The 57,271-nt window shown below is 70.1% G+C and carries 53 protein-coding genes (2 of these 53 only partly in view); 17 read left to right on the top strand and 36 right to left on the bottom strand.

Annotation, left to right across the window (positions count from 1 at the left end; genetic code table 11):
* A protein-coding gene (locus F4558_RS01035) for a M20 family metallopeptidase (protein ID WP_167942927.1) crosses the window boundary here: on the bottom strand, window positions 1-169 show its 5' end (the start). The gene continues 1,076 nt to the left of window position 1, outside the view; only the first 169 of its 1,245 coding nucleotides appear in the window; it begins with the start codon at window positions 167-169; the stop codon falls past the left edge of the window.
* A gap of 11 nt (window positions 170-180) precedes the next feature.
* Window positions 181-1,707 carry a MocR-like pyridoxine biosynthesis transcription factor PdxR gene (pdxR, locus tag F4558_RS01030; protein ID WP_053653111.1) on the bottom strand — a complete coding sequence of 509 codons (1,527 nt, stop codon included), beginning with the start codon at window positions 1,705-1,707 and terminating at the stop codon, window positions 181-183.
* A 179-nt stretch (window positions 1,708-1,886) separates the two neighbouring features.
* Between pdxR and F4558_RS01025 the strand changes: the two genes are divergently transcribed.
* The 3 genes from F4558_RS01025 (at window position 1,887) to F4558_RS01015 (ending at window position 5,694) form a co-directional block, all read left to right on the top strand.
* Window positions 1,887-2,993 (top strand): 3-isopropylmalate dehydrogenase, encoded by a 1,107-nt coding sequence (locus F4558_RS01025; RefSeq protein WP_053653112.1) that lies wholly within the window; start codon window positions 1,887-1,889, stop codon window positions 2,991-2,993.
* Between the two features lie 10 nt (window positions 2,994-3,003).
* Entirely contained in the window at window positions 3,004-3,978 is a 975-nt protein-coding gene (locus tag F4558_RS01020) for a formylglycine-generating enzyme family protein (protein ID WP_376767480.1), read from the top strand.
* A gap of 228 nt (window positions 3,979-4,206) precedes the next feature.
* Entirely contained in the window at window positions 4,207-5,694 is a 1,488-nt protein-coding gene (locus F4558_RS01015; RefSeq protein WP_231639946.1) for an ABC transporter substrate-binding protein, read from the top strand.
* A gap of 580 nt (window positions 5,695-6,274) precedes the next feature.
* On the opposite strand, the gene F4558_RS01010 is transcribed toward F4558_RS01015, so the two are convergent.
* The 5 genes from F4558_RS01010 to F4558_RS00990 all read right to left on the bottom strand — a co-directional run bounded on the left by F4558_RS01010 (window position 6,275) and on the right by F4558_RS00990 (window position 11,838).
* Window positions 6,275-7,732, bottom strand: a complete 1,458-nt coding sequence (locus tag F4558_RS01010; RefSeq protein WP_167942925.1) for a P1 family peptidase — start codon at window positions 7,730-7,732, stop codon at window positions 6,275-6,277.
* A 195-nt stretch (window positions 7,733-7,927) separates the two neighbouring features.
* Window positions 7,928-8,725, bottom strand: coding sequence for a FadR/GntR family transcriptional regulator (locus tag F4558_RS01005; RefSeq protein WP_231639947.1), 798 nt, complete (start codon window positions 8,723-8,725; stop codon window positions 7,928-7,930).
* Window positions 8,726-8,933: 208 nt separating this feature from the next.
* Window positions 8,934-9,353 carry an Asp23/Gls24 family envelope stress response protein gene (locus F4558_RS01000; RefSeq protein ID WP_053653116.1) on the bottom strand — a complete coding sequence of 140 codons (420 nt, stop codon included), beginning with the start codon at window positions 9,351-9,353 and terminating at the stop codon, window positions 8,934-8,936.
* Between the two features lie 225 nt (window positions 9,354-9,578).
* Entirely contained in the window at window positions 9,579-10,583 is a 1,005-nt protein-coding gene (gene meaB / locus F4558_RS00995) for a methylmalonyl Co-A mutase-associated GTPase MeaB (RefSeq protein ID WP_053653117.1), read from the bottom strand.
* 55 nt (window positions 10,584-10,638) lie between these two features.
* Entirely contained in the window at window positions 10,639-11,838 is a 1,200-nt protein-coding gene (locus F4558_RS00990; RefSeq protein WP_167942924.1) for an acetyl-CoA C-acetyltransferase, read from the bottom strand.
* A gap of 63 nt (window positions 11,839-11,901) precedes the next feature.
* Here F4558_RS00990 and mce point away from each other — a divergent pair, with 63 nt between their 5' ends.
* From mce to F4558_RS00965, 5 genes are all read left to right on the top strand, one after another.
* Window positions 11,902-12,378, top strand: coding sequence for a methylmalonyl-CoA epimerase (mce, locus tag F4558_RS00985; protein ID WP_053653119.1), 477 nt, complete (start codon window positions 11,902-11,904; stop codon window positions 12,376-12,378).
* A 387-nt stretch (window positions 12,379-12,765) separates the two neighbouring features.
* Complete coding sequence (ccrA, locus tag F4558_RS00980) at window positions 12,766-14,121, top strand: crotonyl-CoA carboxylase/reductase (RefSeq protein WP_053653120.1); 1,356 nt, start codon at window positions 12,766-12,768, stop codon at window positions 14,119-14,121.
* Between the two features lie 324 nt (window positions 14,122-14,445).
* Window positions 14,446-15,708, top strand: coding sequence for a cell division protein DivIVA (locus F4558_RS00975; protein ID WP_053653121.1), 1,263 nt, complete (start codon window positions 14,446-14,448; stop codon window positions 15,706-15,708).
* Between the two features lie 177 nt (window positions 15,709-15,885).
* On the top strand, window positions 15,886-18,060 hold the full coding sequence (locus F4558_RS00970) for a coiled-coil domain-containing protein (protein ID WP_167942923.1): 2,175 nt from the start codon (window positions 15,886-15,888) through the stop codon (window positions 18,058-18,060).
* 725 nt (window positions 18,061-18,785) lie between these two features.
* On the top strand, window positions 18,786-19,874 hold the full coding sequence (locus F4558_RS00965) for an AI-2E family transporter (RefSeq protein ID WP_167947154.1): 1,089 nt from the start codon (window positions 18,786-18,788) through the stop codon (window positions 19,872-19,874).
* 10 nt (window positions 19,875-19,884) lie between these two features.
* Here F4558_RS00965 and F4558_RS00960 read toward each other — a convergent pair whose 3' ends face one another.
* The 7 genes from F4558_RS00960 to F4558_RS00930 all read right to left on the bottom strand — a co-directional run bounded on the left by F4558_RS00960 (window position 19,885) and on the right by F4558_RS00930 (window position 26,343).
* On the bottom strand, window positions 19,885-20,694 hold the full coding sequence (locus F4558_RS00960) for an alpha/beta hydrolase (RefSeq protein ID WP_053658706.1): 810 nt from the start codon (window positions 20,692-20,694) through the stop codon (window positions 19,885-19,887).
* Between the two features lie 127 nt (window positions 20,695-20,821).
* A complete protein-coding gene (locus tag F4558_RS00955) occupies window positions 20,822-21,145 on the bottom strand; it encodes an Rv1322 family protein (RefSeq protein WP_231640156.1) in 324 nt (107 codons plus the stop codon).
* Window positions 21,146-21,205: 60 nt separating this feature from the next.
* Window positions 21,206-22,270 (bottom strand): hypothetical protein, encoded by a 1,065-nt coding sequence (locus F4558_RS00950; protein ID WP_167942922.1) that lies wholly within the window; start codon window positions 22,268-22,270, stop codon window positions 21,206-21,208.
* Entirely contained in the window at window positions 22,267-22,761 is a 495-nt protein-coding gene (locus F4558_RS00945; protein ID WP_167942921.1) for a SigE family RNA polymerase sigma factor, read from the bottom strand. The genes F4558_RS00950 and F4558_RS00945 overlap by 4 nt, the downstream gene beginning before the upstream one ends.
* Window positions 22,762-22,801: 40 nt before the next feature.
* Window positions 22,802-24,592, bottom strand: coding sequence for a 3-hydroxyacyl-CoA dehydrogenase family protein (locus tag F4558_RS00940; RefSeq protein ID WP_053658700.1), 1,791 nt, complete (start codon window positions 24,590-24,592; stop codon window positions 22,802-22,804).
* Between the two features lie 167 nt (window positions 24,593-24,759).
* Window positions 24,760-25,824 carry an alpha/beta hydrolase gene (locus tag F4558_RS00935; RefSeq protein WP_167942920.1) on the bottom strand — a complete coding sequence of 355 codons (1,065 nt, stop codon included), beginning with the start codon at window positions 25,822-25,824 and terminating at the stop codon, window positions 24,760-24,762.
* 102 nt (window positions 25,825-25,926) lie between these two features.
* Complete coding sequence (locus F4558_RS00930) at window positions 25,927-26,343, bottom strand: FHA domain-containing protein (RefSeq protein WP_053658695.1); 417 nt, start codon at window positions 26,341-26,343, stop codon at window positions 25,927-25,929.
* 251 nt (window positions 26,344-26,594) lie between these two features.
* Between F4558_RS00930 and F4558_RS00925 the strand changes: the two genes are divergently transcribed.
* Window positions 26,595-28,091 carry an aldehyde dehydrogenase family protein gene (locus F4558_RS00925; RefSeq protein WP_053658694.1) on the top strand — a complete coding sequence of 499 codons (1,497 nt, stop codon included), beginning with the start codon at window positions 26,595-26,597 and terminating at the stop codon, window positions 28,089-28,091.
* 79 nt (window positions 28,092-28,170) lie between these two features.
* On the top strand, window positions 28,171-28,824 hold the full coding sequence (locus tag F4558_RS00920; protein WP_053658691.1) for a class I SAM-dependent methyltransferase: 654 nt from the start codon (window positions 28,171-28,173) through the stop codon (window positions 28,822-28,824).
* Window positions 28,825-28,827: 3 nt separating this feature from the next.
* On the opposite strand, the gene nucS is transcribed toward F4558_RS00920, so the two are convergent.
* Complete coding sequence (nucS, locus tag F4558_RS00915; protein ID WP_053658708.1) at window positions 28,828-29,487, bottom strand: endonuclease NucS; 660 nt, start codon at window positions 29,485-29,487, stop codon at window positions 28,828-28,830.
* 71 nt (window positions 29,488-29,558) lie between these two features.
* Between nucS and F4558_RS00910 the strand changes: the two genes are divergently transcribed.
* Window positions 29,559-30,176, top strand: a complete 618-nt coding sequence (locus tag F4558_RS00910; protein ID WP_053658689.1) for a DUF4126 domain-containing protein — start codon at window positions 29,559-29,561, stop codon at window positions 30,174-30,176.
* A gap of 160 nt (window positions 30,177-30,336) precedes the next feature.
* On the opposite strand, the gene F4558_RS00905 is transcribed toward F4558_RS00910, so the two are convergent.
* On the bottom strand, window positions 30,337-30,930 hold the full coding sequence (locus F4558_RS00905; protein ID WP_167942919.1) for a hypothetical protein: 594 nt from the start codon (window positions 30,928-30,930) through the stop codon (window positions 30,337-30,339).
* An 878-nt stretch (window positions 30,931-31,808) separates the two neighbouring features.
* On the opposite strand from F4558_RS00905, the gene F4558_RS00900 reads away from it, so the two are divergent.
* The gene (locus F4558_RS00900; protein WP_053655666.1) at window positions 31,809-32,105 is read left to right on the top strand and encodes a DUF1540 domain-containing protein; all 297 of its coding nucleotides are present in this window, start codon (window positions 31,809-31,811) and stop codon (window positions 32,103-32,105) included.
* 200 nt (window positions 32,106-32,305) lie between these two features.
* On the opposite strand, the gene F4558_RS00895 is transcribed toward F4558_RS00900, so the two are convergent.
* Window positions 32,306-34,312 (bottom strand): ethylmalonyl-CoA mutase, encoded by a 2,007-nt coding sequence (locus F4558_RS00895; RefSeq protein ID WP_167942918.1) that lies wholly within the window; start codon window positions 34,310-34,312, stop codon window positions 32,306-32,308.
* 151 nt (window positions 34,313-34,463) lie between these two features.
* Here F4558_RS00895 and F4558_RS00890 point away from each other — a divergent pair, with 151 nt between their 5' ends.
* Both F4558_RS00890 and F4558_RS00885 read left to right on the top strand, forming a co-directional pair.
* Complete coding sequence (locus F4558_RS00890; RefSeq protein ID WP_167942917.1) at window positions 34,464-35,315, top strand: ABC transporter ATP-binding protein; 852 nt, start codon at window positions 34,464-34,466, stop codon at window positions 35,313-35,315.
* Window positions 35,312-36,157 (top strand): ABC transporter permease, encoded by an 846-nt coding sequence (locus tag F4558_RS00885; RefSeq protein WP_053655661.1) that lies wholly within the window; start codon window positions 35,312-35,314, stop codon window positions 36,155-36,157. Before F4558_RS00890 ends, F4558_RS00885 begins: the two co-directional genes overlap by 4 nt.
* A gap of 95 nt (window positions 36,158-36,252) precedes the next feature.
* Here the strand turns inward: F4558_RS00885 and F4558_RS00880 are convergent, their stop codons facing one another.
* Window positions 36,253-37,101: a 3-hydroxyacyl-CoA dehydrogenase family protein gene (locus F4558_RS00880; protein WP_053655660.1), complete on the bottom strand. Its 849-nt coding sequence runs from the start codon at window positions 37,099-37,101 to the stop codon at window positions 36,253-36,255.
* 96 nt (window positions 37,102-37,197) lie between these two features.
* The gene (murA, locus tag F4558_RS00875; RefSeq protein WP_167942916.1) at window positions 37,198-38,640 is read right to left on the bottom strand and encodes a UDP-N-acetylglucosamine 1-carboxyvinyltransferase; all 1,443 of its coding nucleotides are present in this window, start codon (window positions 38,638-38,640) and stop codon (window positions 37,198-37,200) included.
* Between murA and F4558_RS00870 the strand changes: the two genes are divergently transcribed.
* Window positions 38,639-39,211 (top strand): cob(I)yrinic acid a,c-diamide adenosyltransferase, encoded by a 573-nt coding sequence (locus F4558_RS00870; RefSeq protein WP_167942915.1) that lies wholly within the window; start codon window positions 38,639-38,641, stop codon window positions 39,209-39,211. The genes murA and F4558_RS00870 overlap by 2 nt on opposite strands.
* A 220-nt stretch (window positions 39,212-39,431) precedes the next feature.
* Here F4558_RS00870 and F4558_RS00865 read toward each other — a convergent pair whose 3' ends face one another.
* The 13 genes from F4558_RS00865 to glyA form a co-directional block, all read right to left on the bottom strand.
* A complete protein-coding gene (locus F4558_RS00865; RefSeq protein ID WP_053655657.1) occupies window positions 39,432-39,887 on the bottom strand; it encodes a DUF2550 domain-containing protein in 456 nt (151 codons plus the stop codon).
* 12 nt (window positions 39,888-39,899) lie between these two features.
* The gene (locus F4558_RS00860) at window positions 39,900-40,181 is read right to left on the bottom strand and encodes a F0F1 ATP synthase subunit epsilon (RefSeq protein ID WP_053655656.1); all 282 of its coding nucleotides are present in this window, start codon (window positions 40,179-40,181) and stop codon (window positions 39,900-39,902) included.
* 90 nt (window positions 40,182-40,271) lie between these two features.
* Window positions 40,272-41,411: an LCP family protein gene (locus F4558_RS00855; protein WP_167942914.1), complete on the bottom strand. Its 1,140-nt coding sequence runs from the start codon at window positions 41,409-41,411 to the stop codon at window positions 40,272-40,274.
* A gap of 222 nt (window positions 41,412-41,633) precedes the next feature.
* Window positions 41,634-43,070, bottom strand: coding sequence for a F0F1 ATP synthase subunit beta (gene atpD, locus F4558_RS00850; protein WP_053655654.1), 1,437 nt, complete (start codon window positions 43,068-43,070; stop codon window positions 41,634-41,636).
* The gene (locus F4558_RS00845) at window positions 43,070-43,999 is read right to left on the bottom strand and encodes a F0F1 ATP synthase subunit gamma (RefSeq protein WP_053655653.1); all 930 of its coding nucleotides are present in this window, start codon (window positions 43,997-43,999) and stop codon (window positions 43,070-43,072) included. The genes atpD and F4558_RS00845 overlap by 1 nt, the downstream gene beginning before the upstream one ends.
* A 4-nt stretch (window positions 44,000-44,003) precedes the next feature.
* Window positions 44,004-45,656 (bottom strand): F0F1 ATP synthase subunit alpha, encoded by a 1,653-nt coding sequence (atpA, locus tag F4558_RS00840; RefSeq protein ID WP_053655652.1) that lies wholly within the window; start codon window positions 45,654-45,656, stop codon window positions 44,004-44,006.
* A gap of 90 nt (window positions 45,657-45,746) precedes the next feature.
* Window positions 45,747-46,568, bottom strand: coding sequence for a F0F1 ATP synthase subunit delta (locus F4558_RS00835; RefSeq protein WP_053655651.1), 822 nt, complete (start codon window positions 46,566-46,568; stop codon window positions 45,747-45,749).
* Window positions 46,568-47,098, bottom strand: coding sequence for a F0F1 ATP synthase subunit B (locus tag F4558_RS00830; RefSeq protein ID WP_053655650.1), 531 nt, complete (start codon window positions 47,096-47,098; stop codon window positions 46,568-46,570). Before F4558_RS00830 ends, F4558_RS00835 begins: the two co-directional genes overlap by 1 nt.
* A gap of 31 nt (window positions 47,099-47,129) precedes the next feature.
* Window positions 47,130-47,351: an ATP synthase F0 subunit C gene (gene atpE / locus F4558_RS00825; protein ID WP_053655649.1), complete on the bottom strand. Its 222-nt coding sequence runs from the start codon at window positions 47,349-47,351 to the stop codon at window positions 47,130-47,132.
* A 91-nt stretch (window positions 47,352-47,442) separates the two neighbouring features.
* Window positions 47,443-48,222 (bottom strand): F0F1 ATP synthase subunit A, encoded by a 780-nt coding sequence (gene atpB, locus F4558_RS00820; protein ID WP_053655648.1) that lies wholly within the window; start codon window positions 48,220-48,222, stop codon window positions 47,443-47,445.
* A 42-nt stretch (window positions 48,223-48,264) separates the two neighbouring features.
* Window positions 48,265-48,486: a hypothetical protein gene (locus F4558_RS00815; RefSeq protein WP_053655647.1), complete on the bottom strand. Its 222-nt coding sequence runs from the start codon at window positions 48,484-48,486 to the stop codon at window positions 48,265-48,267.
* A 191-nt stretch (window positions 48,487-48,677) separates the two neighbouring features.
* Window positions 48,678-49,139 carry a hypothetical protein gene (locus tag F4558_RS00810; RefSeq protein ID WP_053655646.1) on the bottom strand — a complete coding sequence of 154 codons (462 nt, stop codon included), beginning with the start codon at window positions 49,137-49,139 and terminating at the stop codon, window positions 48,678-48,680.
* Window positions 49,136-50,422 carry a serine hydroxymethyltransferase gene (gene glyA, locus F4558_RS00805; RefSeq protein ID WP_197281525.1) on the bottom strand — a complete coding sequence of 429 codons (1,287 nt, stop codon included), beginning with the start codon at window positions 50,420-50,422 and terminating at the stop codon, window positions 49,136-49,138. The genes F4558_RS00810 and glyA overlap by 4 nt, the downstream gene beginning before the upstream one ends.
* 35 nt (window positions 50,423-50,457) lie before the next feature.
* On the opposite strand from glyA, the gene F4558_RS00800 reads away from it, so the two are divergent.
* Entirely contained in the window at window positions 50,458-51,921 is a 1,464-nt protein-coding gene (locus F4558_RS00800) for an SDR family oxidoreductase (protein WP_053655644.1), read from the top strand.
* 12 nt (window positions 51,922-51,933) lie between these two features.
* On the opposite strand, the gene F4558_RS00795 is transcribed toward F4558_RS00800, so the two are convergent.
* The 4 genes from F4558_RS00795 to prmC form a co-directional block, all read right to left on the bottom strand.
* Window positions 51,934-54,048 (bottom strand): transglycosylase domain-containing protein, encoded by a 2,115-nt coding sequence (locus F4558_RS00795; RefSeq protein ID WP_167942913.1) that lies wholly within the window; start codon window positions 54,046-54,048, stop codon window positions 51,934-51,936.
* 106 nt (window positions 54,049-54,154) lie between these two features.
* Entirely contained in the window at window positions 54,155-54,766 is a 612-nt protein-coding gene (locus F4558_RS00790) for an arsenate reductase/protein-tyrosine-phosphatase family protein (protein ID WP_167942912.1), read from the bottom strand.
* The gene (locus F4558_RS00785; RefSeq protein ID WP_053655680.1) at window positions 54,767-55,414 is read right to left on the bottom strand and encodes an L-threonylcarbamoyladenylate synthase; all 648 of its coding nucleotides are present in this window, start codon (window positions 55,412-55,414) and stop codon (window positions 54,767-54,769) included. It abuts the gene before it with no gap.
* Entirely contained in the window at window positions 55,414-56,361 is a 948-nt protein-coding gene (gene prmC, locus F4558_RS00780) for a peptide chain release factor N(5)-glutamine methyltransferase (RefSeq protein ID WP_312877259.1), read from the bottom strand. The genes F4558_RS00785 and prmC overlap by 1 nt, the downstream gene beginning before the upstream one ends.
* 72 nt (window positions 56,362-56,433) lie before the next feature.
* Between prmC and F4558_RS00775 the strand changes: the two genes are divergently transcribed.
* Window positions 56,434-57,271, top strand: the 5' portion of a protein-coding gene (locus F4558_RS00775) for a GGDEF domain-containing protein (protein ID WP_167942910.1). Its footprint extends 713 nt past the window's final position; the window shows 838 of its 1,551 coding nt (coding positions 1-838); it begins with the start codon at window positions 56,434-56,436; its stop codon lies off the right edge, out of view.

Here is a 57,271-nt window from a genome sequence, read left to right as displayed (position 1 = left end):
CGAAACCCCGCATGACCTCGGCGACACGCTCCGCTGCCGGCTGCTCGCTACGCTCGCGGGCTGGGTCCCACGTCGAGGGAATGCGGACGAGCTCCTGGGTCAGCGCCACGACGGCTTGCTCGTCGACGAGGTGGCCGGCCCGGAGGGCGGCGTGGGTGTCCGACGTCATGGCGACGGACACTACGAACTAGGGCTGGGAAGCGGAACATCCAGTTTCCGAGGCGGCGGGGGTACCAGTCGGGGCTGCACCAGCGCTTCCACGGCTGCGGCGACCCGTCGCACGCCCTCGTCGATGCGGTCCAGCGGCATCACCTGGTACCCCAGCCGGAAGTGGTGCCGTGGGGCAGGCCGGGCGATCCAGTACGGCGCACCGGGGTCGAGCAGGACGCCCTGCCGGCGCAGCCCGCGGGCGAGTTCCTCGGCGTCCAGGCCCGCGGGGCCGGTGATCCATCGGGCCAGCCCACCACGCGGCACCGGTTGCGGCCCCCAGTGCACGTGACGCTCCACCGCCCGCACCATCTCCTCGTAAAGCCCCTGGTAGTGGGCGCGGATGCGGCGGACGTGACGGGCGAGGTCGCGGCTGGCGATCAACCGCGCGAGGGCGCATTGCATAGGGCCGGGCGGATGGCGTAACACATAGCGGGAACGTGCCCGCATCGCGTCCACAAGCGCCGGGGACGCCACCACGTAACCGAGCCGCAAGCCGGGCGCCAGCAGCTTGCTGAAGCTGCCGAGGTAGACGACGCGGTCCTCGTCGTCGAGGGCGCGCACCGCCACCGCGGGGATGCCGCGGAACGTCATCTCCGGGTCGTAGTCGTCCTCGATCACCACCGCGTCCGCCGCACTTGCCCGTCGCAGCAGCTCCTCTCGCCGGGATGCCGACATCGTCGCTCCGGTCGGGTACTGATGACTCGGCGTGACGTACACCAGACCCGCGCCGTGCAGATCCGCCGGCAGGTCCTCCACGACGAGACCGTCCTCATCGACCCTGCCCGGCACCACCTCGGCCCCGGCCATCTGCATGATGGTCCGCGCGTCCGGGTAGCCGGGATCCTCGGCCAGTACGACGCTGCCCGGCCGGACGAGCACGCCCGCGAGCAGGTGCAGCGCATGCGTCGAACCCAGCGTGATCATCACCTGGTCCGGGCTGGCGGAGATGCCGCGCGACGGCAGCACGTGCTCACACAGCTGACGCACCAGCTCCGGGTCGTCGGCCTGCCCGGAGTCCCCGATGACATGCGACAGCCCGTCCTGACGCAGCGCCTCACGCTGCGCCCTCTCCCACGCACCAATGGGGAACATGGCGGGGTCCGGCTGGCCGACGACGAAGGGGAACGGCGCCCGCACCCACGCCGGGTCCCGGTACACCGGAGCGGGCGGCGGGTCCGGAAGCCGCGCCTGCCAGTCGATCGGCTGCGTCGGCGTGCGGGAGGTACGCCGCGCGGCCCGCATCCGCACCACGGCCTCTGAGGAGACGTAGAGGCCGCGCCGGGGCACGGTCACGATGAGGCCCTGTTCCATGAGGCGGTCGTAGGCCGTCAGCACCGTGTTGCGCGAGACGCCCAGCGCCTCGGCCAGCCGGCGGGTACTCGGAAGCGGGCCGTCGTCGTAATGCCCGGCGAGGATCGCGTCCTCGATGCCCGTGATGATCTGCTCGTACAGGGGAACTGCGCTCTGCGGGTTGACCGGCAACAGGAAGTCCGTCATACCGACCCCCTCTCGCGGGGGGCGTCGTCCCGTCGTCCCTTGTCACGCGGGCGCACCGTCCCGGCCCTGCTGGTACTAGCATAACCGGCAACCTGGACCTGTTGCGGACGGCCCAATCCCGCCACGCTGGCCGGGCGACGGCAGGTGACGGTCTCCTGCCCGCGGACAGGGGTGGGCTAATGAGCGCCCAGCGAATCGCGCTGGTGCCAGGGGACGGCATCGGACCGGAGGTCACCGCCCAGGCGGTCAAGGCGTGCGACGCCGCGGCGAGACGGTTCGGGCTCGACCTGGTGTGGGAGGACTACGAACTCGGTGCGGACTACTGGCGCATCACCGGCCAGGTCGTGCCGCCCGATGTGGAGCAGGAGCTGGCAAAGGCGGACGCCATTCTCTTCGGCGCTGTCGGAGACCCGTCGGTGCCACCCGGCGTACTCGAACGCGGCCTGGTGATCCACCTACGGACGGCCTTCGACCAGTACGTCAACCTGCGGCCCGTCAAGCTGCTGCCCGGCGTCCCCACGCCCATCAAGGGACTCCGTCCCGAGCAGTGTGACCTCGTGATCCTTCGGGAGAACACCGAGGGCGCCTACGTCGGTGCGGGCGGCTTCATCCACCGTGGGGGGCCGGACGAGATCGCGACCCAGGAGTCGGTCAACACCCGCAAGGGTGTCGAACGCCTGATCCGGCACGGCTTCCGGCTGGCTATGGGTCGGCCGCGCAAGCACGTCACACTTGTGCACAAGGCGAACATCCTCACGTACGCCGGCGACCTGTGGCAGCGGACCTTCGATGAGGTGTCGGCGGAGCACCCCGACATCGAGGTGGACTACGTGCACGTCGACGCGATGTGCCTCTACCTGGTCACGCAGCCGGAGCGGTTCGACGTTGTCGTCACCGACAACCTGTTCGGCGACATCATCACCGACCTCGGCGCAGCCGTGCAGGGTGGTCTCGGCCTGGCCGCCAGCGGCAATCTCAACCCGACGGGCTCGGCGCCGAGCATGTTCGAGCCGGTCCACGGCTCCGCACCTGACATCGCCGGCCGGGGCTGGGCCAATCCCGCAGGCTCGATCCTCAGCGCCGCTCTCATGCTGGAGCACCTGGGCCACCCGGAGGCGGCGCGCAGCCTCGAGGCCGGGGTGAAGGCGGTGCTGCCGAGGCTGGGCGCGATGCGCGGCCCGGAGATGGGGATGTCGACGGAGGACTTCGGGGATGCCGTTGCCGCAGCCATCAGTGAGGGCGTCGAAAGCGGGTCCGACCCTCTGCCAGCGCAGTACGGCCGGTGAGAGAGCGCAGGTGAACGACGCACCCGCCGGCCCGATCGACGATGGGGGCAGGGCTGTGGCGTCGCCGTGCTGCGCGTTGAAACGCACGCCCGCCGCTGCGTCGGCGGCCGCCGACGCAGCGGCGGATGCGGCCGCCCGCACGGGCTCGCCGCGCTCTGCCCACACGGTGGGCCTGCTCGCGCTGTCCGGGGGCACGTTCCTCATGGGCGCCGACGACCCTGACGGTGTTCCAGAGGACATGGAGGGTCCGGCCCGCCCGGTGCGGGTGGACTCGTTCGAGATCGCTGCGACACCTGTGACGAACCGGGAGTTCGCCCGCTTCGTCGAGTCGACCGGGTACCGCACGGACGCGGAGCGGTTCGGCTGGTCCTTCGTCTTCCACCTGCTGCTGGCGCCGTCCGCACGCCAGCACGTCCTGGACGCCGCCGTGCCGCAGGCGGCATGGTGGCTGGCGGTTCAGGGAGCCGATTGGGCGGCCCCGGACGGACCCGGGTCGACAGTCCAGGGACGTGAGCAGCACCCGGTCGTGCACGTCTCCTATCGGGACGCGCAGGCGTACTGCGAGTGGTCCGGGACACGGCTGGCGACCGAGGCCGAGTGGGAGTACGCGGCGCGCGGCGGGCTGCCGCAGGCCCGCTTCGCCTGGGGCGACGAGCTGACACCGGACGGGCAGCACCGCTGCAACATCTGGCAGGGCACCTTCCCGACCGTAAACAGCGCGGACGACGGTTTCGTGGGGACGTCGCCGGTGACAGCCTTCCCACCCAACGGCTTCGGGCTGTACGACGTCGCCGGCAACGTATGGGAGATCACCGCGGAGCCGTGGCGGGACCCGTGGGGCCGTACGCTGCCCGGCGAGCGTGTCATTCGCGGTGGCTCCTACCTGTGCCACGACTCGTACTGCAACCGCTACCGTGTGGCGGCCCGGAGCCGCACGACCGAGGATTCCTCAAGCGGCAACACCGGCTTCAGGGTGGCGCGGTAGCCCCGACGGCAGCCCGAGCAGCACGGACGCCGGAAGCCCTGCCGCTTGAGATGTCCCAGGTCCCGCATGGTGGGCGCAGGCCGATTGGTACCTGCCGACCCTGCTGATCTGGCCCTTTCGCATCATGTACCACCCTCCTAGTGTCCCGGCTCACAGGACATGAGCGCCCTTGGCGTTCTTCGCGATGGGACGACACGAATGAATCGGCTGACGATAAAGTGGCCCGCCGTGCTGCTCGCCACTGCACTGGCTCTTACGGCCTGCAGTGGCGGTGGCGACGCAAAGAGCACCGAGGGCGGTTCCGGCGGCGGAACGCTCACCCTGGGTGCCTACCTGGAGCCTGTGAGCCTCGACCTGACGGCCGAGGCCGGCGCGGCGATCCCGCAGGTTCTCCTCTACAACGTGTACGAGGGCCTGGTGCGCCAGGACCCGGCCAGCGGCGAGGTGAAACCGCTGCTGGCGAGCGAGTGGTCGATGTCCGACGACGGCACCAAGTACACGTTCAAGCTCCGCAGCGGCGTGACCTTCCACGACGGACAGAAGCTCACGGCACAGGACGTCGTGTGGAGCTTCAAGCGGGTGATCGCGGAGGGCTCGACGAACCCGTTCAAGTCGCAGATGCAGGTCGTCTCGGCCGTCGACGCACCGGACGAGTCCACAGTGGTAGTGACCCTCTCGCGGGCCAGCCAGAGCTGGCTGTTCGACATCGCGGGTCGAGTCGGCGTTGTGCTCAAGGAGGGCGCCGACAAGCTGGACACCGCACCGAACGGCACCGGCCCGTTCAAGTTCGAGAAGTGGAACCGGGGCGACAGCATCACCCTGGCCCGCAGCGACAACTACTGGGGTGAGGCTGCCAAGGTCGGCACTGCCGTCTTCAGGTACATCACCGACCCGAACGCGCTGAACAACGCCATGCTGTCCGGTCAGCTGGACATCGTGGCGAACATCCAGGCGCCACAGCTCCTTGAGGTGTTCAAGGGCAACAACCAGTTCCAGGTGGTCGAGGGCGTGACGACAGGTGAGGTCGTCATGGCGATGAACAACACCAAGGGGCCGCTGGCCGATGTCCGGGTGCGTCAGGCGATCCGCCACGCGATCGACCACCAGGCGCTCGTCAAGACCGTCTGGTCCGGGTACGGGACGCTGATCGGCAGCATGGTGCCGCCGAGTGACCCCTGGTACGAGGACCGCACCGGCGACTTCCCGCACGACCCCGCCAAGGCGAAGGAGCTGCTGGCCGCGGCCGGTCACGCCAACGGGCTGACCCTGACGATGGACGTGCCGCCGCCGGGGTACGCCCGCTCGTCGGCGCAGTTCGTGGCCTCGCAGCTGGCCGAGGTCGGCATCACAGTGACCCAGAACAACGTCGAGATGCCGCAGTGGCTCGACAAGGTGCTCGGCAAGGCCAACTACGACCTGTCGATCATCGCGCACGTCGAGCCGCGTGACCTCATCCGCTACAGCCAGCCGGACTACTACTACCGGTACAACAACCCGGCCGTCGCGCAGCTCATGAAGGAGGCCGACACGGCCCTGGACGCGACGGTCCGGGACAAGAAGTTCGCCGAGGCCGCTGCCGTCATCTCCAAGGAGGCCGCCAGCGACTGGCTCTTCCTGCTGCCGAACCTGGCAGTGATCCGCCAGGGTGTCGAGGGCTACCCGAAGGACGCGGTGACCCAGTCGTTCGACGTCACGAAGGTGTCGAAGAGCAGCTGACCAACTCCTCCGACCCAAAGAAGGACCTGGGAGGGCTCCGGCCCGCCAGGTCCTTCTTGGTGTTCGGCCCCCGCTCGGTCTTGGTGTTCGGCCCTCGCTCGGTCTTGGTGTTCGGCCCTCGCTCGGTGCGCCCTTCGAGGCAGACCGCACCGCTGCCGGTCAGTCGCAGCGCCCGGTCGGTGTCCGCGCCCCGCCGCCTCCGCGCCCCCGCCGCCTCCGGGCGACGACACCCCCGGGTCCCGCCACCTCCGGGCGACGGCGCCAGCCCTCACCGCTGAGGGCTGCGTTGCCGAGTACGCCCACGGGCGTTCTCGGCGGTCCGGCCTGACGGACGAGGACGAGTCTCACGCCAGCGCACTCACCTGCGACGGGCGGTACCACGCGGCCGGCCTCGGCAGCGCACTTGCCGGGCCCCTGACCATCGAGATCGCGGGCCGCATCATCGGTAGGACCCCAGTGACCCGACGCAGAAAGCGAGGCGGGCTCCGTCCGGTGGACGGAACCCGCCTCGATCGTCGTGCGCACCTAGAGGCGCGACGTGGTGAAGCTCAGTGGACAGTGCGTGGTCAGCGGAGCCGGCTCAGGGCAGCAGCCGCCGGCGTCCCAGCACATGCCTCCCCATCAGGCCGAGGCCGAGGACGACCGCGGCCAACAGCGCCACTGTCGCACCAGTCGGGGCACCGGGGCCGCCGTCGCTGCTGCCGGCGGTGAGGACCATGCCCTCCCGCGACGACTCACGGGAGTTGTCGGACGCCGGAGCGGCGCCGTTGCTGGCCGCAGCGCCCTTGCCCTTGTCCTTCTCCTTGGCAACCGGCGCGGGGACCGGCGTCTGCGCCAGCGCCTGGGACGCCTGGGCGAAGGTCTCCGGCGTCACGGTCGGCGCCTCGCCCTGGGTACGCCACTGCTTGAGCTGCTTCATGCCCTTGCACGCCGAGGGGTAGCGGTCGCAGTAGCTGGTGGTGTTGCCGATGCTCTCGGACGAGAGAACCGCCTTGGCGATGGCGCGGGCCAGCGTGTTGGCACCGGCGTTGAAGATGGCGTTGAGCTGGCGGCTGTCGGCCGGGTCGTTGATCTGCAGCGCCTCACCCTTGCCGGTGGACACCGCGAAGACGGTGTCGCCGTCGCCGAGCGTGTGGATCGGGCTGATGGCGCGGGCCATGCCGTCGTGCGAGTTGCCGGACATGCGCTGGGCAGCGGCCTTCTCCAGCGGAGCGTTGGTGGCCACCACGGCGATCGTGGTGTTCGCCGGCTGCTCGGCGGCAGCCGAGGCGCCGCTCGGGTTGCACTCCTTCTTCTTGGGGGCCTTGTAGCCGGCGAACTCGTTGCCGATGCCGTACTTGACGCCGTACAGGGTGCAGTCGGCCGGGTCGACAGGGGAACCGGCCGGGTTGACGATCACCATCGCGCCGACGTAGATGCCGTCACCGAGGTGGACACTGGCGGTGCCGACGCCTCCACGCATACCGCCGCCGCGGGCACCGGTGCCACCGCCGACGCCACCCTGCCGGACCGGGCCGGCCGACGTGGCCTGCGCGGCGAGGTAGCCCCACTCGGCGGACGTACGCGCCTTGGCGTCACCGCCGCGACCGAGGTCGAAGATGTCCGCGGCTGGCACGATCGGGGCCACGCCTCCGGCGCCGACGCGAACGCCCTCGCCCCGGTCCTCCAGCCAGCGGATGATCCCGTTGGTGGCGGACAGCCCGTACATGCTGCTGCCGCCGAGCTGGATCGCGTTGACGCCGGGGTTGGAGTTGAGCGGGCTGAGCAGGTCGGTTTCCTTCGTGGCGGGGGCACCGCCGCGCTGGTCCACGCTCGCCACGGACATCGTCGGCATGTACACGACCGAGGTGCCGGTCAGGTACGGGGCCGTGTCGGACTGGACCTGCCCGACATGGATGCCGGGGACGTCGGTGATGGCGTTGTGAGCGCCAGGCGCGCCGGCGGCGGGATTGGCGGATGCGGGCGCTGCGCCGACGAGCACAAGTCCCTGGCATGCCAGGGCTGCCGCGGCGAGTACCGCGATTCTGGACGATTTCATGGAGCTTCTCCCATGCGAAACAGTGCGAACGTCCACTGAGGTGGGCGAACGATGCCTTGGTCAACAGCGGTGTCACTCGCGTGGCCACGAGGAGCGATGCTGGGGAGGCTACTGGTCAGACCAGTTGAGCGGAAGAGCTCGACTCATTTCAAGGTCAAGCCCAAATCAGTAAAAGTTGGTGCGCAGCCCCGGCTTTCAGAGCAATACGTCCACCATCGACCGTCGATGCTCTTGCACATATTCCGCGTAGTAATGGTGCAATTCCTGGCGGGTCAGCCGGGCGACCTCTTCGGCCTCCCCCGCTCGCATGGCATCGAGGACCCGACGGTGGTGAGCCAGAGTGCGCTCCATGAGGGCCTCGCGGTCCGGGGCCTCCGCGAGCTTGGTGGAGATCAGATCCAACACCATGCTCCGGACAGCGTCGAGGCAGAGCACAAGCAGTTCGTTCCCCGACAAGCTGGCGACGTGCTCGTGGAAGCGGACGTCGGCCGCGCTGAAGGCTTCGTACCCGTGGGCCACGGCATCCCGCATCTCCACGAGCGCCTGCTCAAGCTCGTCCAACTCGGACGGCGACGCAAGCCGGGCCGCCACGGAACCGGCAGCCGACTCGATGAGCATCCGGAACTGCAGCAGCTCCGCCACGCCCAGCCGGCGGCTGGCCACGACGCGGGCGAAGGACTTGCGCATCGCCGAGGCGGTCGAGGCGATGACCTGAGGCCCGAGGGGGTCACCGGGACGCGAACGAATCAGACCGCTGCTCTCCAGGACACGGAGGGCCTCACGCACCGTGGACCTGCTGACATCGAACTGAGTCGTCAGCTCGCGCTCGCTCGGCAACCGGTCGCCCGGCCGCAGGTCGCCAGCGGCGATCCGGTCCTCGACCTGCCGGACGATCCCCTCGTACGCCTTCACGGTGCGCACGGGGGCGAACGGGGCACCCTTGGGCATGGTGAACCTCCCGACGCGCGGCGGCCGGGCGCCGCCGAGCACCACGGTACGGGTCATTCCCCCGCCGGGAAGGCAGGCCCCGCTCCGCTGTCGCAAGCCCGCAGGCCATGCTCGCCGAGGCGTGCAACCGCTTCGTTCGGACCGGGACGTGACGCACGGAAACCAGAGCGTGAGCAACCAGTCTAGGGTCCCGCCCGTTCACGCGGGGGGCAGAAACGTCGCCGCCTCCGGTTCGCCGACGGGTACCGACACCTCAGGCTCCGGCTGCCGCTCCCGGCTTGTCCATCTCGATGTCGTCCACAGTGACGTTGACCTCGGTGACTGTCAGGCCGTACTTCTCCACTGCCTCGATCACTGCGGCCCGTACCGCCTCGGTCACGTCGGTCACGACGTGACCGGAGTCGATCACCAGGACCACGTTGATGACCGCCGAGCTGCCCTTCACGTCGGCCGAGACGCCACGGCGAGCGTCGCCCACCTCGTCCAGGCCGACCTTGTCCAGGATGGTGTTGAAGAACCGGGCCACGTCACCACCGAGGTCGGCGACACCGGGCACGGAACGGGCCGCGGCTCCGGCGATCTTCTCCACGACCTCGTCGGAAACCGACGTGACGCCCCGGGCCGCGCCCGTTGCGGCCTGCACTCCACCGGCGTTCTCCACCGCGTCCGTCATGATCGATTCTCCCCTGGTCCGACGCACTGTGGACCGACCGTCTCGTCAGCCCGCTGCGTGACAGCCGCACTTCCGGCCGCGCGCCGCGAGCCTACTAAAGCCGCAGCGATGGTCGTCTGTGGGCGCGGGTGCCACTGCCGTACGAGCGACGGAGGCCGGCGCATCGGGCGCTGCCGATCCGATACGTCCCGGTTGACGTGGACCGTCGCCGGCGTACCGACCGGGTCAGCGAGCGAGTTGAGCGAGCAGCTCGTCCGCAGCCGCGTACGGATCGAGGCTGCCCTCGGCCACCTGGGCGGCGAGCGTCGGCAGCTCCGTACCGTCACGCAGGGAACCGATCCGCGCGCGGAGGGTGCCGAGCGCGATGGCCTCGATCTCGGCGGCGGCCCGCGCCTCCTGCCGGCGGCGCAGCTCGCCGTGCTCGACAAGCCAGCCGCGGTGCTTGTCGATGGCGGCGGCGATGTCGTCGATGCCCTCGGCCCGGGCGGCGATCGCGCGGACGACCTGCGGCCGCCACTGCCCCGGCCCGCGTTCACCGAGGGCGATCATGCCCTGGATGTCGCGGACGGTGGCGTCGACGCCGTCCCGGTCGGCCTTGTTGACAACGAAGACGTCGGCGATCTCCAGGATGCCGGCCTTGACCGCCTGGATGGCGTCACCCATGCCCGGCGCCAGCAGCACGAGCGTGGTGTCGGCGAGCGAGGCGACCTCCACCTCGGCCTGCCCGACGCCGACGGTCTCCACGAGCACCACGTCGCAGCCGGCACCCTCAAGCACCCGGACCGCCTGGGGCGTCGCCGCCGACAGCCCGCCGAGGTGCCCACGGCTGGACATCGACCGGATGTAGACGCCCGGGTCGGTGGCGTGGTCCTGCATGCGTACGCGGTCGCCGAGGATCGCCCCGCCGGTGAACGGGCTGGACGGGTCGACCGCCAACACGCCGACCCGATGGCCGCGCGCCCGCAGCGCGCGGACCAGCTCGTTGGTGGTGGTCGACTTGCCCACCCCGGGCGAACCTGTCAGACCGACAACCTGGGCCTGCCCGGCGTACGGCGTCAGGGCGGCGGCGATCTCCGGCAGCAGCGCGTCGCCGTTCTCCACCAGGGTGATCAGCCGGGCCACCGCGCGGGGGTCACCCGTGCGGGCCCGCTCGACAAGCTGCGGTACGTCCCGGCTGCGGCGCACCGATGTGGTGGCCGCCGCCGGTACGTTGTCGACCGATTCGCTCACTGTGCCATCTTCGTCGACTGCCGCGGGACCCGCGAAGCCGGCTTCCTCGTCGCGCTCACTTGTCGGCCGCTGCGTTTCCCGGCACGTGGATGATCAGCGCGTCGCCCTGGCCACCGCCACCGCAGAGCGCTGCCGCGCCCGTGCCGCCGCCGCGCCGCTTCAACTCCAGCGCGAGGGTGAGGACGAGCCGCGCGCCGGACATGCCGATCGGGTGGCCCAGCGCGATCGCGCCGCCGTTGACGTTGACCTTGTCCGCGCTGATGCCGAGGTCACGGATGGACTGGATGCCGACCTGCGCGAACGCCTCGTTGATCTCGATGAGGTCCAGGTCCTCCACGCTCAGCCCGCCCTTCTTCAGGGCGTGGTTGATCGCGTTGGACGGCTGGGAGTGCAGGGAGTTGTCCGGACCGGCCACGTTGCCGTGCGCGCCGATCTCGGCCAGCCAGGTCAGCCCCAGCTCGTTGGCCTTTGCCTTGCTCATGACGACCACTGCCGCCGCGCCGTCGGAGATCGGCGAGGAACTGCCGGCGGTGATGGTGCCGTCCTTGGTGAACGCGGGACGCAGCTTGGCCAGCGACTCGGCGGTGGTGTCCGGGCGGATGCCCTCGTCGTCGCTGATCACCACCGGGTCGCCCTTACGCTGCGGGATCAGCACCGGGGTGATCTCCTCGGCGAAGTGGCCGTTCTTCTGCGCGGCGGCAGCCCGCTGGTGGCTGGCGGCGGCGAAGGTGTCCTGCTCCTCGCGGGAGATGCCGTGCTTCGTGCCGAGCCGCTCAGTCGACTCACCCATGGAGCAGCAGTCCCAGGCGTCGCTGAGCCCGTCGTGGGCCATGTGGTCCTTGATCACCACGTCGCCGTACTTGTAGCCGGAGCGCTGGCCCATCAGCAGGTGCGGGGCGTTCGTCATCGACTCCATGCCGCCAGCCACCACGATGTCGAACTCGCCGGCCCGGATGAGCTGGTCGGCGAGAGCGATCGCGTCCAGGCCGGAGAGGCACACCTTGTTGATCGTCAGCGCCGGCACCGACATCGGTACGTCGGCCTCGACCGCCGCCTGCCGCGCCGGGATCTGACCGGCGCCGGCCTGGAGCACCTGCCCCATGATCACGTACTGGACCTGGTCCGGGCTGACACCGGCCCGCTCCAGGGCCGCCTTGATCGCGATCCCGCCGAGCTTCGTGGCCGGAAGGTCCTTGAGGTTGCCCAGCAGCCGCCCCATGGGGGTGCGCGCGCCGCTGACGATCACCGAAGCCATGCCTGCCTCCGAGGGGGGTGCCCGAGCTGTACGCCTGAACGATGGTTCGGTCAGACTAACGCCATGGCAGAGAACTCCCCCGTCGAGCCCGGTGCGGACTACGTCACAGACATCGGGCTTCGCAAGATCGACCACGTCGGCATCGCCGTGCACGACCTCGACGCCGCGATCGACTTCTACGAGCGGACGTTCGGGATGCGGTGCGTGCACACCGAGACGAACACCGAGCAGGGCGTCCGAGAAGCGATGCTGGCCGTCGGACCGACGACCGAGGGCGGCTGCGTGCAGCTGCTCGCCCCGCTCAGCCCCGAGTCGACGATCGCCAAGTTCCTCGACCGCAGCGGGCCGGGCGTGCAGCAGGTCGCGTACACGGTGGTCGACATCGACGCGGCCTGTGCGGCGCTGCGCGCCCGGGGGATGCGACTGCTCTACGACGCCCCGCGGCGAGGCACGGCGGACTCCCGGATCAACTTCGTGCACCCCAAGGACGCGGGCGGCGTACTCGTCGAACTCGTCGAACCGGCCGCCACCACCCACTGAGGCGGCGCCGACGCCGCGCAACGATCGCGCAGGACCCCACAACGTCAGGGATGTGGTTGCCTCCGCCGCCAGCGAGGCAACCACATCCCTGACGTTGTTGTCGTCTCCGGGCCGCCCACCCGGCCGCGCGTCGCGCCCCGCACCCGCAGGTCGGGCCCTCGCAAGCACGTCGGTGCGCGGTTCGCGGGATCGTCGGACACCTTCACGCATCGGCCGATGCAGTTTTTCACAGAAGCTTCCCGCCCTAGCTACCGTTCAGTAACGTCCCGCCCCACAGGAGCGCGAAGGGTGCCGGATGTGTCGAATGACGACATGGCGGTCGTGCCCACCGGCGCCGACGATGGCAGCACCCGGGCCCGTGCGGGTGCGGACTAACCGGAGGTCACCGTGCAGGACATCCTCGAAGCGATCATGGCGGCGGAGGAATCGAACGATCCGGACCGCGAGCTCGCCGGCGTTGCCGGTCTGCCCGTGCCGGAGAGCTACCGGGGCGTGGTCGTCCGCGCCGAGGAAGCCCGGATGTTCGAGGGCATGGCCACCCGGGACAAGGACCCTCGCAAGGCACTGCACGTGCAGGAGGTGCCGACTCCGGAACTCGGGCCGGGCGAGGCGCTGATCGCGGTGATGGCCAGCGCGATCAACTACAACACGGTGTGGACGAGCATCTTCGAGCCGCTGCCCACCTTCAAGTTCCTCCAGCGCTACGGCCGGATCTCCGAGCTGACCCGGCGGCACGACCTCCCGTACCACGTGGTCGGCTCGGACGCGGCCGGCGTGGTGCTGCGCACCGGGCCCGGCGTGACCCGCTGGGCGGCCGGCGACGAGGTCGTCGCGCACTGCCTCTCGGTCGAGCTGGAGGACGCAGCCGGGCACGACGACACCATGCTCGATCCGCAGCAGCGGATCTGGGGCTTCGAGACCAACTTCGGTGGGCTGGCCGAGCTGGCCATCGTCAAGGCCAACCAGCTGATGCCCAAGCCGCGACACCTCACCTGGGAGGAGGCGGCAAGCCCGGGTCTGGTCAACTCCACCGCGTACCGGCAGCTCGTCTCGCACCACGGCGCCAACATGAAGCAGGGTGACGTGGTGCTGATCTGGGGCGCCTCGGGCGGCCTCGGCGGGTACGCCACCCAGATGGCGCTCAACGGCGGCGCGATCCCCGTCTGCGTGGTCTCCTCGCCGGAGAAGGCCGAACTGTGCCGCAAGATGGGCGCGGAGCTGGTCATCGATCGCACCGCCGAGGGGTTCCGGTTCTGGAAGGACGAGCAGACCCAGGACCAGGACGAGTGGCGCCGCTTCGGCGAGCGCATCCGGGAGCTGACCAGCGGTGAGGACCCGGACATCGTCTTCGAGCACCCGGGCCGGGAGACGTTCGGCGCCAGCGTCTACGTCGCCAAGAAGGGCGGCACGATCGTCACCTGCGCGTCCACGAGCGGCTACAACCACCAGTACGACAACCGCTACCTGTGGATGCACCTCAAGCGGATCGTCGGCAGCCACTTCGCCAACTACCACGAGGCGTGGCAGGCCAACCGTCTCGTCGCGCTCGGCAAGGTGCACCCGACGGTGTCCCGCACCTACCCGCTGGAGCAGACCGGTCAGGCGGCGTACGAGGTGCACCGCAACGCCCACCAGGGCAAGGTCGGCGTGCGCTGCCTCGCACCCACCGACGGGCTTGGCGTCCGCGACGGGGAACTGCGCGCCCGCCACGAGGAGGCGATCAACAGGTTCCGGGGGCAGTGAGGGGCGACGCCGCCACGGGACGCCGACCGGGCCACCTGTCGAGTCGCCGGCCGGATGGACGAGGACCGGATGACCAATGCGGTGATCGGCCATTGTTCTTGCGCCCCCATTAGCGGGATGCCGTTCCGCATCGAACAAAGGGCCACCGGGCGTACCGGTGGCCCTTTTTCTCCTCACGCTGCGTGGCGTCCGTCCCGCCCGGGACCTGCCAAGATCGCCCATTGGTCCGACCTCACCGAGCAGGTGAGTTGACCATGTAAAGAGGACACGAAAGCTCCGCACCGCTCTTGCGAAGCACCCTGGGGCGTCTGCCAGTATGTCCCAATGCCCCAGCAGCAGTCCTCCCCTCTCGCGTTCTTCGATAACGCGAACTCGCAGCCAGATTTCACCGTTGGCCTGCGCGGATACAACACTCACCAGGTCGATGACTTCATCGGCCGGATGACGGCCGCGCTGACCCAGTCCGAGCAGGCCCGCGCCGAGGCCGAGCAGCGGATGAACGACGCCCAGCGTCGGCTCCGCCAGGCCGAGCAGCGCATGAGTGCCCTCGAGCAGAAGCTCACGGACACCAACAAGCAGCTCGAAGAGAACAGCCGGCCCACCCTGTCCGGCCTCGGCACCCGTGTCGAGCAGATCCTGCGGCTCGCCGAGGAGCAGGCCAACGACCACCGCAACGAGGCCAAGCGCGAGTCGGAGGGCATCCTCTCCGCCGCCCGCCTGGAGGCCCGCGAGATCACGGACAAGGCCCGCGCCGAAGCCGCCGCGATGAAGGCCAGCGCCGAGCGCGAGGCCGGAAACCTGCGCACCGCCGCCGAGCGCGAGGCCGCCGAGGTACGGGTGCAGGCCCGCCGCGAGGCCGACACGCTGCGCGCTGACGCGGACCGCGAGACCAAGCAGCTGCGTACGGTCACCGCGCACGAGGTGGCCGAGCTGAAGTCGACTGTCGAGCGTGAGGTCGCCACCCTCCGGGCCACCGCCGAGCGGGAGATCACCCAGCAGCGGGCCAAGGCCGCCCGCGAGGCCGAGGAGAAGCGCGCCGAGGCCACCAAGCTGCTCACCGACGCGCGGGACAAGCGCGACAAGGACCTCCAGGCCCTGGAGCTTCAGCTGGCCGAGCGGCGCGAGAAGGCCGAGCGCGAGGAGTCCGAGCGGCACGCCGCCCAGGTCGCGCAGACCCAGAAGCTGGTGAGCGAGGCCGAGCAGCGCGCCCGGGCCGCGCAGGAGCGCGCCAAGGAGATCGAGCAGCGCGCCGAGGCCCGCCGTGTCGAGTCGGAGCGCCACGCCAACGAGACGATCGACAAGGCCAAGGCGCACTCCGAGAAGACGCTCAACGAGGCCAAGGCCGAGTCGCAGCGCCTGCTCACCGAGGCCCGCACCGAGGCCGAGCTGACCACCCAGGCTGCCCGCCGCGAGGTCGAGGACCTCACCCGGCAGAAGGACGCCGTCACCTCGCAGCTCGGTCAGATGCTCTCCGGGCTCGCCGGCATCGTTCCCGGCGTACCGGCGGCTGCCGCCCCGGCGGCCAAGCCGGAGGCGAAGAAGGCCGATGGCGGTCAGGAGCGGGTGACCGCGGAGACCGCTGGCTGACGCGAGGCGTCAGGGCGGGGCATCGACGGCGCGAGGTGACACCGGGTAACCGGTGTGACCTCGCGCCGTGTGCGTTTCCCACCCACTGGCATCGCGGGCTCGCGACCAAGTGAAGTAGGTCCCACAAGGGGCGTCCGTATCGCCCCAGCAGGGTCCGATGCGTGTGAGGATGGGGGCATGTCGCACGGCGAGGAACTGTTCGCTCTCGGCGGGGACGTGACCACGGAGCCCAGCTTCGAGTCCGCTCTGCGGGGGTATGAGAAGAAACAGGTCGACCGGTACGTCGCGCGTGCCGAGCACGAGATCGCGACCCTCGCCGCCGAACGGGAACAGGCCTATACACAGATCCACAAACTGGCCGGCCAGGTCGAGGTGCTCCAGCGGGATCTGACGCAGGTCCGCAAGCAGATGAACGTTGTGGACCGCGCCTCGTTCCGCCATCTGGGCCCGCGCGTCGAGTCGATCCTCACGCTCGCCGAGGAGCAGGCCGAGCAGATCCTGTCGGCGGCGAACGAGGAGATCGAGGGCCGTCGCGCCGCCGCCGAGCACATCATCGAGGAGGCCCGCGAGCAGGCCGCGCGGGCGCTGAAGGACTTCGAGATCGCGCTCGCCGCCCGCCGCCAGGAGGAGGAGCGGCACAGCGCCGCTCGACGCGCTGAGGCGGACGAGACCCTGCGGTCGGCCCGGGACGAGTCGGCGAAGCTGCGCAAGACGGCTCAGGACGAGCTCGCCAAGGCCCAGCAGGAGGCCACCCAACTCCGGGACACCGCCAAGGAGATCCACACCCGCGCCCAGCAGGAGGCCACCAAGCTGCGTGAGGCCGCCCGCGAGGCGCTGGCCACGGCGCGGCAGGAGGCCAGCGATCTGCGGGAGGCGGCCAAGGAGGTGCACGCCAAGGCCCAGCAGGAGGCCAAGCGGCTCACCGACACCGCGACCGAGGCCGGCAGGGCGACCCACGCGAAGGCGCAGCAGGAGGCCAAGCAGATCATCGACGACGCGTCGATGGCGGGCCGGGCCACCCGGGCCAAAGCCCAGCAGGAGGCGGAGCGTCTGACCACGCAGGCGTCGGAGTCGGCCAAGCGCAGCCGGGCCGAGACCGAGGCGTACGTGCAGCGGATGCGCACCGAGACCGAGACGTACGTGCAGCAGGCTCGGGCGCAGACCCAGCAGGAGTTGGGCGCGTGGCGGGCCGGCGTGGAGCAGGAGGTCAACTCCCGGCGGGAGGCGGCCGACCGGGAGTTGGCCCAGCGCCGGTCCACCGCCGAGCAGGAGTTCGCCAAGCGCCGCGACGAGTTGGATAAGCAGCACAAGGCCCGCCAGCAGGAGCTGGAGGCCGCGTTCACCGGCCGCCAGCAGGAGTTGGAGACGACCTGGGCCGCGCGCAGCGACGAGCTGGAAGCCGAGCACTCGGCCCGTAAGAACGAGCTGGAGACCGAGTACACCAGCCGCAAGAACGAGATCGAGCAGGGCGCCGCCGCGATCCGCCTGGCCGCCGAGCAGGACGCCTCGGCGATGCGCGAGCGGGCCGAGACCGAGGCCGCCGAGCTGCTGAGCCGGGCCGAGACCGAGGCGGGCGACAAGCGCCGCAAGGCCGACGAGCACGTGGCGGCTTCCCGCCGCCAGTTCGAGGAGTACGCGGCCACCACCCAGCAGCACCTGGCCACCACGCAGCAGCACCTGGCGGCGACGCAGCAGGAGGCTGCCTCCGGCCGGCAGCAGCTCGCCCAGGTCATGTTGGAGATCGCCCAGGCTCAGCAGCAACTCGCCGACCTGCGGCAGGAGACGTGGAAGGCCCGCCAGGAGTCCGACGAGCTCGAACGGCAGATGGCCGAGCTGCGCTTGCAGAGCGCCACGGGCCCGATCGACGGCCCGACCGCGCCGACCACCGCCAACGGCTCGGCTGTAGCCGCCGCGGTGAACGGCGACAGGCCGGCTGCGCCCACCACGATGAACGGCGACGGGTCGCCTGTGCCCACGGTGAACGGCGACGCCGACGCGACCACCGGTCCTAAGGCCGAACCCGCCGACGCCAAGCAACCGGTGGGCGCTTCAGCGGACGCGGACGGGCAGTCGACGACCCGACCGGTCGGACAGCCAGTGGTTGCCACGCCTGATGGGTCCGGGCAGTCGACGACCCGGCCGGTCGCCGAGCCGGTGACCACGGTCGACGGCGCCGCGGCCAGCGCGGGCGTGGACGGCGAGCCGACAGTGGCCGCAGTGCCCGGCGAAGGTGGCCGAGGCACCAAGCCGACCAAGATCACCAGCACCGGTGAGAACGGCAAGCGGCCCAGCAAGCCGACCACCGACGAGCGCAGCGCCAAGCCGAGCAAGGTCAAGATCGAAAAGGACTAACGGCTACCGCCGCAGAACAGCGCGGCGCGGCGGTGGGTTCGCCTCCGGACACGCGAGAGGTACCAGCAACTACACGTAAACGAAAGGCAAGCAGACCCCTCACACCCCGCAACCCGGCGACCCCACAGCCCGGCGCCCCCGCGACCCCGCGACCCCGCGACCCCGCGACCCCGCGACCCCGCGTCGATCATGGAGTTGTGGTGGCCGATTTAGGCATTTCCGCACCTTTCGTGGGGCACCACAACTCCATGATCGACGGGACTCCTGGTTCCGACGCCCCTTTGGGGATGGCACGGGGCGGATGGGTGTCGGCGGTTGGTTCTGTCCTGGTGGGCCTGATACCTGAGAGTCATTTTGATGACTCTCAGGTATCACGTATATGTGGGAACGTGCCGGTGCGGACCCAAGCGACCACACCATGAGGTGACGGTGGTCGAGGTCGGCACCTGGCGCACCACGTTTGACGACCTCGTGGCCGGTGGCAACGATGAAGTGTCACTCTGCTGACGCGCTGCCTCGCCGGGAGGCGACCGCCGCCCGTCGTCCCGCTGCTGATCCGGAGGTCCCTGGTGCCACAGCACGGCCAGCCCGCCGACGACCAGGCCGCCACGCCCGGTCCCCCACCACCCAAGACACCACAGAGCGAGACGCCGCACAACCAGACGGCCCGCGACCAGGCGGCCCACGACCAGACGGCGGGCACCGAGACGCCTCGCCGGGAGCCGGTGCCGGACTTTGAGCCGGAGGACCTGCCGGCTGCCCCGTCGGGCAGGTTCGGTACGCCTGGGCGTCCGCTGCGGCGCAGCAGCTTCCTGCTCGGCTTCACCGGCGCGTTGGGGGTGCTGCTGGCGTACACCCTTTATCTGGGGATTCGCAATGCCGGCGGCATCCTGGTGCTTGTGGTGATCGCGCTGTTCCTCGCGGTCGGTCTCAACCCGGCGGTGGTGCGACTGCGCCGCTGGGGTGCCCCGCGCGGCCTGGCGGTCGCGGTCGTTGCCCTGGCCGTGGTACTGCTGCTCTGCGGTGGGGTGGTGGCGCTGGTCCCGCCGATCCTGACGCAGTCCGGGCAGTTCATCGAACAGTTGCCCAGTTACGTCGAGGACCTGCGCCGCAATCCGACGGTCAATGACCTGGTGGTGCGGTACGACGTGGTGGAGCGGGTGCAGAGCGCGGCCAACGCGGACACGATCGGCCGCGCGCTCGGGGGGGTCCTCGGCGGCGCACAACTGATCTTCGGTACGGCGTTCCGGACGCTTACCGTGCTGGTGCTGACCATCTACTTCCTTGTGTATTTCGACAGGTTGCGCTCGCTGGGCTACTCGCTGGCGCCCCGGTCGCGGCGCGAGCGGGTGCAACTGATCGGCGACGAGATCCTGGCCAAGGTCGGCGCCTACATGGTGGGCGCGCTGAGCATCGCCGTGCTGGCCGGCGTGACGACCTTCGTCTTCGCGCTGATTGTCGGGCTGCCGTACCCGTTCGCGCTGGCCGTGGTGGTGGCGGTGACCGACCTGATCCCGCAGATCGGCGCGACCCTGGGCGCGGTGATCGTCAGCCTCGTCGGGTTCGCCACCAGCCTGCCGGTGGGCATCGCCTGCGTGGTTTTCTTCCTCATCTACCAGCAGGTGGAGAACTACCTGGTCTACCCGAAGGTGATGCGCCGCTCGGTGGAGGTCAACGAGGTCGCCGCCCTGCTGGCCGCGCTGCTCGGGGTGGCGCTGCTGGGCGTGGTGGGCGCGCTCATCGCCATCCCGACCGTGGCCGCGCTGCAGCTGATCCTGCGCGAGGTGGTGCTCCCCCGCCAGGAGAGCCGCTGACGCGTGCGGGTCAGTCGGCCCTGCCGGCAGCCGGCCCGGGTACGGGCGTGTCGGCGAACGCCGCCACCGTCCGGTCGGCGTACGCGCTGACGTCACCGGATTCCATCGGCCCGTCCCAGGTGGTCGGCAGCGGCACCTCGACCGCCGGGTTGACCCGACGGACGATCTCGTCGAGCACCGTCTCGGCGTCGCCGACCCACAGGTGCTTCGCTCCCGGCACCCCTACCACCTCGGCCTGCGGCACTGCCGCGAACCGTTCCCGCGCCTCGGCCGGGCGCAGGTAGTCGTCGAACTCGGGCACCAACGCCACTAGCGGCCGATCGGAGCCGGCCCAGGTGGCCAGGTCCTCGGGGGCCGAGAAGCGCAGCGGCGGGGAGAGCAGGATCGCGCCGACGATCGCCGGGTCGCAGCCGTACTTGAGGGCCAGGTCGGTGCCGAACGACCAGCCGACCAGCCAGATGTTGGGCAGCTCGGCGAACTCCGCGTACTCGATCGCGGCGGCCACGTCGAAGCGCTCGCCGACCGCCCCGTCGAACGCCCCCTCGCTGGTGCCGCGCACGCTGCTGGTGCCCCGGGTGTTGAACCGGAGCACGGCCACGTCGGCCAGCGCGGGCAGCCGCCACGCCGCCTTACGGAAGACGTGGCTGTCCATCATCCCGCCGTGGGTGGGCAGCGGGTGCAGGCAGACCAGGGTGGCCACCGGCGGCCGTTCGGCCGGTAGGGCCAGCTCACCGACCAGCCGCAGACCATCGGCGGTGTGCAGCTCGATGTCCTCCCGGCGGCCGGGCAGGATCGACGACGCGCGGATCGTTGTGCTCACCGCTCAAGTCTGTCGCGAAGTCGCCGCCACCGCCCGCCCAGACGCGAACAGCGTGATCCAGGTCGCTCAGCAGCGGGGCGCAACGCCAGCCGGCCAGCGGCGCGGCGCCACGCCCAGCCGGGCCGTCTCAGTAGCGCGGCGTACCCCGACCGCGCTGCACGGCCGGGCCGCGCCGCTCCCGGGCCCGCCAGCAGCCGCTGTGCCAGTGCCGCCGGTCGGTCAGGTCACCCAGGCCGTCGGCAGGCCAGGCCACCAGGTGCGCCACCCCGGGCCGGATCTCCTGGTCACAACCGGGGCAGCGGTACGTCTTGACCGACGCGCCCGCGCCGATACCACGGACCTGCCAGGCGCCGTCGGTCCACTGCTGCACCGAGGCGACGCCCTGCCGGACGCGGTCGGCGTCCAGGTTGGCGTTCTCGTCCCGGCGAGGGCGATTGCGACGGGGGCTCACAGTCACCAAGCGTACGGTCCCCCGGGCGGAACGACCTTCCGGGCCGCCCGGCGGCTGGAGTCACTCCCAGCTCCGCGGCTTGGTCGGGTCCTCGGACAGTTTCACCTGCGCCAGCAGGGCCGTCGCCTCCGCTTCGGTGAAGATGTTCGCCGGTCTTTCGCCGTCCCAGGGCCAGCCGAAGTCGGCGGTCAGCCTCGTTCGGGGTATGCCGACAAGTTCCAACCTCGTCCCCTTGGCGGAGAGCAACGCGGGTCGGCCCGCGATGGTCCGGTCCGCCTCGGTATAGGTGCCCGCCCGGCTCGCGTACCGGTACTCCACCGACATGTTCTCCACCGGGGACCGCTGAAGGGCGAACCGGGCGGTGACCAGTCGCGGGTACGAGGCGATGTCGACGGAGCAGACGGTGACCCTCGCGCCTTCGGGCAGGGCACCGAGCCGCAGCGGTGCGGCGCACCGGCGGGCCTCCTTCCAGCGCAGGGCCCCGACCGCCTGATTCAGGACGGCACGGTCCCCGTGCAGCATGACGGCACGGGCGTACAGGCCCGGCACGGGCTGCCACAACTTGACCAGCCCACGGGCCATGCCGCTGGCCGGGCGTACCGCACCGTCGAAGTTCGGGCGTCCCGGTTCGGTCACCTCGAAGGACGCGCCGTCGATGGTGACGCTGCTGGGAAATTCGATCGACCTGCCGACGTCGATGCGCACCTCTTCGCTGCCTGCCACGCTGAGCCGTACCGTCTCGACCTGATCCCGGATCACCTCCCAGCCCAGGTAGCGGGCCCGGTCCGGGTCGACGCCGACGTGCAGCACCTGCGGATCGGCACCTACCAGCGCCGGGTCGGCGGCGGCCCCGGGCACTCCGTCGGCGCGCGGCGGCACCACGGTGGGCGTGGGCGCTGCCGTGGTCCAGGGCATGCGGCCGGTCAGCCCATTGAGGCCCGTCCCGGTCACCCCGACGACGCCGAGGGCTCCGATCAGGGACAGCGCGGTACCGGCGGCGACCCGGCGGTGCGCCTGTCGGCGGCGGCCACGAGCACGGGAGGTGTGCAGCAGCTGGTCGATGTCCACGTCACCCTCGGCACGCTGCCGCAGGGTCCGGGTGATCTGTTGGTCGAGGTCGGTCACGGCCGGCTCCCATTCGTGGCCGGGACGCCGCAGCGCTCCCGGAGGTTGGCGAGCGCCCGCATCGCATGAGTGCGGACGGTGACCGGCGAGCAGTCCAGGATCTGCGCGATTGTCGCGTCGTCGAGGTCCTCGTAGTAGCGCAGCACCAGTACCGCCCGTTGGCGGTCGGGCAGGCCGAGGATCAGCCGCCACATCTCGTCCCGCTCGGCCGCCTCACCGCCGACGTCGCCACGGTGCGGCCGGTCGTCGACGCTGTCGACGACCAACTCGCGGTTCGACCGGCGACGCCACCAGGAGTTGTTGGCGTTGACGAGCATCCGGCGCACGTACACGTCGGGACGGTCGGCCCGGGAGATCCGCCGCCAGTGCACGTACGCCCGGGACAGCACCTCCTGGGTGAGGTCCTCGGCCCGGTGCTCGTCACCGGTCAGCAACCGCGCCAACCGGACCAGTGCCGGGCCGCGGCTGCCGACGTACTCCTCGAAGGTCACACCTCTCAGACGCCGCCAGGACCGCCCAGCGTTTACCGGGTCAGCGGTGCGAGTGGTCGCGGAAGCCCCGGCGGGTCTTGCGGCCCAGGTAGCCGGCGGTGACCAGGTGCTCCAGCAGCGGTGCGGGCGCGAAGCCCGGCTCGCGCAGCTCCAGGTACAGCTCGCGCTGGATGGCAAGCGAGACGTCCAAGCCGACCACGTCGAGCAGCTCGAACGGGCCCATCGGGTAGCCGCAGCCCAGTTTCATGGCGTGGTCGATGTCGTCGGCGGTGGAGTAGCTGGCCTCCAGCATCTTCACGGCGTCGTTCAGGTACGGGAAGAGCAGCGCGTTGACGATGAACCCGGACCGGTCGCCGCAGACCACGCCGGTCTTGCCGAGCGCCGCGCAGACCGCCCGGGCCGTGGCCGTGGCCTCCGGCGAGGTACGGATGGTACGGATCACCTCGACCAGCGGCATTACCTGCGCCGGGTTGAAGAAGTGCAGGCCCACCACGTCGGCCGGCCTGTGGGTGGCCATCGCCACCTCGATCACCGGCAGCGAGGAGGTGGTGGTGGCCAGCACGACGCCCGGCTTGCAGATCTCGTCGAGGCTGGCGAAGAGGGCCTTCTTGACGCTCAACTCCTCGATGACCGCCTCGACCACCAGGTCGACGTCGGCGAGGTGGTCGAGGGTTGCGGACCAGCTGATCCGGCCGAGGGCGGCGTCGCGGTCGGTCTCGGCGAGCTTGCCGCGCACCACGCCCTTGTTCAGCGAGGTCTTCACCGCCTCGCACACCTTCGCGGACTTCTCTGCGCCCCGGGTCACCGAGACGACCTCGTAGCCGGCCTTCGCGAAGACCTCGATGATGCCGGTGGCCATGGTTCCGGAACCGACGACGCCGACCTTCGCGATGGCGCGGGCCCCGTCGGCGAGCGCGGCCTCCGCGGCCACCGGCGTCGCCTCGTCGGGTACGACCTTCGGCGAGCCCGGCCGCTCGTAGGTGTAGAAACCCCGACCGGATTTCCGGCCGAGCAGCCCTGCGGTCACCATCTGCTTGAGCAGCGGCACCGGGGCGTGCCGGCGGTCCCGGCCGCCGCGCCGGTACATGGTGTCCAGGATCTCGTACGCGGTGTCCAGGCCGATCAGGTCCATCAGCGCCAGCGGGCCCATCGGCAGGCCACAGCCGAGCTTCATGGCGGCGTCGATGTCCTCCCGGGTCGCGTAGTGCGACTCGAACATGCCGACCGCGTGGTTGAGGTAGCCGAACAGCAGCGCGTTGGCGATGAAGCCGGCCCGGTCGTTGATCGTCACGTCGACCTTGCCGAGCCGCGCGCAGAGCGCTTCGACGTCGGCGACCACCTCGGGCGCGGTGACGACGGTACGGACCACCTCGACCAGCTTCATGACCGGCGCCGGGTTGAAGAAGTGGATGCCGATGACCTGGTTGGGCCGGGTGGTGGCGACCGAGATCTCGGTGACGCTCAACGACGACGTGTTGGTGGCGAGGATGGTGTCCGGCCGGCAGACCCGGTCCAGCTCCGCGAAGATCCGCTGCTTGAGGTCGAGGTGCTCGGGCACGGCCTCGATGACCAGGTCGACGGAGTGCAGCGCGTTCAGGCCGACGGCGAAGTGCACCCGCTCGTTCAGGGCGTCCCGGTCCGCGGCGGCGAGCTTGCCCTTGGCGACCGCCCGGTCGGTGGAGCCGGCGAGGGTGGCCCGGCCACGTTCCAGCGCCGACTCGGAGATCTCGACGGCGATCACGTCGATGCCGTTACGGGCGAAGACCTCGACGATGCCGGCACCCATGGTGCCCAGCCCCACCACACCCACGGTGTTGAACTCGCGCGCCACGACCGGCCTCCCCAGACACTCCGCACAACCGCTGAACGGTCGCTAAGTTATGCGCGCGAGTCTGCCACGTGACGCTCGGTTGTCGAGACGCCGTGGCATATTTCACCCACACCGCCACCGACCGCCGCTGCCGGGCTCATCGGTTGTCAGCCGCCGAGGCGTCGGGCTCAGACGGCCGGCACGGTGGTCAGTGCCAACAACTCCGCGACGAACTCCGCCGGCCGCTCCAGGTGCGGGCTGTGCCCGCACTCGGGCAGCACCACCTCGTGGTACGCGCCGCCGGCCGCCGCGTACCGCTCCAGCACCGCCCGGGTCTGCCCGACCATCGGTTGCGGTGGACACGTCTCCTCGCCAGGCCAGCCGGGTACGACACCAAGCGAACCCAGGTACGCCAGGTCGAACAGCGAGGTGTCCGAGACGATCACGTCGGCGTCGCCGCGTACCCAGGTGATCGGAGGCTTCTCGGCAACGGCCACCAGCTCGTCGGCGAGCCGGAACCAGGTCGGCGCGAGCGCGTTGAGCACCCCGCGCTCCCCCGGCGCGGTCCCGGGCCAGTTCTCCGACGGCACCGCCGTTCCGGGGTAGTTGTCGTCGCCGGTCGCCGTGGAGAGCACGCTGTCCAGCAGCAACTCCTCGTCGGTGCTGAGCGACGCCGGGTCGGCCACGTAGGCCGCCCGCAGTACGGCGCGCGGGCTCGCCTGCGCGTCGGCGCCCCGATCGCCGGCCGCGAGTCGGGCGACGAAGTCCCCGTTGGCAGTGCCGGCACCGGTCCCGGCGAAGTCGGGCGTGGTCGGCGTGCCGTCCAGGTCACGGGTGCCACCGAAGCCGTACGGGGAGACGGGCGCGGCCAGCAGCAACGCGCCCACGCGATCCGGGTGGTCGACGAGCAGCCGCATGGCCACGCCGCCGCCGAGGGAGTGCCCGACCACAACCGGACGCGTGCTGCCGGTGCCGAAGAGCGTCGGGTCGTCGAGCAGGGCGGCCACGTCGTCGGCGAAGTCCCGCAGCCCTCGGGTGGCGTTCACCGGGGCGGTCTCGGAGTCGCCGTATCCGCGCAGGTCGGGAGCGACCACCCGCAGCGTCGGCGGCAGCCGCCGCACCAGCGGCTCCCAGAACAGCGAGGACGAGCAGTTGCCGTGGATCAGCAGCACCGGAATGCCGTCCGGCGGGCCCGCCACGCGTACCGCCTGGTTTATGCCGTTCGCCGTTACGGTCCGCAGCTCGGTCTCCATCCGCGGGATGGTGCCACGCCGCTTTACGTCGGTCCAGGTGTGCGGCGGCTATTCCGGGCGCGTCCCCTGTGTGGGGGCCGGCCAGGCCTCGCCGCGGTCGGCTCAGCGGCGCGTGGCGGGGGGTGTGGCCAGCGGCAGCGGCAGTGTCGGCCGGACGTCTCGTCGAAGGGGGCCGAAGCTGAGCCCGACCGGGTCCGTGTGCGCCACTCCCGGGTCGAACAGCCGCAGCTCGGTACGCCCGAGCCGGATGACGTCGCCGTCGGAGAGGCGTTCCACGTCGGTGATCCGGCGGTCGTTGAGCCAGGTGCCGTTTGTGGAGCCCAGATCCCGCAGGGACGGGCCCTCCGGGGCCAGCCACACCTCCGCGTGACAGCGGCTCAGGTGCGGGTCGTTGACCACCAGCTGGCCGGTCGGCGCCCGGCCGATCACCAGCGGCTCAGCCCGCAACCGGAAGCTCGCTCCACGCATCGGTCCAGCCGCGACCGTCAACAGCGGCAGCAATTCCGGATGTTCGTCCATGGACAGTCATCCCTCCCCCGTATCATCACTCCGCGCGTCAGCTTGCCATCAGACGGTAATCGTCAATACCGACCGGCCGGTCAGCTCCTCGCCACCTCCTGGACACCTGCTGTTCGACGGTTTGGGCGGGCGGACGCGACACGACCCTTCTGACCTGCACTGATCAACGAGCAGGTCAGCCGGTGCGCCCTCGTCCGAGTCGCCGAGATCACGACCTACCAGTGAGTAATCTTCGGGTCTAGACTTCGGCCATGACGGCTGTGCGTGTCCCGGGTCTCCCGATCATCGAAGCGGGTCAACTGATCTCCACCAGCCCGGCCACCGGCGTCGAGGCGGGCCGCCTCCCGATCGCCACAGCCTCCGACGTGCGGCAGGCCGTCGACCGCGCCCGCGAAGCCAGCGAGTGGTGGGCCGGCCTGGGCTTCCCCGGCCGCCGCCAGCACCTGCTGCGCTGGCGCGCGCTGCTCGCCCAACGGATCGAGCAGCTCGCCGAGCTGGTGCACGTCGAGGGTGGCAAGCCTGTCGCCGACGCCATCGTCGAAATCGTCACCGCCATCGAACACATCGACTGGGCCGCACGCAACGCCGGCCGGGTGCTCGGCCCGCGCCGAGTGCGGTCGCGGCTCATCCTCGCCGAGTTCTCCGCCCACCTCGAATACCAGCCGTACGGCGTGGTCGGCGTCATCGGACCGTGGAACTATCCGGTCTTCACTCCCGTCGGCTCCGCCGCGTACGCCCTGGCCGCCGGAAACACTGTGGTGCTCAAGCCGAGCGAATACACGCCCGCCGTCGGCCAGTGGCTGGTGGACAGCTTCGCCGAGGTCGTCGGCGAGCAGCCGGTCTTCACCGCGGTACACGGCCTGGGCGACACGGGCGCGGCGCTGTGCCGCTCCGGCGTCGACAAGATCGCCTTTACCGGCTCCACGGCCACCGCCCGGAAGGTGATGGCCGCCTGTGCCGAGTCACTGACCCCGGTGCTGATCGAGGGTGGCGGCAAGGACGCCATGATCGTCGACAGCGACGCCAACCTGGACGCCGCCGCCGAGGCGTGCGTCTGGGGCGGCATGACGAACGCCGGTCAGACCTGCATCGGCATCGAACGGGTCTACGCCGTCGACCCGATCTTCGACGCCTTCGTCGACAAGGTGGTCGCCAAGGCGGGCCGGCTCACCGTCGGGCCGGAGGGCACCGACATCGGCCCGATCACCATGCCCAGCCAGATCGACGTGATCCGTCGACACATCGAGGAGGCCGTCAGCTCCGGCGGGCGTGCCGTGCTGGGCGGCCCGAGCGCCGTGCAACCCCCGTACGTGCATCCGACAGTGCTTGTCGACGTCCCCGAGGATTCGGCCGCCATCCGCGAGGAAACCTTCGGCCCGACGCTGACCATCAACCGGGTCCGCGACGCCGACGAGGCCGTCGCCCGGACCAATGCACTGTCGTACGGCCTGGGTGGTTCGGTTTTCGGCAGGCGGCGCGCGGTGACCATCGCGCGGCGGCTGCGCTCGGGGATGGCCTCGGTCAACTCCACACTGACCTTCGCCGGGATGTCCACCCTGCCGTTCGGCGGGACCGGCGACTCCGGCTTCGGGCGGATCCACGGCGAGGACGGGCTGCGCGAATTCGGCCGCACCAAGGCCATCACCCGCCGGCGGGCCCGATCGCTGCTGCCGTCGATGACCTTCGAACGGACCCCTGCCGACGTAGCCCGTCTCGTCAAGGCCATCAAGGTTATGTACGGCAGATGAGTGTCGGATAACCGATCTCCGGCGAGATCAGCGTATCCACATGTTTGTACGTCGTCGTCGCGGCGGTACATTGCGTTAAATGGGCCACAATCGATTGCGCTACCGCCTTGTCGACAGCGACCGGTCGTGGAGCGCTCGGCAGAGGCGGCGTCGTTCGGACTGGCTGGTGCGCACATTTCCCGATATCGGGGATATGCACGTGGTCGACCTCGGCGGCCGGCTCGGCACCTGGCAACGCGCCACAGTCCGGCCGGCCCGCGTGACAGTGGTCAACCTGGAGCAGCCGCCCGCCGTCGTCCCCGAGTGGGCCCACGTCGAACAGGCCGACGCCTGCGACCTGCCGGAGCACGTCACCGGCGGCACATACGACCTGGTGTTCTCCAACTCCGTGCTGGAACACCTCGGAGGGCACGAACGCCGGCTGCGATTCGCGGCTGCCGCCCGCTCACTGGCCGACCGGCACTGGGTGCAGACCCCCTACCGGTACTTCCCCATCGAGCCGCACTGGATCGCGCCCGGAATGCAGTTCCTACCGGTACGGCTGCGCACCGCGCTCGCCCAACGCTGGCCGCTCGGCCACAAGCCGACCCGCAGCCACGAAGCCGCCATCCACCAGGTGCTCTGGACCGAACTGCTGGACCGCTCGCAGATGCGCCACTACTTTCCCGACTCGCGGCTGCTGGTCGAGCGGGTGGCCGGGCTGCCGAAATCCCTTATCGCCGTACGCAGCTGAGCCTCAGAAAAGCGTCAGCTCGTCCTTCTCGATGCCCCGCAGCTTGTCGTAGTCCACGACCACACACCGAATGCCGCGATCGGCGGCGAGCACCCGGGCCTGCGGCTTGATCTCCTGAGCGGCGAAGACCCCGACCACCGGGCTGAGCAGCGGATCACGGTTCATCAGTTCGAGGTAGCGGGTGAGCTGCTCCACCCCGTCGATCTCACCGCGCCGCTTGATCTCCACGGCGACCGCACCGGAGTTGGCGTCCCGGCACAGCAGGTCGACCGGCCCGATCGCCGTCATGTACTCACGGCGCACCAGCGTGTACCCCTCGCCCAGCACACCCGGGTTCGCGGCCAGCAACTCCTGAAGGTGCGCCTCCACCCCGTCCTTACGCAGGCCGGGGTCCACACCCAGCTCGTACGAGGTGTCCTGGAAGACCTCCTCCAGGGTGATCCGCAGCTCCTCGCCGGCCTTGTTGACCACCCGCCACACGCCGGGAGCCTCCTCCAACCGGCACGGCGGGCTCATCCAGTTCAACGGCTTGTACGCCCGGTCGTCGGCGTGGATGGACACCGACCCGTCCGCCTTCACCATCAGCAACCGGGTGGCCAGCGGCAGGTGAGCCGAGAGCCGTCCGACGTAATCCACCGAGCACTTCGCAATGACCAACCGCACCCGACGAGGGTAGCCGAGCATCCGGCGACCGCCACCGAGCGGCACTGGCGCGTCGATGCCATGCTGAGATCGTGTTCGAAGTCCTCACCGGCACCGGCCTCGCCGCCTCGGCGGGGCTGAACGCCTACATCCCCCTGCTCGCCCTCGGCCTACTCTCCCGCTACAGCAACCTCATCGACCTGCCCAGCGGCTGGACGTGGCTCGGCAACGGATGGGTCATCGTCATCCTGGCCGTACTGCTCGCCGTCGAGATGGTGGCCGACAAGGTGCCGGTCGTCGACCACATCAACGACGTGGTGCAGACAGTGGTCCGACCGACCGCTGGCGGGTTGGCGTTCGGCGCCGGATCGTCGTCGGAGACAGTGACGGTCAGCGACCCGGGAAGCTTCTTCTCCTCGCATCAATGGGTGCCGGTGGCCGTGGGCGTCGTCCTCGCCTTCGGCGTACACCTGCTCAAATCCGCGGCGCGACCAGTCGTCAACGCCACCACCGGAGGGTTCGGTGCGCCCGTCGCCAGCACCGCCGAGGACGCCACAAGCGTCGTCGTCTCCCTCGTCGCGATCCTCCTGCCGGTGCTGGTGCTCGCCTTCCTGGTCGGCCTGTTGGCCTTCTTGTACTGGTTCCTACGCCGGCGCTCCGACCGGCGCCGAGAACGCGAGGCAGCCCGCGCGGCCGGTTTCCGCGTCTGACGACCCCTCGCGCGGGGCCTCCGTGCCTCTGCCCGGCGCCCGATGTGCCGGCCTCGGCGCTCGGCGCCTGCGGCCGGGCCTCGGTCGTAGGTTGAAACGCCGATGGCCGGCACCCCGTGTTCGGGGTGCCGGCCATCGGTGTGCTGGGGTTTGTGGTGGGTCAGCTGTTCCAGTACTGGGCGACCAGGTCAGCGGCCTGCTGCTCCCACTGGGCGTAGGCGTCCGGGTACGCCGACACCTGCACCGTCTGCGCGGCCACGGTCAACGGCATGTCCTGCCACCCGTCAACCTGCTTCAAACCCTTCAGAAAGGCGGTGGTGGAGTAGTCGGGGTCGGTGATCTGCTCCGGCGTACCCCAACCCGAGCTCGGACGCTGCTGGAACAAGCCCTGCGAGTCGTGATCGTTGCGGTCACCCAGGTGGCCGAGGTTCTCCAGCTTCGACTCCTGCAGACTCGTGCCGATCGAGATGACCGCGGCCCGCTCGGGCATGCCGGCCTTCTTCGTGGCGGCGATGATCGCCTTGACGTTCGCGGTCTGCTCGTCGTTGAGGGCGATCCGGGACTGCGCGCCCTGCGTGCCGTGCGGGATCAACTTGCCGGTGTCGGGCTTGTCGGCCTGCACCACCGCGACCGGCTTGGCATCCACCGCCGCAGTGGCGGTGTCGTTGTGGCCGGCGATGGGGCCGGCGAAGATACCGCCGGCGAAGGCGAGACCGGCAACGGACAGCATGCTCTTACGAATGATCGTGTTCATGGGGGTAGCTCCTTCGGGGGTAGGAAACACCCACACACCACCGGGGGGCGGCGCACGGGTGTGAGCACCTCGTCCGGCGCTGCACAAAACAAAGGGGGGAGTCATTCGCGGCGGCCGGGCGCGGGGGCGCCTCTGGCGGCCGGTCCATGTGTAACCACCCGGGGGCCGGGACCATTCCCGGGGTCGGCCATCGTTTGGCCGAGCCGTGAGTCGAGCGCGGGGATCCAGCCCGAGGATATCGGCCAACCTCTGGCGCGGCGCCTTATCCGTCGCTCACGCACGTCGGGGCGTCGCCGCCTGGTGCGGTCGGCCAGTGTGTAACCACCAGGCCGGGCCAGGCATTCCACCCGCGCCAGCGGGCCGGGCAGTCGCGCCGTCGCCCGCCTCTTGGTGCGGTCGGTCAGTGTGTAACCACCGGGCCGGGCCAGGCATTCCACCCGCGCCAGCGGGCCGGGCAGTCGCGCCACGCCCAGCGGGCCGGGCAGTCGCGCAACGCTGCGCCGAGGCGGGCCGGGCGGTGCATCTCCGCGAGGAGGTCGCCTGCGGTCGGCCGTACTGCGATCGTCAGGGTATGTAACCCGGCCGGGGCCGCCACGATTCCGGCCTGAGGATGCCACCGGTCACACCCCAAAACCCGCCGCCAACGGACATACCACCCATATGCTCCGCCGGACGCCGGCCGAACCGGGCGCCCAGGCGATGATCGACTCGGGTTCCTTGAAACCGGGGCATCCACCGCATCCGGACACACCGGTTTCAAGGAAGGCGAGTGGATCAAAGGCGGGTCGGACACACCGGTCAGGTGGGACGGCTCGGATACTGGCGTTGATGAGCCGACAAATGCCTAGTATCGGGGCAAGAGCCCTCTGGAGGTCGAGATGACTGCAGCGTTGGAGATGCCCCGCGTCCAGGAGTGTGTGGTCGCTGCCTGTGCGTACAACCAGGCGGGCGACTGTCACGCCTTCGCGATCACGATCGGCAGTGCCGACCACGCGCACTGCCACACGTTCGTGGAGTCACCCGTCCAGGGCGGCCTGGGCACCCTTATCGCCCAGGTGGGTGCCTGCCAGCGCTCGGACTGCCTGCACAACGAGCAGCTCGAATGCCACGCGCCGTCGATCAGGGTGGGGCCGGACAACGACATGGCCGACTGCATGACCTACGACCACCGCTGACCTTCCACCAGGGCCAACCAGCCACGGATGGAAGAACGACCACCCAAGGACCGACGGCCACGCAAGGCGCCAGCCGACCATCCGAGCGCTGACCAACCACGCAGCGCCGACCGACCACAAAGCGCCGGCCGACTACGCAGGGCGCTGACTGACCGCGCAGGGCGTCCGCCCATGCGCAAGGTAGCGGCCGATCGCGCCGGTCAGGGTAGGGAATTGGTCTCCCGGATGACCGTCACCAGGTCGTCGATGATGGTGGTGAGGGCGAAGTCCTTCGGGGTGAAGACCCGTGCCACGCCGGCGGCTCGCAGCGCCTCGGCGTCTCCGGCGGGGATGATGCCGCCGACCACCACTGGCAGGTCGGCGCGGCCGGCGGCACGAAGCCCGTCGAGCACCGCTGGCACGGCGGCCAGGTGTGAGCCGGACAGCACCGACAGCCCCACCAGGTCGACGTCCTCCTGGATGGCGGCGGCGACGATCTGGCCGGCGGTCAGCCGGATGCCCTGGTAGACGACCTCGAAGCCGGCGTCGCGGGCGCGTACCGCGATCTGTTCCGCGCCGTTTGAGTGTCCGTCCAGGCCGGGCTTGCCGACCAGCAGCCGCAGGCGCCCGCTGCCCAACTCCCGGGCGGTGGCGGTGACCCGCTCACGGACCGCCACGAGACCCGGGTCGCCGCCCGTGCCGACGCCGCCGGCCAGGCCTGTGGGTGCCCGGTACTCGCCGAAGACCTGGCGCAGCGCGCCGGCCCACTCGCCGGTGGTAACGCCGGCCCGTACACAGGCGAAGGTTGCCGGCATGAGGTTGGTGGTGGTCGCGGCGTCCGCGCGGAGCTGGGCCAGTGCCGCGTCCACTGCCGCGTCGTCCCGTTCGGCACGCCACCGGCGTACGCCGTCCACGGCGGCGGCCTCGACGGCCGGGTCGACCTGCTCGACGGCCTCCGCTCCAGCGGCGGTCAGCGGGGAGGGTTCGGTCTCGACGTACCTGTTGACGCCGACCACCACGTCGGCTCCGGACTCCATCCGGCGGCGCCGCTCGGCGAGGGAGGCGACGAGTGCGCTCTTGAGGTAGCCCGTTTCCACGGCGGCCACCACGCCACCCAGTTCCAGCACCTTGTCCAGTTCGACCCGGGCCCCGGCGACGACGTCGTCGACGAGCGCCGTCATCACGTGCGAGCCGGCGAAGATGTCGGGGTATTCGAGCAGGTCCGACTCGTACGCCAGGACCTGTTGCATGCGCAGCGACCACTGCTGGTCCCAGGGACGGGGCAGGCCGAGCGCCTCGTTCCAGGCGGGCAGCTGCACCGCGCGGGCGCGGGCGTCGCGGGACATCGTCACGCCGAGCATCTCCAGCACGATGCGCTGGATGTTGTTCTCCGGCTGCGCCTCGGTGAGGCCGAGCGAGTTGACCTGCACGCCGTAGCGGAACCGACGCTGCTTGGCCTCGGTGACCCCGTACCGGTCGCGGGTGATCTCGTCCCAGAGCACGCCGAACGCGCGCATCTTGGCGATCTCCTCGACGAAGCGCACCCCGGCGTTGACGAAGAACGAGATGCGCTGCACCACGTCGCCCATCCGCTCGGCGGGCACCTGGCCGGAGTCACGGACCGCGTCGAGCACGGCGACCGCTGTGGCCAGCGCGAAGCCGACCTCCTGCACGGGTGTGGCCCCGGCCTCCTGGAGGTGGTACGAGCAGATGTTGACCGGGTTCCACCGCGGCATCTCCCGCAGGGTGTACGCCACCACGTCGGCGGTGAGCCGCAGGGACGCCGCCGGCGGGAAGATGTACGTCCCCCGCGACAGGTACTCCTTGATGATGTCGTTCTGGGTGGTGCCGGCGCAGCGGGCCAGCTCCGCGTCCTGTTCGAGCCCGACCGTGCCGTAGAGGGCCAGCAGCCACATCGCCGGGGCGTTGATAGTCATCGACGTGTTCATCTCGGCCAGCGGGATGCCGTCGAAGAGCGCCCGCATGTCGCCGAGGTGGGCCACGGGCACGCCGACCCGGCCGACCTCACCGGAGGCGAGTTCGTGGTCCGGGTCGTACCCGGTCTGGGTGGGCAGGTCGAAGGCGACCGAGAGGCCGGTCTGCCCCTTCGCCAGGTTGCGGCGGAAGAGGGCGTTGGTGGCGGCGGCCGACGAGTGGCCGGCGTAGGTGCGCATCACCCACGGGCGGTCACGCTCGGGCAGCCGGCTCGCAGATGCCTTCTCATCCATGGCCGGAGTCTAAGTTACCGTTCAGTAAAACGGGCTGTGCAAAACCGCACACGTCCATGTCGCGGACATCCGGGTGCGGAACGCGCACGATGTCGGCGACCGCCACACCCCGGGCAGCACACCGGCCGGGCCAGGACGCACACTTGACGCCATGGATGACGAGCTGGCCATCTCCGTCCGAGGGCTGCGCAAGGCGTACGGGGACAACGTCGCGGTGGCGGGCGTGGACCTCGACGTACGCCGTGGCGAGGTGTTCGCTCTGCTCGGCCCGAACGGCGCCGGCAAGACCACCACGGTGGAGATCCTGGAGGGCTACCGGGGCCGCGATGCGGGCGAGGTTTCGGTGCTCGGCGCTGACCCCGCGCACCCCGGCCCGGACTGGCGGTCCAGGGTGGGCATCGTGTTGCAGGGCACCGGCGAGTTCGACGAGCTGACCGTGGCCGAGGTGATCCGGCACTTCTCCGGCTTCTACCCCGACGCCGACGACCCGGACAAGGTGATCGAGCGGGTGGGACTGGCCAGCAAGGCGAGCGCCCGCACGCACACCCTCTCCGGCGGGCAGCGGCGCCGTCTCGATGTGGCGCTCGGCATCATCGGCCGCCCCGAACTGCTCTTCCTCGACGAGCCCACCACCGGCTTCGACCCCGAGGCCCGCCGCGAGTTCTGGGAGCTGATCCGCGACCTCGCCGCGGCCGGCACCACAATCGTGCTGACCACGCACTACCTGGACGAGGCGGAGTCACTCGCCGACCGGGTGGGTGTCATCGCCGCCGGCCGGCTCGTCGAGGTGGCCGCCCCGAACCAGTTGGGCAACCGGCAGGAGGCCCTGGCCACGGTGTCCTGGCGTACCCCGGACGGGACGCTGGAGAGCACGCAGAGCGCGACGCCGACGGCCCTGGTGGCCGACCTGGCGGCGCGCTACGGCGGCGAGGTCCCGGGGCTCACCGTGACCCGGCCGACCCTGGAGGACGTCTACCTCACCATGATCGGACACGCGCGATGACGACCACGACGAGGCCGGCGACGCCTGTCGCCGCGAACCGCGGACGCCGGCCGGGTGCCGGCGCGCTCGCCCTGCGCCAGGGCCGGCTGGAGATCACCCAGTTCCTGCGCAGTCGGGAATCCGTGGTCTTCACGATGGGCTTCCCCATCATCATGATCCTGATCTTCGCGTCGATCTTCGGCGGCGAGATCGGCGGCGGGGTCAAGTTCACCCAGTACTTCATCACCGGCATGATCGCGACCGGCCTGATGACGGTGAGCTTCCAGAACCTGGGCATCTGGATTCCGATCGAGCGGGACCGTGGGGTGCTCAAGCGCTACCGGGGCACGCCGATGCCGAAGTGGGTCTGGTTCGCCGGCAAGGTGATCATGGTGGTGGCGATCGGCATCGTCGAAACGGCACTCCTGCTCGCCGTCGCCGTGGCGCTGTTCGACCTCGACCTGCCCGGCACCGCCGCGAAGTGGCTCACCTTCGGCTGGGTCTCCGTGCTCGGGGTCACCGCCTGCACCCTGTGCGGCATCGCCATCTCGTCGCTGGCCCGTACCGCCCGCAGCGGCTCGGCGGTCGTCACCCCGGTCTCCCTGGTGCTCCAGTTCATCTCCGGGGTGTTCTTCGTCTTCACCGAGCTGCCCACCTGGATGCAGCAGGTGGCGGCGCTGTTCCCGCTCAAGTGGATGTGCCAGGGGCTGCGGGCGGTCTTCCTGCCGGAGAGCTTCGGCGCGCAGGAACCGGGCGGCTCGTACGAGCTGGGCCGGGTGGCGCTGGTTCTGATCCTGTGGTGCGTGATCGGCCTGGTGCTCTGCCTGACCACCTTCCGCTGGACCACAAAGCGCGACGGCTGAGTAAGGAAGGGCACCTTATTAACACCTGCGGTAGAGGAGGTTAATAAGGGGCCCCTCCTCTACACGAGGCGTTAATAAGGTGCCCTTCCTTCGGCTCAGTACGTGTAGAAGCCCTTGCCGGTCTTGCGGCCCAGGTCGCCGGCGGTGACCATGCGCTGGAGCAGCTCCGGCGGGAAGAACTTCTCGTCCGCCGTGTCGGTGTAGATGTTCTTCGACGCGTGCAGCAGCACGTCCACGCCGGTCAGGTCGGTGGTGGCGAGCGGGCCCATGGCGTGCCCGAAGCCCAGCCGGCAGGCGGTGTCCAGGTCCTCCGCCGACACCACTCCCGACTCGACGAGCTTGACCGCCTCCACCACGAGAGCGGAGATCAGCCGCGTGGTGACGAAGCCGGCGATGTCGCGGTTGACCACCACGACCGTCTTGCCGATCTCCTCGGCGAACGCGCGCACCGTGGCCAGCGTGGCGTCACTGGTCTTGTAGCCACGCACCAGCTCGCAGAGTTGCATCATCGGCACCGGCGAGAAGAAGTGGGTGCCGACGACCGCCTCGGGCCGCTCGGTGACCGCGGCGATCTGGGTGACCGGGATGGCCGACGTGTTGGTGGCGAGCACCGCGTCGGCCTTGCAGATCTTGTCCAGGGCGCGGAACACCTCGTGCTTGATCTCCAGCCGTTCGAAGACCGCCTCGACCACGATGTCCGCGTCCGCCGCCGCCTCCAGGTCGGTGGTCGGGGTGATCCGGGCCAGCGTCGCCTCGACCTCGGACGCCTCGATCTTGCCCTTCTCGGCGAACTTCTCCAGCGACTTACGGATGCCGCCGAGCCCGCGGGCGGTGGCCGCGTCGTCCAGGTCCCGCAACGTCACCTGCCAGCCCGCCTGCGCCGCCACCTGGGCGATGCCGGAACCCATCAGTCCGGCCCCGACGACCGCGAGTCGACCCGCCATCTACTTCTCCCTCGCCACGATTGAGTGCCTGTCTGCACCCTAGTCGGCGAGCCTGAACGACGACTAAGGGGCTGACCGGAGGCCCCCGAGGGCGGCTCAGATCTCCAGCGAAGGTTCCTCGGGCGCGGTGCCCCGCTCGACAGCCACCCCGAGCGCCCGCAGGTCGGCCACGAAATCCGGGTAGCCCCGGTCGACGTGGTGCACGTGGGAAACCTCTGTGGTGCCCTCCGAGCAGAGCCCCGCGATGATCAGCCCCGCACCGGCGCGGATGTCGGTGGCCCGCACCGGAGCGCCGGACAGCCGCTCGTGCCCCCGGACCACTGCGTGGTGCCCGTCGGTCTTGATGTCCGCGCCGAGCCGCATCATCTCGTTGGCGAACATGAACCGGCCGTCGAAGATGTTCTCCGTGATCAGGGACGCTCCGTCGCTGACCGCGGCCAGCCCGATCGCCATCGGCAGCAGGTCGGTGGCGAAGCCCGGGTACGGCAGCGTCACCACGTCCACAGCCCGGGGCCGGTCGTCCATGCGTACGCGGAAGCCGTCTCCCCGGGTCTCGACGAGGCCGCCGGCCGCAACCACCTTGTCCAGCGCGATCTCCAGGTAGGCCGGGTCGAGCCCGGTCACCGTCACGTCGCCCCGGGTCATCGCCGCGCCGAACGCCCACGTGCCGGCGACGATCCGGTCCCCCACCGTGGCGTGCCGCACCGGGCGCAGCCCGGGTACGCCGGTGATCCGCAGCGTGGTCGTGCCGGCGCCGGAGATCTGCGCGCCCATCTGGTTGAGCATCGTGCAGATGTCGACGATCTCGGGTTCCCGTGCCGCATTTTCGATCATCGTGGTGCCCTGGGCCAGCACCGCCGCCATCACCAGGTTCTCGGTCGCACCCACGCTGGGAAAATCGAGCACGATGTCCGCGCCGCGCAGACCGTGTGGGGCAGAGGCGATGACGAAACCGTGCTCGCCGGAGATATCGGCGCCCATCCGCGTCAGCCCGGAGATGTGCATGTCCAGCCCACGGGAGCCGATGGCGTCGCCGCCGGGGTGGGCCACCCGCACGAACCCCCGACGGGCCAGCAGCGGACCCAGCACGCAGATCGACGCGCGGAGCCGCCGGACCAGGTCATAGTCCGCGTCCGCGCCGGGCTGCTCGGGTACGTCGATCGTCACCGAGCGGGACCGGGCGACACCCCCTCGGGCAACCATCGGGTCGACCGGGTCGTCGGCGTCGAACCGGACGTCGCATCCCAGCCGGCGCAGCACCTCTCCCATGATCGCGATGTCGGTGATCCGCGGGACGTTGGTGATCACGCTCCGCCCCGGTGCGAGCAGCGCGGCTGCCATCAGCTTCAGCGCCGAGTTCTTGGCACCCACCACGTGCACGGTGCCGGCCAGTCGCGCATCACCATGCACCCGGATGACATCGACGTCATTGATTGCCGGGTCACCGGCGTCTCCGGGGCCTACCACCGCCGGCCAGCCGGCAGTGGTAGCCGGCCGCGTAGGGATCGTCAGATCCGGTATCCGTAGGCTGTGCGTCATGGCCGTCCACCTCACGCGCATCTACACCAAGGCCGGCGATGCCGGCATGACCAGGCTGAGCAACAACGAGCAGGTGCCGAAGACCGATCCACGGATCGCCGGGTACGCGGATGTCGACGAGTGCAACGCGGCGATCGGCGTGGCACTCGCCCTGGGACAGCTCGACGATGAGCTGCGGGGCGTGCTGGAGTCGGTGCAGAACGACCTGTTCGACGTCGGTGCCGACCTGGCCACCCCGGTGGAGCCGGATCCGAAGTATCCGCCGCTGCGGGTGACCGAGGAGTACGTCGAGCGCCTGGAAGGCTGGTGCGACGAGTACAACGCACGCCTGAGCACGCTCGACTCCTTCATCCTCCCCGGCGGCACCGCGGGTGCGGCACTCCTGCACGTGGCGCGGACCGTTGCCCGGCGTGCCGAGCGATCGGCATGGGCGCTGGTCAGCCACGATCCGGAGCGAACCAGCCCGCTCCCGGCAAAGTATCTCAACCGGCTCTCCGATCTGCTCTTCATCCTGTCAAGAACGGCAAATCCGGCAGGCGATGTGCTATGGGTGCCGGGCGGCAAGCGCTGATCGGGAGCGCCCCGCCAGCACGTGTAGGGGTGGGTTCCCGATCTGGGGGCCCTCACGCCTCAGCAACATCGGTAACGGCAGGTGATGAGAACCCGCGCCGGAACGACGCACACCGGCACCGACGGGTTTCCGGGGGATCCCGCCCGGCGCAGGGATCAAGCCTGACCGCCCGGAGCCGGGTGGGCTCCCCCGGAAACCCACGGGTGACCCGAGAAGCGGCTCAGGCAGCCGGCCAGTCCTGGGAGGCCATACGCGGCGAGACCGCCCCCGGAGGGGCGGCCTCGAGCCAGGATAGGAAACCGGTAACTGTCGACCGCGCCATGGCGATCTCCACCGGTGCGTGGTGACTGGTACACCGGAGGATCACCCAGTCGGCCGGCATGGAGAGCCGCTCCTGCCCTTCGGGCAAGCGGCGGCGCTCCACGGCCAGCCCTTTGCGGGAGAGCACCCGCTTGGGTCGCAACGCGAAGCTGAACATCCGGTACCAGCGCAGTTCCTCACCGGCGAACCGGCCGAAGCCCGGTGACCAGCCGCGGCCGTCGAGCATTGTGGTGGTCCGGACGCTGAGCCGGATGATGCCACCGCTGCGGGTGACGAGCGCACGGCGGACGAAGAGGAAGAGAACCGCGACGAGGACGACGGCGACGCCGATCCCGATTCCTTCGACGATCTCCATCCCCGGTGTGGCTCAGCTGCTCTGCGCGGAAACCGGGGTAGCGCTCTCGGCCAGCACGGTGACCTTGTCGGGGCTCACCGAGAGGAAGCCGCCGGCCACGTCGTACGAGATCTGCTCACCACCGGCCAGCTTGATGCGGACCTGGCCCGGCTCTGCGAGCTGACCGAGCAGCGGCGCGTGCCCCGGCAGGACACCGAGCTCGCCTTCGGTGGTCCGGGCGACGAGCATCTCGGCGTCACCTGACCAGACCTTTTCCTCGACGGCGACGAGCTCGACGTGAAGCTGCTGTGCCACGCTGTCTCCTTGCTGCGGCGGGCGGAATGCCGAAAGTCTAGTCCTGACGGCTGCCCGCCCCCAACGCGGGTGGGGAGAGCTACGCCACGACTACTTCGTCTTGTTGTGGAATTCCGGGTGCTCCAACAGGAACGGGTCCAGTTGTTCATTGTGCAGGGCGGTGAAGAAGTCCGCGACGCCTGCCTGGAACTGTTCACCCTTGTACTTCTTACCTTCGTAGACGCCGCCACCGGGGAGCTTGATCATCTGGATGGTGTTGGGGCGGATGTCCTTCAGAGCGATCCCGAAGTCGACAACGCTGTTGCCACGGCCGTTGAAGATCAGCGACTGCCCGGCGGCGCGGAGCACCTTGTCCAGCTTGATCGGGTTGGCGACCACGTCGGCGCTGAACGCCTGGCCGACCATCGCCTTGACGAACTGCTGCTGGTGGCGCTGCCGGCCGTAGTCGCCGTCGATGACGCCGTTCTTCTCGTAGCGCTGCCGGACGTAGTCCAGCGCCTGCCACCCACTGAGGTGGTGAGTGCCCTTCGGGTAGACCGCCTGCGGCCCGATGTAGCCCTCGCCGCGCGGGTTGCCCGGCCGGGCCTTGCCGTCCGGCTGCTTGTGCTCGGACTTCACCTCGCGCTCGACGTACATGGTGACGCCGCCCATCGCGTCGACGATCTTCTGGAAGCCGGTGAAGTTGATGATCGCGCCGGCGTCGAAGCGCTTGATGCCCGTCGCGTTCTGCACTGTCGTGGCCAGCAGCTCGAAGCCGCGCGCGGCGTCGGGGTTTCCGCCCGGCACATGACTGCCGTACGACATCGCCGCGTTGATCTTGGTCTTCTCGCCGCGGAAGTCGGCCTTCTTGAACGGCGGGATGTCGACGTAGAGATCACGGGGCACGGAGAACAGGTAGGCACGATCCATCGAGGCAGGCACGTGCAGCACCATGATCGAGTCGGCAAGTGGCGCCGCCGTCGGGGTCCGCGGGTCGATGCCGACAAGCAGGATGTTGAGCGGACCCTTGATGTCGCTCTTCTTCTCCTTGGCGCCAGCGGCCTGGTCGCCGAACAGGTCGGCCTTGCCGACGGCGCCCTCGTAACGGGCCATCAGCACCTCGGTGCCGACCAGCACCGCACCGCTGAGCATTGTCAGCACCGCGCCGAACACCGTGCAGATCCTGGCCCAGCGAGGCACGCCCCGCCAGATCGACTTGCGGCCACTCTTGCCGGCCTTAGCCACGTGCATCTCCGTTCGTCACGCCCACGGGTAGAAGACGGGCGCGCGTCGCCGAAAGGTTGCAAAGATCAACGCTCGTTCAGGGGAACGTGCGCAACGACCGTATCTCGCCAGCTGCGCGAACGCCGACAGCGAGCAACGGACCGCGAAGATGATAAGGCGCGAAGATGAACAAAAGACTGCCCCGGCAATGCCGGGGCAGTCTTTTGCGTTGCGGATCTGGACGAGCTGTCAGTCCTTCATCAGCTCCGCGGCCTTGGCCTCGAGGTCCTCGAGACCGCCGCACATGAAGAACGCCTGCTCAGGGAAGTGGTCGTACTCCCCCTCGCTGATCTTGCGGAACGCCTCGATGGTCTCCTTGATCGGGACCGTCGAGCCCGGCACGCCGGTGAACTGCTCCGCAGCGTAGGTGTTCTGCGACAGGAAGCGCTCGATCCGCCGGGCACGCGCCACGGTGATCTTGTCTTCCTCGGAGAGCTCCTCGATACCGAGGATGGCGATGATGTCCTGCAGGTCGCGGTAGCGCTGCAGGATCCGCTTCACCTCGGTGGCCACCTGGAAGTGCTCGGCGCCGACGAACTCCGGGGCGAGGATCCGGGACGAGGACGCCAGCGGGTCCACGGCCGGGTAGATGCCCTTGTCGGAGATCGACCGCTCCAGGTTGGTGGTCGCGTCCAGGTGGGCGAACGTGGTGGCCGGGGCGGGGTCGGTGTAGTCGTCCGCCGGCACGTAGATCGCCTGCATGGAGGTGATGGCCTGGCCCCGGACGGAGGTGATCCGCTCCTGGAGCTCGCCCATCTCGTCGGCCAGGGTCGGCTGGTAACCCACGGCGCTCGGCATACGGCCGAGCAGAGTGGAGACCTCCGAACCCGCCTGGGTGAAGCGGAAGATGTTGTCGATGAAGAGCAGCACCTCCTGCTTCTTCACGTCCCGGAAGTACTCGGCCATGGTCAGCGCCGACAGCGCCACCCGCAGCCGGGTGCCCGGCGGCTCGTCCATCTGGCCGTAGACGAGCGCCGTCTTGTCGATGACGCCGGACTCGGTCATTTCAGCGATGAGGTCGTTGCCCTCACGGGTGCGCTCACCCACGCCGGCGAACACCGAGGTACCACCGAAGTTGCGGGCAACCCGGGTGATCATCTCCTGGATGAGCACCGTCTTGCCCACACCCGCGCCGCCGAACAGGCCGATCTTGCCGCCCTTGACGTACGGGGCCAGCAGGTCGATGACCTTGATGCCGGTCTCCAGCATCTCGGTCTTCGGCTCCAGATCCGCGAAGGCCGGAGCCTTGCGGTGGATGCCCCACCGGTCGTCGGCCTGAATGGTCTCGCCCTCGGTGAGGTTGAGGCACTCGCCGATCGCGTTGAACACGTGGCCCTTGACGGCGTCGCCCACCGGAACGGTGATCGGCTCGCCACGGTCACGCACCTCCGCGCCGCGAACCAGACCGTCCGTCGGCTGCATCGAGATGGCGCGGACCAGGTTGTCACCCAGGTGCTGGGCAACCTCCAGGGTCAGCGTCTTCTCACCGCCGGACAGGTTCACGTCGACGTTCAGAGCGTTGAACAGGGCCGGCATGGCGTCACGCGGGAATTCGGCGTCGACGACCGGGCCGATGACCCGGACCACGCGACCCGTGGCCGTCTTGGTCTCTACTGGTGCAGTCATCACACTTCACTTCCCGACGCGGCCAGCGCGTTGGCGCCGCCGACGATCTCGCTGATCTCCTGGGTGATCCCGGCCTGTCGGGCCGAGTTCATCTCGCGCGTGTACTTCTCGATCATCTCTTCGGCGTTGTCGGTGGCGCTCTTCATCGCCCGCCGCCGTGCCGCCGACTCACTCGCCGCCGACTCGATCAACGCCGCGTAGATCCGCGTGTTGATGTACCTCGGCAGGAGCGCGTCGAGCAGCGCCTCCGCGTCCGGCTCGAACTCGTACGCCGGCAGCAGCCCCTCGGAGCGCGGCCGGTCCTCCACCTGCATCGGACCGATCACCTTGGTGACCGGGGTCTGCGTCATCAGCGAGTGGAACTCGGTGTAGACGATGTGCAACTCGTCGACTCCGAGCACCCCGTCCGCCCCGGCGTCGCCGTCGACGTCGTCCGCGCCGGCGGTGAACGCCTTGATCAGCGTCTCACCGACGGTGCGAGCGTCTTCGAACGACGGCTGCTCGCTGAACCCGGTCCAGTTCGCTTCCATCGGCCGGTCACGGAACCGGTAGAACCCGACGCCCTTACGCCCGATGACGTAGAGCACCGGCTCCTTGCCGTCCGACTTCAGCCGCGCGATCAGCGACTCGGCCATCCTGATCGCGTTGGAGCTGTAACCGCCGGCCAGGCCACGGTCGCTGGTGACCAGCAGGACGCCCGCCCGCCGCACCCGCTCGCGCGGAGTGAGCAGCGGGTGGTCGATCCGCGCGTTGGACGCCAGCGCCGTGAGCACGCCGGTGATGGCCTGGGCGTACGGCAGGGACGCCTGCACCCGGGCCTGGGCCTTGGCGATCCGGCTCGTCGCCACGAGCTCCATCGCCTTGGTGATCTTCTTCATCGACTTCGCCGAGCGGATCCGTTGACGAAGAACGCGTACCTGGGCCGCCATCAGATCAGCTCTCGGTCGAGCCGGCGGGCGCGCCGTCGCGGTAGCGGGTCACCGTCTCGCGGTCCTGGTCGCCCTCGAGCGGCTTGGCCGGCGCGTCGTTGATCCGGGACTCGTCCTCCTTGCCGAGGAAGACCTTCTTGAACTCGCTGATCGCGTTGTCCAGGGAGCCGATGATGTCGTCGTTCCACTGGTTGTCAGCGATCGAGGAGAGCACACCCGCGTGCTTGTGCCGCAGGTACTGAAGGAACTCCGCCTCGAAGCGGCGCACCTCGCCCACCGGGACGTCGTCCAGCTTGCCCTCGGTGCCGGCCCAGACCGAGACGACCTGCTCCTGCACCGGGTACGGCGAGTAGTTCGGCTGCTTCAGCAGCTCGACCAGACGCGAACCGCGGTCCAGCTGGGCCCGGGAGGCCTTGTCCAGGTCGGAGGCGAAGGCGGCGAACGCCTCCAGCTCGCGGTACTGGGCCAGGTTGAGCCGCAGCGAACCGGCGACCTTCTTCATCGGCTTCACCTGCGCGGCGCCACCGACCCGGGAGACCGAGGTACCGACGTTGATCGCCGGACGGACGCCCTGGTTGAACAGGTCGGTCTCCAGGAAGATCTGGCCGTCGGTGATCGAGATGACGTTGGTCGGGATGAAGGCCGAGATGTCGTTGGCCTTCGTCTCGATGATCGGCAGACCGGTCATCGAGCCGCCACCCAGCTCGTCGGAGAGCTTCGCGCAGCGCTCCAGCAGGCGGGAGTGCAGGTAGAAGACGTCACCCGGGTACGCCTCACGGCCCGGCGGGCGGCGCAGCAGCAGCGACACGGCACGGTACGCCTCAGCCTGCTTGCTCAGGTCGTCGAAGACGATCAGAACGTGCTTGCCGCCGTACATCCAGTGCTGCCCGATGGACGAGCCGGTGTACGGAGCGAGGTACTTGAAGCCGGCCGGGTCGGAGGCCGGGGAGGCCACGATGGTGGTGTACTCCATCGCGCCCGCCTCCTCGAGCTGCCCCTTGATGGAGGCGATCGTGGAGGCCTTCTGGCCGATGGCGACGTAGATGCAGCGGACCTGCTTCTTCGGGTCGCCGGTGCGCCAGTTGTCGCGCTGGTTGAGGATGGCGTCCAGGGCGACAGTGGTCTTGCCGGTCTTCCGGTCACCGATGATCAGCTGCCGCTGGCCCCGACCGATCGGGGTCATCGCGTCGATGGCCTTGATGCCGGTCTGGAGCGGCTCGTCCACGGACTGCCGGGCCATCACGTTCGGAGCCTGCAGCTCCAGCTCGCGGAAGCCCTCGTTGGCGATGTCGCCGAGCGCGTCGATCGGCGCGCCGAGCGCGTTGACCACGCGCCCGAGGAAGGCGTCGCCGACCGGAACGGAGAGAACCCGCTCGGTGCGCTTGACGCGCTGCCCCTCCTCCAGCTTGGAGGAGTCACCGAGAACAACGACACCGATCTCGCGGACGTCGAGGTTCAACGCCACGCCGAGCGTGCCGTCCTCGAACTCCAGGAGCTCGTTGGTCATGGTCGAGGGCAGGCCCTCGACGTGGGCGATACCGTCACCGGTGTCGGCGACGGTGCCGACCTCCTCGCGGGAGACGTCGGGCGAATAGGAGGAGACGTAGCGCTCCAGGGCGCCGCGGATCTCCTCCGTCGAGATGGTCAGCTCGGCCATCCTCTGCTTCCTTAAATTTCAGGGGCCCGGGGATACCTAGTACCGACCGGTCCGAATGGCGTCTGTCATTCAGGTGCTTCGCGGAAGCCGTCAGCGCTTGGCGAACGCGTTACGAGTCTCCTTGAGCCGGCGCAGGATCGTCCCGTCGTAGAGATCGGAACCGACCCGGACGCTCATGCCGCCCAGGATGTCGGGGTCGACCGTCTGCTTGACGTCGACCTGCCGACCGTATAGCTCAGCGAGACGAGCGCCCAGCCGCTGCTCCTCCGCGTCATCCAGCGGGGCGGCGACGGTCACGTACGCGACCTGCCGGTCCCGCCGGTCGGCGGTGAGCTCGACCAGTCGGGTGAGCGCACCGCTGAAGGAGCGCCCACCGAACCCGGAGAGAGCCACCTCGACGAGGCGGACCGTCACCGGGTGGGCCTTGCCCTCCAGCAGCTCCCGAACCAATCCGGCGCGCTGAGCCAACGGCGCGATCGGGTCGGTCAGCACGGTGGCGAGCTGCGGCTGTCCGGCGACCAACTGGCCGAACCGGAACAGCTCGTCCTCCACCTCGCCGAGGTCACCGGTGGCGTCGGCGCTGGCAAGCAGCGCCTCCACACCGAGCCGCTCGGCGCCGTCGAGCAACTCCGACGGTGCCGACCAGCGGTTGGCGACCAACGTGCTGCTCAGGTCGAGCGCCTGCTCGTCCACCTTGCCGCGCAGCATGGTGCCGAGCAGGCCGGCGCGATCCGTACCGGAACGTGCAGGGTCGGAGAGCGCCCGGCGTAGCCGTACCTCCCGCCGCAGCAGATCCGCGACGGAGAGGACGCCGTCGGCGGTGGCGGCGATCGCCTGCGGCTGAGCACCGCGGGTGTACGCCTCCAGCCGCTCGACGGCTGCCTTGTACGACTCCCGGCTGGCGGCCTGCATCAGCGGGCCCCCGCGCTCTCAAGATCGGTGAGGAAGCGCTCGACGGTGCCCTTGCGGCGGGCCTCGTCGGCGAGCGACTCCCCGACGATCCGGCTGGCCAGGTCGACAGCCAGGCCGCCGACCTCCGCGCGCAGGTCGCGCACGATGGTGGCGCGCTCGGCCAGGAGCTGCTCCTTGCCTGCGGCGACAACCCGCTCGGACTCCTCCCGCGCCTTGGCGAGGATGTCCTGTCGGATCCCCTCGGCGTCGGAGCGGGCGTCGTCACGGATCTTGGCGGCCTCGGTACGCACCTCGGCCAGCTGCGCGCGGTACTGCTCGAGCAGCTGGTTCGCCTCGGCCTGGGCCGCCTCGGCGCGCTTGAGGCCACCCTCGATCGCGTCGACCCGCGCCTGGTACATCGCCTCCATACGAGGCATGACGAACTTCAGCAGGACGAAGACAAGCAGGGCGAAGGAGATCGAGCCAACGACGATCTCCTGCCAGATCGGAAGGATCGGGTTGTGCTCGACGCCTTCGGCGGCGATAAACATGTCAGACCTCCGGGTCGCGTGGTGCGAAGGGTCAGACGGCGAAGGCGAGAACCAGGCCGAAGAGGGCGAGCGCCTCGACCAGGGCGAAGCCCAGGACGAGCCAGGTGCGGTTGAAACCGGCGGACTCCGGCTGGCGGGCGCTCGACTGGATGTAGGCCGCGAAGACCAGGGCGACACCGATACCGGGGCCGATGGCGGCGAGGCCATAGCCGATGGTGTTGACGTTGCCTTCGATGGCGGCAAGAACCTGCATTGCGGGCATTCCTCCTAGTTCACACGCGAGGTTTCACGTGTAGGCGGTCGGTACCAGAAGCTTGGTCGGGCCGGGTGACCCGCCGAGCCGATCAGTGCTCGTCGGCCAGCGACGACCCGATGTAGTTGGCGGTCAGCGTGACGAAGACATATGCCTGCAGCGCCGCGACCAGCAGCTCGAAGAAGGCCATCACGATCGCCATGGCGAAGGAGAAGACCGAGGTCACCTGGACGAAGATGCTGTCCGAGGCGAGCATCACGAAGCCGCCGACGGTGAAGACCAGCAGCAGCAGGTGGCCGGCGAACATGTTGGCGAAGAGCCGCAGCGCCAGGGTGACCGGCCGGACGATGAAGTTCTGCAGCAACTCGATCGGGATCAGCAGGAAGTGCATCGGCCATGGAACGCCCGGCAGGATCAGACTCTGCTTCAGGTATTTTCCGAGGCCGTGCTTACGGATGCCGATGTAGATGTACATCACGTAGGAAATAGCCGAGAGCACGATCGGGAAGGCGATGTGCGAGTTGGGCGAGATCTGCAACCCGGGCACGATGCTGAAGATGTTTGTCAGCAGGATGAAGCTGAAGAGCACCGTGAAATAGGGCGCGAAGCGGATGCCCGCATTGCCCATCTGCTCACGGGCGATGTTGTCCCGAACCAGGCCGTAGACCGACTCCGCATACCACTGGGCCTTACCGGGAACCAGCTTGGGCTTCCGGTAGGCGAGCATGAAGAAGATGATCAGCAACGCGACCGCGAGCCAGATCATGATCCCGAACTTGGTGACCCAGGGGCCGGCCACGTTCGGCGGGTAGAAATCTCCGACGCTGGGGGGCCAGGGAAGCCCCTCGGCGGCGACGAGCTGTCCACTCACCGTGTCATCCTCCGCACTCGACAGACCCGCGTGTGCTGGAACTCAAGCACCGAGCCTCTTCATGATCAGGTAGATCGCTCCGGCTGCGCCGAACATCATGCCCGTGGCGATCCCGATGCCCGTAGGAAAGCCAAGAAGGCGTCCAGCGAGCCACCCGAGGAAACCCCACACCACAATGCCGGCGAGGAGATAGCCAAGAACGGTGCCGGCAACGCCCTCCGATGAGTGCTCATCGGACTTCTTGGGGTGAAGGTCGTCGGCCATGACGTGGCGAACGATATCAGCCGGGGCGTGCCAGGGTGTGCGGCACCCCCCACACTGCGGGCAGCGTGCGGGTCGCACTACGGACGCGTCAACCGTCGCCAAGGCTACTCCCGTCGGGTCCGCCGAGGCAGCCCGACGGGACCGGCAAATTGCCGACAATCGTCCGACGAGGAGCGTGCGATCGAACGGAGTCAGTCGCGCTGTGACCGGAAGGTCGGCAGCGGAGAGCGCAACGCCCAGGTCAGGTGGGCTCCGGTCCAGACCAGCACGGCCAGGATGACCGCGCCGCCCATGACCCGTAAACCACCCCAACCGGTGGCCGCGATGGCAGACATGGCCAGACCGAGGATCACGATCTTCACACCGTAGGTGACAAGCCCAACGGACATGATCATGCGCGGGTTGACGGCGTCCGCCCAGGCGACCGAGAACCCGGAGATGAGATAGCTCACCACCACCAACGCGATCCCGGCAGCCGCCCCGGCGGCGCCCTCGGCACCCCACAGGATCGCCGCGAGCGGGACCGCCAGCACTGCCAGCACCGCACAACTCAGCAGCGTAAGGCGCAGGTACGGCAGCCGGACCCGGATCGCGCCCGGCTCACCCGCCCGTGGCTCGTCCGCCTGCGGCTCGTCCGTCCGTGCCTCATTCATCGCGGGTACGCCGGGAACGTCGCGACCAGCTCGGCCACCTCGGCGCCGATCCGGGACAGCGCGTCGGCACCGCCCGGTGCACCGGGATCGGTGCGCACCACACGGGCGATCAGGGCGGCCACCTGCCGCAGCTCACCTTCCCGCATGCCCTGGGTGGTGACGCTCGGGGTGCCCACCCGGATGCCGGAGGCCACCATCGGTGGCTGCGGATCGAACGGGATGGCGTTCTTGTTCAGGGTGATCGACGCGGCGTCGCAGCGCCGCTCGGCCTCCGCGCCCGTCACCCCCGTCTCGCGCAGGTCGATCAGGGCGAGGTGGGTGTCGGTGCCACCGGACACCGGGCGCATCCCCTCGTCGGCCAGCCCGGCGGCGAGCGCCTGGGCGTTGCTGACCACCTGCCGGGCGTACGTCTGGAACTCGGGCTGGGCGGCCTCGCGCAGCGCGACCGCCTTGGCCGCCACCGCGTGCATCAGCGGGCCGCCCTGGGTGAACGGGAAGACGGCCTTGTCGATCCGCTGGGCCAGCGACTCACGGCAGAGGATCATGCCGCCACGCGGGCCCCGGAGCACCTTGTGGGTGGTGGCGCAGACGACGTCGGCGTACGGCACCGGGGACGGGATCGCCCGACCGGCGACCAGGCCGATGAAGTGCGCCGCGTCCACCATCAGGTACGCGCCGACCTCGTCGGCGATCTCCCGGAACCGCGCGAAGTCGATCAACCGGGGGTACGCCGTCGCGCCGCAGATGATCAGCTTGGGTCGGTGCGCGCGCGCAAGGTCGCGTACCTCGTCGTAGTCGATCAGCTCGGTGTCCGGCCGGACGGGGTAGCCGACCGGGTGGAACCACTTGCCGGAGAAGTTCACCCGGCTGCCGTGGGTGAGGTGCCCCCCGTGCGGCAGGTCCATCGCCAGGACCGTGTCCCCCGGCTGCACAAGCGCGGCGTACGCGGCGAGGTTGGCGCTCGCCCCCGAATGCGGCTGGAGGTTGGCGTGCTCGGCGCCGAAGAGCTCCTTGGCGCGGGCGATGCCGATCTCCTCGGCCCGGTCCACCTCCGCGCAGCCGCCGTAGTAGCGGCGGCCCGGGTAACCCTCGGCGTACTTGTTAGTGAGCGTCGAACCGAGCGCGGCAAGCACCGCAGGCGAGGTCAGATTCTCGCTGGCGATCAGCTGCAGACCACCTCGCAACCGGTCCAGCTCGCCGAGAACCACCCCGGCGATCTCCGGATCGGTGGCTCTGAGCTGCGCAAAATCCGGCCCCCAGAAGGTGCTCGTCTCGGTCTCCACAGCGAACGAGTCTAGAGGGCCGCACACTGGGACCCGTGAGATGCCTCGTCACCGGTGCAACGGGATACATCGGCGGGCGACTGACGCCGCTTCTGCTCGCCGACGGGCACTCCGTACGCTGCCTGGCCCGCAAGGCCGTGCGGCTGCGTGACGTGCCGTGGGCCTCGGCGGCCGAGATCGTCGAGGGGGACCTCAGCCGACCGGAGACGCTGCCCGCCGCATTCGCCGACGTGGACGTCGCCTACTTCCTCGTGCACTCGCTCGGCCGTCCCGACTTCGAGGCGGCCGACCGCGAGGCGGCGACCAACTTCGCGGCGGCGGCCCGTGCGGCAGGCGTACACCGGATCGTTTATCTGGGGGGTCCGGAGCCGGCGTCCGACGCGGAGGTCCCCTCACCGCACCTGCGGTCCCGGGCCGAGGTGGGCCGGATCCTGCTGGCCAGCGGGGTGCCCACGGCCGTGCTCCGCGCCGCGGTCATCATCGGCTCCGGCTCGGCGTCGTTCGAGATGCTGCGCTACCTGACCGAGCGGCTGCCCGCCATGGTCACCCCCCGGTGGGTGGGCAACCGGATCCAGCCGATCGCCGTCCGCGACGTGCTGCGCTACCTGGCCGGCTGCGCCACGCTGCCTCCGGAGGTCAACAGGGGCTTCGACATCGGCGGACCGGACGTGCTGACCTTCCGCGACATGATGCAGCGCTACGCGCGGGTGGCGGGGCTGCGCCGGCGGATCATCGTGCCGGTCCGGCCGCTCACCCCGTCGCTCTCCTCGCACTGGGTCGGCCTGATCACACCGGTGCCGAACGCCATCGCCCGCCCGCTTGTGGAGAGCCTCATCCACGAGGCGGTCACGCACGAGCACGACATCGCCCGGTACGTACCCGACCCGCCCGGCGGGCTGACCGGCTTCGACCAGGCGGTGTCCCTGGCGCTGGCAAAGGTGCGCGACGCCCAGGTGGAGACCCGGTGGTCGAACGCGAGCGGCCCGGACGCTCCCGCCGAGCCGCTGCCCAGCGACCCGGACTGGTCCGGTGGCACCACCTACACCGACTTTCGGGAGCGGACAGTGGACGCGCCGCCGGCCGCCCTCTGGCGGGTTGTCGAGGGCGTCGGCGGCGAGCACGGCTGGTACTCGTTCCCGCTCGCCTGGTCGATACGTGGCTGGCTGGACCGCCTCGTCGGCGGGGTGGGGCTGCGGCGTGGCCGGCGCGACCCGCACCGGTTGCAGGTCGGCGAAGCGCTGGACTTCTGGCGGGTGGAGGAGATCATCCCGGGCGAGTTGCTGCGGCTGCGCGCCGAGATGCGCCTGCCCGGCCGGGCCTGGCTGGAGATGCGGGTGCTGCCCGCCGACGACGGGCGCAGCCGCTACCAGCAACGCGCCGTCTTCCTGCCCCGCGGGCTGAGCGGGCACGCCTACTGGGGATCGGTGGCGCCGTTCCACGCGCTGGTCTTCGGCGGAATGGCCCGCAACATAGCCCGAGGCGCAGAAGAACTCTCCTAACCCCAACCCTGCTCAGTTGCCGTTGCGGGGGCCTGTTAGCTGGAAGGCGGCTCTTTCGCTCGGCGGGACGAAATCGCGTACCGGCTCGCCTCGTAGGCCGGCGGTGAGCACCTCGCCCACCGCGGTCACCATCCGGGCCTGCACCGCCTGACCGACAGCGTCGCGGGGGTCGTCCGGGTTGGCCGCCATCGAGGCGACCGCCAACTGCGGCGTGAAGGCCACCACCGTCTCCGTCTCGTACCGCTCGGAGCTGCCGGTCTTGCCGGCCACCGGGCGGCCGAGCCGGGCGCGCAGGTCGGGCGCGGTGGCGCCGTCGCATCGCCCGTACATCGACTGGTCACCCACCGGGCAGCGGGATGCGTCGATGGCCGCACGGGCCACGTCGGTGTCCAGGACCTGCCGGCAGTCCGGCTTGGCGGCATCCACAGGCCGACCGGTCGAGTCGCTTATCGAGACCACCGGCAGCGGCGCGCACCAGGTTCCCTCGGCCGCAACCGTGGCGTACGCGTTGGCCAGGTCGAGCGGGGTCGTGGCGGCCACGCCCAGGGTGAACGGGCCCCAGTTCTTCGCGCCGTACCGGGCGAGCTGCTCGTCGGGGTCGGCGCGCAGCACGATGCCGAGCCGCTCGGCCATCTCCACCACCCGGTCGGCGCCGACCTTCTCGGTGAGCCACGCGAAGTAGGTGTTCACCGAGCGGCCGAAGGCGCTCCACATGGTGCGGGGGCCGTCCATCGACGACGGGTTGGCGTTCGACGGGCACCAGCGGCCGTCGCAGCTTGCCCCTCCGGTCACCGGGAACCGGGTGAGGATCTGGCTCGGTGCGGTGAACTCGGTCGACAGCGGCAGGCCGGACTCCAGCGCGGCCAGCAGGGCGAAGAGCTTGAACGTCGAGCCGCCCTGGTAGCCGTCGATCGCCCCGCCGCCGGCGACGAGCTGGTTGACGGTGTTCGGGTGGTTCTTCTGCCCGATCGGGTTGTCCTCGACGCTGTAGGCACGGTTCACCGACATCGCCAGCACCCGCCCGGTGCCGGGCTGCACCACAGCTGTCGGCACCGCCCGCGGGTCGGTCGGCTTGTAGATCTTCAGCACCTGCTCGGTGGTGGCCCGCTGCACCGCCGGGTCCAGCGAGGAGACGATGGAGAAGCCACCTCGGCGCAGGGTGCGCTGCCGCTCGTCGGCCGTCGACCCGAACGCCGGCTGGCTGCTCCACCAGCGGGTGAACCAGTCGCAGAAGAAGCCCCAGTCGTTGTGCCCGTCGGGCACCCCCGTGCAGTCGTTCGGCGTCTCGCTGGGCCGCAGTTGCATGGGCTCGGTCCGCGCCGCGTCGGCCGCGTCGGCAGCCACCTGGCCGGACTCCACAAGCCGCTCCAGCACGTACGACCGGCGCTCCAGCGCGCTGTCGGCGTCGCCGTTGATCGGGTCGTCGCTGTCCGGCGACTGCACCAGACCGGCCAGTAGCGCCGCCTGGGCGAGGGTCAGCTCGGCCGGCGACCGGGAGAAGTACCGCTTGCTGGCGGCGGCGATCCCGTACGCCCCGGCGCCGAAGTAGGCGATGTTGAGGTAGCGGGTGAGGATGTCCTCCTTGCTCAGCTCCCGTTCCAACGCGAGCGCGTACCGCATCTCCTGGAGCTTGCGGGCCGTGGTGACCTCGGTGGCGGCCCGGCGTTGCCCCTCGGTCAGCCGGGGGTCGCTGGCGAGCACGTTGCGGACGTACTGCATGGTCAGCGTGGAAGCACCCTGCCGGGTACGGCCGTCGCGCTTGTTGACCGTGAACGCGCGTACGACGCCGCGCAGGTCGACCCCGCTGTGCTTGTAGAACCGGGCGTCCTCGGCGGCGACGATGGCCTGGCGCATCACCGGGGCGACCTCGTCCAGCGGTACGTCCACCCGGTCCTCCTGGTAGAAGGACGTGATCAGCGTGGTGCCGTCGCTGGCGTAGAGGTTGGACCGCTGGGCGGTGGGCGGCGTGCGGAGCGTGTTCGGCAGCTCCGAGTACGGCGTGGACAGGGCGCTGAAGCCGATCCCGAAGACCAGGGCCGCGGGTAGGGCGGCTCCGGCCAGCACCAGTCCGGCAAGCACGCCGGCGATCACCACGGTCAGTAGTTTGTCGAGTCGGGCCCGGATCATCAGCTCTCCCCGCAGGAGCCGGTCACACTAGGACCCGTTCAGAATGACCCGGAACGCCCCTTTCGCCCCTGGTTTTCCCCAAACCCGCAGAAAACTCGCACGGCGCTCAGGGCAGCAGCGCGGCGGCCAGCGGGTGGACCGTCTCCTCGATCTCGTCGGCGACCCGGCTGAAGCACTGGTCACCACGGCCCCACGGATCGTCCAGATCGTCGGTGGGCAGCACCGAGGCACCCAACCGGTTGTCGTGTGCCGCCGCCGCCAGAGCCACGCCCCGGGCGTACACCCCCTGCGGGGTGGCCTCCGCCGCCGGCAGCGCGGCGACGTCCACAGCGGCCAGCAGCCGGCCGAACTCACCGAGCACGAACGTGCGGGCCGCCGCGTCCGGGCGCAGCGCCACCACGTACTCCTGCTGGTCGGCAGTGGCCGTCAGGACCAGGTCGGCGGCGTCGATGTGGTCCGAGCGCAGCTTGCGCGCCGCGAACCCCTCGACGGCACCGCCACGGCCGATGACCTGCCGGGCCGCCGGCGGGTTCATCTCCTCGCCCGCGTGCCAGCCGCCCGTCCCCGCGCTGTGGCTGTGCAGCAACTCCTCAGCCAGCGCCGGGTCCTCCCCACGCCGCGCCAACCGTTCCCGCACCGCGAGGGCGAGCAGCCGCTCGGCCATCGGCGAGCGGCAGATGTTGCCCATGCAGACGTGCAGGACGGTGAACGGGGGCACTCAGACCCCCTGGGTGTCGACGAGATCCGGAACCACCTCGCGCAGCTTCTCCAACGGGATCGCGCCGGCCCGCAGCAACTGCGGCACGTCGCCGGTGAGGTCCACGATCGTGCTCGGCACCGGGTCCGGACAGGGCCCGGCCTCCAGGTACGCCCGCACCGAGTAGCTGAGCTGGTCGCGGGCCTCCTCGGCAGTCACCGCCGCAGGCTGGCCCGTCTTGTTCGCCGACGAGACCGCCATCGGGCCGGTCTCCCGCAGCACCTCAAGCGCCACCGGGTGCAGCGGCATCCGCACCGCCACCGTCCCCGACTTGTCGCCCAGGTCCCACTGAAGGCTCGGCGAGTGCTCGACGACGATCGTCAGCGCACCCGGCCAGAACGCCTCCACCAGGTCCCGAGCGGCAGTGGGCAGCGAGAACACCAGGCCGTCGAGGGTGTGGCGGGAACCGATGAGCACCGGCGGCGGCATCTGCCGGCCCCGGCCCTTCGCGTCCAACAGCGCCTTCACCGCGTACGGAGTGAACGCGTCAGCGCCGATTCCGTAGACGGTGTCCGTCGGGAGGACGACAAGCTCGCCGTTCTTGACCGCCTCGATGGCCGCAGCGATGCCGCGGTCACGATCGGCGGGCGACCGGCAGTCGTAGAGCATCACGAGGAGTCAGTCTGCCACGCCCGGCCGGACCCGGCGTGCTGGCCGTCCGCCCGTCGGGACGCGGTGGCGTACCGGGGGCGGCCCGTGAGGTCCCGATGCTCGTCGACGGCGGTGAACCAGCCGCTCCCGGCGAGCAGCGCGGGCACCGCCACGTCGTGCGTGTCGTCGTGCTCGACACCGAGAACGCCGCCCGGCCGCAGCAGCGCCGCAGCCCGGGCGAGCATCGGACGGATCACGTCGAGGCCGTCCGCGCCGCCGAACACCGCCTCCGCCGGATCGTGCCCGGCCACCTCCGGCGGCACCACCACCTCCACAGGTACGTACGGCGGGTTGCAGAGCAGGACGTCCACCCGGCCGACCAGATCGGCCAGCAGGTCCGGTGCCATCACGTCGGCCTCGACCACCTCGATGGGGCGGTCCCCCGCCGTGGCCCGCTCGGCGGCGTTGCGCCGCAGCCATTCCAGGGCCGCCGGGGACCGCTCCACGGCGACCACCCGCGCGGCGGGCACCTCCTGGGCCACCGCCAACGCGATAGCGCCGGAACCGCTGCACAGGTCCACCACCAGCGGCTCGGGCAGCCCCCGGCTCTGCTCGATGCCCCAGCCGGCCAGCAGCTCCGTCTCCGGGCGCGGCACGAAGACACCCGGGCCGACCGCCAGCTCCAGGTGCCGGAAACCGGCCCGACCGGTCAGGTGCTGCAACGGCTCCCGGCCGACGCGGCGCTCGACCAGCCCGTCGAGCCGGGCCAGCTGGTCATCGCTGAGATCGTCGGCGAGCGCCAGCCGACCCCGGGGCACCCCCAGCACGTACGCGGTCAACAGCTCGGCCTCCACCCGCGCCGGACCCACCCCCGCGGCGGCGAGCGCCCGAGCGGCCCGACCCACGGCGGCGGACGGGCGGACCCGTCCTGTCCCTTCGGAGGGGTGTTGCGGCAAAGTGCTCACGACATAATCATGAAGCGTCACCGGCGACGCCACGAACGGACGTCGTCGGGCGCACACGACAGGAGGCCGTGAGTGGGCTGGCTCGACCGGGTCGATGACCAGGTTGACGCCCTCACGCATGCCCGGGCGTTGCAGGAGGCCAGCCGCTCCGCTGAGGCGTACACCCTGTTGGATCGGGTGATCCGCACCACCAACGACCCGGCGGCGCGCGCGGACGCCATGGTGCAGCGCCTCTCCGCGCTGATCAATCTCGGCCGCACCGCAGAGTTCACCAGGGCCATCGAGGAGGCGTCGGCGGCGGTCCGCGACCTCGCCGAGCCCTACCTGTACGGGCACCTCAACGCCCTGGCCGCCCTCGCCGCGCACCACCAGGGCGCTCTGGACCGCTGTGTGACCCACCTGGTCAAGGCCGCCCGGGCGCTGACCGCGGTCGAAGATCCGGACCGGGACACCGCCTGGGGCTGGCACGACCTGGCGATGGCCTACAGCTACCTCAGCTTCCACGGGTACGCCCTCGGCGCTATCGAACGGGCCCGGCAGCTCGGGTTGACGGCCGGCATCCCCGAGGAGACGTTCGCCGCGCCGGGCATCCGGCTGCGCAACGCGGTGGCGCTGGACCACAACGGGGACAGCGACGGGTGTCTGCGTGTCCTCCGGGACGTCGCCGCCGACCTGGCCCGCTTCGTCCGCACCGGGCGGGCCGGCAAGCTGCGCCCCAGCAGCCTCGCCGCGTACGGCTACTCGGCGGCACGGCAGGCGGCGCTCGGCGACCCGCTGGGATCGTCCGGCGACACCGCGCCGGCCCGCCTGATCAGCCACGGCGGCGACAGCGCGCGCGCCCGTGACCTGCGGCAACTCGGGATGATCTGCCTGGCCGTGGCCGACGGGCGGCCTATCGAGGCGGTCGCCC

This window comes from Micromonospora profundi (genome assembly GCF_011927785.1).
Taxonomy (GTDB): domain Bacteria; phylum Actinomycetota; class Actinomycetes; order Mycobacteriales; family Micromonosporaceae; genus Micromonospora; species Micromonospora profundi.
This window is presented reverse-complemented; position numbering and strand designations above follow the sequence as displayed.

Coding starts and splice junctions, on each gene's coding strand:
- F4558_RS00795 (WP_167942913.1), bottom strand. CDS start 54,048: ATGATCCGGGCCCGACTCGACAAACTACTGACCGTGGTGATCGCCGGC.
- atpD (WP_053655654.1), bottom strand. CDS start 43,070: ATGACTGCACCAGTAGAGACCAAGACGGCCACGGGTCGCGTGGTCCGG.
- F4558_RS00920 (WP_053658691.1), top strand. CDS start 28,171: ATGGGCCACAATCGATTGCGCTACCGCCTTGTCGACAGCGACCGGTCG.
- F4558_RS01025 (WP_053653112.1), top strand. CDS start 1,887: ATGAGCGCCCAGCGAATCGCGCTGGTGCCAGGGGACGGCATCGGACCG.
- F4558_RS00890 (WP_167942917.1), top strand. CDS start 34,464: ATGGATGACGAGCTGGCCATCTCCGTCCGAGGGCTGCGCAAGGCGTAC.
- F4558_RS00900 (WP_053655666.1), top strand. CDS start 31,809: ATGACTGCAGCGTTGGAGATGCCCCGCGTCCAGGAGTGTGTGGTCGCT.
- F4558_RS00845 (WP_053655653.1), bottom strand. CDS start 43,999: ATGGCGGCCCAGGTACGCGTTCTTCGTCAACGGATCCGCTCGGCGAAG.
- F4558_RS00785 (WP_053655680.1), bottom strand. CDS start 55,414: ATGCTCTACGACTGCCGGTCGCCCGCCGATCGTGACCGCGGCATCGCT.
- F4558_RS00865 (WP_053655657.1), bottom strand. CDS start 39,887: ATGGAGATCGTCGAAGGAATCGGGATCGGCGTCGCCGTCGTCCTCGTC.
- pdxR (WP_053653111.1), bottom strand. CDS start 1,707: ATGACGGACTTCCTGTTGCCGGTCAACCCGCAGAGCGCAGTTCCCCTG.
- F4558_RS00870 (WP_167942915.1), top strand. CDS start 38,639: ATGGCCGTCCACCTCACGCGCATCTACACCAAGGCCGGCGATGCCGGC.
- F4558_RS00930 (WP_053658695.1), bottom strand. CDS start 26,343: ATGGACGAACATCCGGAATTGCTGCCGCTGTTGACGGTCGCGGCTGGA.
- murA (WP_167942916.1), bottom strand. CDS start 38,640: ATGACGCACAGCCTACGGATACCGGATCTGACGATCCCTACGCGGCCG.
- F4558_RS00835 (WP_053655651.1), bottom strand. CDS start 46,568: ATGCAGGCCGCCAGCCGGGAGTCGTACAAGGCAGCCGTCGAGCGGCTG.
- F4558_RS00880 (WP_053655660.1), bottom strand. CDS start 37,101: ATGGCGGGTCGACTCGCGGTCGTCGGGGCCGGACTGATGGGTTCCGGC.
- F4558_RS00830 (WP_053655650.1), bottom strand. CDS start 47,098: ATGTTTATCGCCGCCGAAGGCGTCGAGCACAACCCGATCCTTCCGATC.
- F4558_RS01010 (WP_167942925.1), bottom strand. CDS start 7,732: ATGAAATCGTCCAGAATCGCGGTACTCGCCGCGGCAGCCCTGGCATGC.
- mce (WP_053653119.1), top strand. CDS start 11,902: ATGGCAGAGAACTCCCCCGTCGAGCCCGGTGCGGACTACGTCACAGAC.
- F4558_RS00925 (WP_053658694.1), top strand. CDS start 26,595: ATGACGGCTGTGCGTGTCCCGGGTCTCCCGATCATCGAAGCGGGTCAA.
- F4558_RS00990 (WP_167942924.1), bottom strand. CDS start 11,838: ATGGCTTCGGTGATCGTCAGCGGCGCGCGCACCCCCATGGGGCGGCTG.
- F4558_RS00855 (WP_167942914.1), bottom strand. CDS start 41,411: ATGCACGTGGCTAAGGCCGGCAAGAGTGGCCGCAAGTCGATCTGGCGG.
- F4558_RS00895 (WP_167942918.1), bottom strand. CDS start 34,312: ATGGATGAGAAGGCATCTGCGAGCCGGCTGCCCGAGCGTGACCGCCCG.
- F4558_RS00975 (WP_053653121.1), top strand. CDS start 14,446: ATGCCCCAGCAGCAGTCCTCCCCTCTCGCGTTCTTCGATAACGCGAAC.
- F4558_RS00815 (WP_053655647.1), bottom strand. CDS start 48,486: ATGGCCGACGACCTTCACCCCAAGAAGTCCGATGAGCACTCATCGGAG.
- F4558_RS00905 (WP_167942919.1), bottom strand. CDS start 30,930: ATGAACACGATCATTCGTAAGAGCATGCTGTCCGTTGCCGGTCTCGCC.
- F4558_RS01000 (WP_053653116.1), bottom strand. CDS start 9,353: ATGACGGACGCGGTGGAGAACGCCGGTGGAGTGCAGGCCGCAACGGGC.
- atpA (WP_053655652.1), bottom strand. CDS start 45,656: ATGGCCGAGCTGACCATCTCGACGGAGGAGATCCGCGGCGCCCTGGAG.
- F4558_RS00970 (WP_167942923.1), top strand. CDS start 15,886: ATGTCGCACGGCGAGGAACTGTTCGCTCTCGGCGGGGACGTGACCACG.
- F4558_RS00935 (WP_167942920.1), bottom strand. CDS start 25,824: ATGGAGACCGAGCTGCGGACCGTAACGGCGAACGGCATAAACCAGGCG.
- F4558_RS00885 (WP_053655661.1), top strand. CDS start 35,312: ATGACGACCACGACGAGGCCGGCGACGCCTGTCGCCGCGAACCGCGGA.
- atpE (WP_053655649.1), bottom strand. CDS start 47,351: ATGCAGGTTCTTGCCGCCATCGAAGGCAACGTCAACACCATCGGCTAT.
- F4558_RS00810 (WP_053655646.1), bottom strand. CDS start 49,139: ATGAATGAGGCACGGACGGACGAGCCGCAGGCGGACGAGCCACGGGCG.